55 protein-coding genes and 2 pseudogenes are annotated in these 57,671 nt (G+C 44.0%); 19 read left to right on the top strand and 38 right to left on the bottom strand.

Going from position 1 to position 57,671, the window contains the following annotated elements; all coding sequences use genetic code 11:
* Positions 1–197: 197 nt before the first annotated feature.
* From GVY04_10220 to GVY04_10265, 10 genes are all read right to left on the bottom strand, one after another.
* The gene (locus GVY04_10220) at positions 198–824 is read right to left on the bottom strand and encodes a Uma2 family endonuclease (protein ID NBD16488.1); all 627 of its coding nucleotides are present in this window, start codon (positions 822–824) and stop codon (positions 198–200) included.
* Between the two features lie 192 nt (positions 825–1,016).
* Positions 1,017–1,307, bottom strand: coding sequence for a type II toxin-antitoxin system RelE/ParE family toxin (locus GVY04_10225; protein NBD16489.1), 291 nt, complete (start codon positions 1,305–1,307; stop codon positions 1,017–1,019).
* Positions 1,304–1,534, bottom strand: coding sequence for an acyl-protein synthetase (locus GVY04_10230; GenBank protein NBD16490.1), 231 nt, complete (start codon positions 1,532–1,534; stop codon positions 1,304–1,306). The genes GVY04_10225 and GVY04_10230 overlap by 4 nt, the downstream gene beginning before the upstream one ends.
* 277 nt (positions 1,535–1,811) lie before the next feature.
* Positions 1,812–2,084 carry a hypothetical protein gene (locus tag GVY04_10235; protein ID NBD16491.1) on the bottom strand — a complete coding sequence of 91 codons (273 nt, stop codon included), beginning with the start codon at positions 2,082–2,084 and terminating at the stop codon, positions 1,812–1,814.
* On the bottom strand, positions 2,081–2,302 hold the full coding sequence (locus GVY04_10240) for a hypothetical protein (protein ID NBD16492.1): 222 nt from the start codon (positions 2,300–2,302) through the stop codon (positions 2,081–2,083). The genes GVY04_10235 and GVY04_10240 overlap by 4 nt, the downstream gene beginning before the upstream one ends.
* A gap of 111 nt (positions 2,303–2,413) precedes the next feature.
* A complete protein-coding gene (locus GVY04_10245; protein ID NBD16493.1) occupies positions 2,414–2,725 on the bottom strand; it encodes a hypothetical protein in 312 nt (103 codons plus the stop codon).
* A complete protein-coding gene (locus tag GVY04_10250) occupies positions 2,694–2,900 on the bottom strand; it encodes a hypothetical protein (protein ID NBD16494.1) in 207 nt (68 codons plus the stop codon). The genes GVY04_10245 and GVY04_10250 overlap by 32 nt, the downstream gene beginning before the upstream one ends.
* A gap of 4 nt (positions 2,901–2,904) precedes the next feature.
* Positions 2,905–3,282: a GIY-YIG nuclease family protein gene (locus GVY04_10255; GenBank protein NBD16495.1), complete on the bottom strand. Its 378-nt coding sequence runs from the start codon at positions 3,280–3,282 to the stop codon at positions 2,905–2,907.
* Positions 3,283–3,545: 263 nt separating this feature from the next.
* The gene (locus tag GVY04_10260; protein NBD16496.1) at positions 3,546–3,806 is read right to left on the bottom strand and encodes a type II toxin-antitoxin system RelE/ParE family toxin; all 261 of its coding nucleotides are present in this window, start codon (positions 3,804–3,806) and stop codon (positions 3,546–3,548) included.
* Positions 3,803–4,042 (bottom strand): hypothetical protein, encoded by a 240-nt coding sequence (locus tag GVY04_10265; protein NBD16497.1) that lies wholly within the window; start codon positions 4,040–4,042, stop codon positions 3,803–3,805. Before GVY04_10265 ends, GVY04_10260 begins: the two co-directional genes overlap by 4 nt.
* A 92-nt stretch (positions 4,043–4,134) precedes the next feature.
* On the opposite strand from GVY04_10265, the gene GVY04_10270 reads away from it, so the two are divergent.
* On the top strand, positions 4,135–4,314 hold the full coding sequence (locus GVY04_10270) for a hypothetical protein (protein NBD16498.1): 180 nt from the start codon (positions 4,135–4,137) through the stop codon (positions 4,312–4,314).
* 113 nt (positions 4,315–4,427) lie between these two features.
* On the opposite strand, the gene GVY04_10275 is transcribed toward GVY04_10270, so the two are convergent.
* The gene (locus GVY04_10275; GenBank protein ID NBD16499.1) at positions 4,428–4,565 is read right to left on the bottom strand and encodes a hypothetical protein; all 138 of its coding nucleotides are present in this window, start codon (positions 4,563–4,565) and stop codon (positions 4,428–4,430) included.
* Positions 4,566–4,834: 269 nt separating this feature from the next.
* On the opposite strand from GVY04_10275, the gene GVY04_10280 reads away from it, so the two are divergent.
* The 5 genes from GVY04_10280 (at position 4,835) to GVY04_10300 (ending at position 6,420) form a co-directional block, all read left to right on the top strand.
* Positions 4,835–5,056: a hypothetical protein gene (locus tag GVY04_10280; protein NBD16500.1), complete on the top strand. Its 222-nt coding sequence runs from the start codon at positions 4,835–4,837 to the stop codon at positions 5,054–5,056.
* Between the two features lie 168 nt (positions 5,057–5,224).
* Positions 5,225–5,500, top strand: a complete 276-nt coding sequence (locus GVY04_10285; GenBank protein ID NBD16501.1) for a hypothetical protein — start codon at positions 5,225–5,227, stop codon at positions 5,498–5,500.
* A gap of 78 nt (positions 5,501–5,578) precedes the next feature.
* On the top strand, positions 5,579–5,920 hold the full coding sequence (locus GVY04_10290) for a type II toxin-antitoxin system RelE/ParE family toxin (protein NBD16502.1): 342 nt from the start codon (positions 5,579–5,581) through the stop codon (positions 5,918–5,920).
* A gap of 4 nt (positions 5,921–5,924) precedes the next feature.
* Positions 5,925–6,242, top strand: a complete 318-nt coding sequence (locus tag GVY04_10295) for a transcriptional regulator (GenBank protein NBD16503.1) — start codon at positions 5,925–5,927, stop codon at positions 6,240–6,242.
* Positions 6,205–6,420 (top strand): hypothetical protein, encoded by a 216-nt coding sequence (locus GVY04_10300; GenBank protein NBD16504.1) that lies wholly within the window; start codon positions 6,205–6,207, stop codon positions 6,418–6,420. The genes GVY04_10295 and GVY04_10300 overlap by 38 nt, the downstream gene beginning before the upstream one ends.
* 23 nt (positions 6,421–6,443) lie before the next feature.
* Here the strand turns inward: GVY04_10300 and GVY04_10305 are convergent, their stop codons facing one another.
* From GVY04_10305 to GVY04_10320, 4 genes are all read right to left on the bottom strand, one after another.
* Positions 6,444–6,743 carry a hypothetical protein gene (locus tag GVY04_10305; GenBank protein NBD16505.1) on the bottom strand — a complete coding sequence of 100 codons (300 nt, stop codon included), beginning with the start codon at positions 6,741–6,743 and terminating at the stop codon, positions 6,444–6,446.
* A complete protein-coding gene (locus GVY04_10310) occupies positions 6,740–7,018 on the bottom strand; it encodes a toxin (GenBank protein ID NBD16506.1) in 279 nt (92 codons plus the stop codon). Before GVY04_10310 ends, GVY04_10305 begins: the two co-directional genes overlap by 4 nt.
* Before the next feature lie 69 nt (positions 7,019–7,087).
* Positions 7,088–7,387, bottom strand: a complete 300-nt coding sequence (locus GVY04_10315) for a hypothetical protein (protein ID NBD16507.1) — start codon at positions 7,385–7,387, stop codon at positions 7,088–7,090.
* 162 nt (positions 7,388–7,549) lie between these two features.
* The gene (locus tag GVY04_10320; protein ID NBD16508.1) at positions 7,550–8,596 is read right to left on the bottom strand and encodes a (p)ppGpp synthetase; all 1,047 of its coding nucleotides are present in this window, start codon (positions 8,594–8,596) and stop codon (positions 7,550–7,552) included.
* 241 nt (positions 8,597–8,837) lie between these two features.
* On the opposite strand from GVY04_10320, the gene smc reads away from it, so the two are divergent.
* The 5 genes from smc to GVY04_10345 all read left to right on the top strand — a co-directional run bounded on the left by smc (position 8,838) and on the right by GVY04_10345 (position 15,687).
* Complete coding sequence (gene smc / locus GVY04_10325; GenBank protein NBD16509.1) at positions 8,838–12,395, top strand: chromosome segregation protein SMC; 3,558 nt, start codon at positions 8,838–8,840, stop codon at positions 12,393–12,395.
* A gap of 132 nt (positions 12,396–12,527) precedes the next feature.
* Positions 12,528–13,544: a photosystem reaction center subunit H gene (locus GVY04_10330; GenBank protein ID NBD16510.1), complete on the top strand. Its 1,017-nt coding sequence runs from the start codon at positions 12,528–12,530 to the stop codon at positions 13,542–13,544.
* 157 nt (positions 13,545–13,701) lie between these two features.
* On the top strand, positions 13,702–14,271 hold the full coding sequence (locus GVY04_10335; GenBank protein ID NBD16511.1) for a hypothetical protein: 570 nt from the start codon (positions 13,702–13,704) through the stop codon (positions 14,269–14,271).
* A gap of 141 nt (positions 14,272–14,412) precedes the next feature.
* Complete coding sequence (locus GVY04_10340; GenBank protein NBD16512.1) at positions 14,413–14,988, top strand: chemical-damaging agent resistance protein C; 576 nt, start codon at positions 14,413–14,415, stop codon at positions 14,986–14,988.
* Between the two features lie 69 nt (positions 14,989–15,057).
* On the top strand, positions 15,058–15,687 hold the full coding sequence (locus tag GVY04_10345) for a hypothetical protein (GenBank protein NBD16513.1): 630 nt from the start codon (positions 15,058–15,060) through the stop codon (positions 15,685–15,687).
* 22 nt (positions 15,688–15,709) lie between these two features.
* Here the strand turns inward: GVY04_10345 and GVY04_10350 are convergent, their stop codons facing one another.
* Entirely contained in the window at positions 15,710–16,825 is a 1,116-nt protein-coding gene (locus tag GVY04_10350; protein ID NBD16514.1) for a solute-binding protein, read from the bottom strand.
* Positions 16,822–17,556, bottom strand: a complete 735-nt coding sequence (locus tag GVY04_10355) for a hypothetical protein (GenBank protein NBD16515.1) — start codon at positions 17,554–17,556, stop codon at positions 16,822–16,824. Before GVY04_10355 ends, GVY04_10350 begins: the two co-directional genes overlap by 4 nt.
* A gap of 460 nt (positions 17,557–18,016) precedes the next feature.
* Here GVY04_10355 and GVY04_10360 point away from each other — a divergent pair, with 460 nt between their 5' ends.
* Positions 18,017–18,541, top strand: coding sequence for a hypothetical protein (locus GVY04_10360; GenBank protein NBD16516.1), 525 nt, complete (start codon positions 18,017–18,019; stop codon positions 18,539–18,541).
* Positions 18,542–18,557: 16 nt separating this feature from the next.
* On the opposite strand, the gene GVY04_10365 is transcribed toward GVY04_10360, so the two are convergent.
* Both GVY04_10365 and GVY04_10370 read right to left on the bottom strand, forming a co-directional pair.
* Complete coding sequence (locus GVY04_10365) at positions 18,558–19,637, bottom strand: NAD(P)-binding protein (protein ID NBD16517.1); 1,080 nt, start codon at positions 19,635–19,637, stop codon at positions 18,558–18,560.
* A 50-nt stretch (positions 19,638–19,687) separates the two neighbouring features.
* Positions 19,688–21,361 carry an extracellular solute-binding protein gene (locus tag GVY04_10370; protein NBD16518.1) on the bottom strand — a complete coding sequence of 558 codons (1,674 nt, stop codon included), beginning with the start codon at positions 21,359–21,361 and terminating at the stop codon, positions 19,688–19,690.
* 202 nt (positions 21,362–21,563) lie between these two features.
* Between GVY04_10370 and GVY04_10375 the strand changes: the two genes are divergently transcribed.
* The 6 genes from GVY04_10375 to GVY04_10400 all read left to right on the top strand — a co-directional run bounded on the left by GVY04_10375 (position 21,564) and on the right by GVY04_10400 (position 27,589).
* Positions 21,564–22,181 (top strand): DUF3318 domain-containing protein, encoded by a 618-nt coding sequence (locus GVY04_10375; GenBank protein ID NBD16519.1) that lies wholly within the window; start codon positions 21,564–21,566, stop codon positions 22,179–22,181.
* A gap of 86 nt (positions 22,182–22,267) precedes the next feature.
* Complete coding sequence (cofH, locus tag GVY04_10380) at positions 22,268–23,419, top strand: 7,8-didemethyl-8-hydroxy-5-deazariboflavin synthase subunit CofH (GenBank protein ID NBD16520.1); 1,152 nt, start codon at positions 22,268–22,270, stop codon at positions 23,417–23,419.
* Between the two features lie 33 nt (positions 23,420–23,452).
* Complete coding sequence (locus GVY04_10385; GenBank protein NBD16521.1) at positions 23,453–23,773, top strand: hypothetical protein; 321 nt, start codon at positions 23,453–23,455, stop codon at positions 23,771–23,773.
* Between the two features lie 36 nt (positions 23,774–23,809).
* Positions 23,810–25,024 (top strand): tetratricopeptide repeat protein, encoded by a 1,215-nt coding sequence (locus GVY04_10390; GenBank protein NBD16522.1) that lies wholly within the window; start codon positions 23,810–23,812, stop codon positions 25,022–25,024.
* 59 nt (positions 25,025–25,083) lie between these two features.
* A complete protein-coding gene (locus GVY04_10395) occupies positions 25,084–26,688 on the top strand; it encodes a DUF4070 domain-containing protein (GenBank protein NBD16523.1) in 1,605 nt (534 codons plus the stop codon).
* Between the two features lie 154 nt (positions 26,689–26,842).
* Positions 26,843–27,589 (top strand): hypothetical protein, encoded by a 747-nt coding sequence (locus GVY04_10400; protein NBD16524.1) that lies wholly within the window; start codon positions 26,843–26,845, stop codon positions 27,587–27,589.
* A gap of 9 nt (positions 27,590–27,598) precedes the next feature.
* On the opposite strand, the gene GVY04_10405 is transcribed toward GVY04_10400, so the two are convergent.
* The 4 genes and pseudogenes from GVY04_10405 to GVY04_10420 all read right to left on the bottom strand — a co-directional run bounded on the left by GVY04_10405 (position 27,599) and on the right by GVY04_10420 (position 31,097).
* Entirely contained in the window at positions 27,599–27,787 is a 189-nt protein-coding gene (locus GVY04_10405; protein NBD16525.1) for a hypothetical protein, read from the bottom strand.
* Between the two features lie 66 nt (positions 27,788–27,853).
* Entirely contained in the window at positions 27,854–28,054 is a 201-nt protein-coding gene (locus GVY04_10410) for a hypothetical protein (GenBank protein NBD16526.1), read from the bottom strand.
* 969 nt (positions 28,055–29,023) lie between these two features.
* Positions 29,024–30,379, bottom strand: coding sequence for an 8-oxoguanine deaminase (locus GVY04_10415; protein NBD16527.1), 1,356 nt, complete (start codon positions 30,377–30,379; stop codon positions 29,024–29,026).
* Between the two features lie 4 nt (positions 30,380–30,383).
* Positions 30,384–31,097: pseudogene (locus GVY04_10420) on the bottom strand (NCS2 family permease).
* A 264-nt stretch (positions 31,098–31,361) separates the two neighbouring features.
* On the opposite strand from GVY04_10420, the pseudogene GVY04_10425 reads away from it, so the two are divergent.
* Positions 31,362–32,812: pseudogene (locus GVY04_10425) on the top strand (IS701 family transposase).
* A 284-nt stretch (positions 32,813–33,096) separates the two neighbouring features.
* On the opposite strand, the gene GVY04_10430 reads toward GVY04_10425, so the two are convergent.
* From GVY04_10430 to GVY04_10500, 15 genes are all read right to left on the bottom strand, one after another.
* Positions 33,097–35,310, bottom strand: coding sequence for a hypothetical protein (locus GVY04_10430; protein NBD16528.1), 2,214 nt, complete (start codon positions 35,308–35,310; stop codon positions 33,097–33,099).
* Between the two features lie 281 nt (positions 35,311–35,591).
* On the bottom strand, positions 35,592–38,849 hold the full coding sequence (locus GVY04_10435) for a hypothetical protein (protein NBD16529.1): 3,258 nt from the start codon (positions 38,847–38,849) through the stop codon (positions 35,592–35,594).
* Between the two features lie 416 nt (positions 38,850–39,265).
* The gene (locus tag GVY04_10440; GenBank protein ID NBD16530.1) at positions 39,266–40,846 is read right to left on the bottom strand and encodes a DHA2 family efflux MFS transporter permease subunit; all 1,581 of its coding nucleotides are present in this window, start codon (positions 40,844–40,846) and stop codon (positions 39,266–39,268) included.
* 168 nt (positions 40,847–41,014) lie between these two features.
* A complete protein-coding gene (locus GVY04_10445; protein ID NBD16531.1) occupies positions 41,015–43,303 on the bottom strand; it encodes a polysaccharide deacetylase family protein in 2,289 nt (762 codons plus the stop codon).
* A 55-nt stretch (positions 43,304–43,358) separates the two neighbouring features.
* A complete protein-coding gene (locus tag GVY04_10450; protein ID NBD16532.1) occupies positions 43,359–44,603 on the bottom strand; it encodes a hypothetical protein in 1,245 nt (414 codons plus the stop codon).
* 67 nt (positions 44,604–44,670) lie between these two features.
* Positions 44,671–45,732 (bottom strand): UDP-glucose 4-epimerase GalE, encoded by a 1,062-nt coding sequence (galE, locus tag GVY04_10455; protein ID NBD16533.1) that lies wholly within the window; start codon positions 45,730–45,732, stop codon positions 44,671–44,673.
* A complete protein-coding gene (locus GVY04_10460; protein NBD16534.1) occupies positions 45,719–47,059 on the bottom strand; it encodes a hypothetical protein in 1,341 nt (446 codons plus the stop codon). Before GVY04_10460 ends, galE begins: the two co-directional genes overlap by 14 nt.
* Positions 47,060–47,084: 25 nt before the next feature.
* A complete protein-coding gene (locus GVY04_10465) occupies positions 47,085–48,317 on the bottom strand; it encodes a glycosyltransferase (GenBank protein ID NBD16535.1) in 1,233 nt (410 codons plus the stop codon).
* Between the two features lie 4 nt (positions 48,318–48,321).
* Positions 48,322–49,185: an SDR family NAD(P)-dependent oxidoreductase gene (locus GVY04_10470; protein ID NBD16536.1), complete on the bottom strand. Its 864-nt coding sequence runs from the start codon at positions 49,183–49,185 to the stop codon at positions 48,322–48,324.
* Between the two features lie 31 nt (positions 49,186–49,216).
* Positions 49,217–51,073, bottom strand: coding sequence for a non-ribosomal peptide synthase (locus GVY04_10475; GenBank protein NBD16537.1), 1,857 nt, complete (start codon positions 51,071–51,073; stop codon positions 49,217–49,219).
* 10 nt (positions 51,074–51,083) lie between these two features.
* Positions 51,084–51,380: an acyl carrier protein gene (locus tag GVY04_10480; protein ID NBD16538.1), complete on the bottom strand. Its 297-nt coding sequence runs from the start codon at positions 51,378–51,380 to the stop codon at positions 51,084–51,086.
* A 19-nt stretch (positions 51,381–51,399) separates the two neighbouring features.
* Positions 51,400–53,859 (bottom strand): beta-ketoacyl synthase, encoded by a 2,460-nt coding sequence (locus GVY04_10485; GenBank protein ID NBD16539.1) that lies wholly within the window; start codon positions 53,857–53,859, stop codon positions 51,400–51,402.
* A 49-nt stretch (positions 53,860–53,908) separates the two neighbouring features.
* Entirely contained in the window at positions 53,909–55,324 is a 1,416-nt protein-coding gene (locus GVY04_10490) for a hypothetical protein (protein NBD16540.1), read from the bottom strand.
* 56 nt (positions 55,325–55,380) lie between these two features.
* A complete protein-coding gene (locus GVY04_10495) occupies positions 55,381–55,662 on the bottom strand; it encodes an acyl carrier protein (protein ID NBD16541.1) in 282 nt (93 codons plus the stop codon).
* A 51-nt stretch (positions 55,663–55,713) separates the two neighbouring features.
* Positions 55,714–57,564 (bottom strand): AMP-binding protein, encoded by a 1,851-nt coding sequence (locus tag GVY04_10500; GenBank protein ID NBD16542.1) that lies wholly within the window; start codon positions 57,562–57,564, stop codon positions 55,714–55,716.
* Between the last annotated feature and the right edge of the window lie 107 nt (positions 57,565–57,671).

The following is a 57,671-nucleotide window of genomic DNA, read 5'->3' on the forward strand; positions in this document are numbered from 1 at the left end:
TCATTCTCTGACTCAGTGATCTCAATTTTAAGTACTCCTGACATAACTTTTAGTTGTAAATAGACACCATCTTATTTGTAGCACATATTTGGCAAATTGGTATAACGTTCCCAATCAGCAGCAGTAGACAACTCTTGAATCAGCACCAGCAGCTTTCGCCCGTCCGCTGCGTTGGGGTTGTTATGCCGCATCGTTACCTATCTATTAGCCCTCAAAACTTGTTCAGCCGTTAGTCTCAACTCTAGGAAAGTTGGAGAGACGATAATTTCACAGCCTCGAAGCTGCTGAATTTCATACTCTTCATCCACTAGCGAACAGATGGAAAGGGTGGGCTGTTTGGGCTTCCCAATCTGTCGAGTCCCCCCCAATCCCGCGTAGTCAGCAATCCAATATTCTGGGATCCCTAAAGCTGCGTAGTCCTCGACCTTACGAGCATAATCATTTTGCCAGTTGCTACTCACAACTTCCGCCACAAATTTAATCGAACTGCCTAGAGTTAGAATTGACTGGTCAGACCAAAACGGTTCTTGAATCAATTCATCTTGATCGACAACGGCAACATCAGGTCGAAACGCTGTCATCGCAGCATTAGAAGGGCGCAATAATCCTCGCTGAAGCACCAACCAAGGTAAGCCTGTTCCCTCGACCTGGACACAGATTTTTGCGGTGATGAAAGCGGTAACTTCTTCATGCTGACCTGTTGGTTCCAAGTCGAACACCTCTCCATCAATCAGTTCATAGCGGTTATCCCCACCATACTGGACAAGGAACTCGTCAAAGCTGAGCGACTTTTGTGGGGTTAGCTGGTCGATCGCGAGAGCCATAGGTCAACTTAGCCTGATCAATACCTTCAGTCTACCAAATTGAATTTTTGCTAGATGTACGCTGCGTATTACATTAAAGCCCTGCTGCCTAACGGTGAAGTGGTGCGGCAGCAGATGACCTTGAATTCTCTCTCACCGGTAATCTCCGCTTCGTCTGCACCAACGCAGTGTTAGGCGGTTGGTAGTTTCGATCTACTGGCGGCTTTTCCAGTAACCAGGCTCACGACTGCAATGCATGACTGCCAAAATCAAAATGTAGTCTTGTTCAATTGTATAGAGAATACCATAAGGAAACCTACGTGCCATACACCGCCGAACGTCTTTATCAATGGCAGCATAGCGGGTTGGGGCTTCCCTGATCCGATAGACTGTATCCTCGATCGCGTTTATGAATGCTTGAGCAACCTCAACCCTCTGCTCTATGTAGTATTGAACTGCTTCAGCGTACTCACTCAGTGCTTCAGGATGAAAGACGTACCTCATGGCTCAATCAGTCGTCTGACCTGAGCTAGAGCGTCTTCACCAGGGATTGACTCAACAGAACCATCTCGCACCTCATCTCGTCGGCGCTTGGCTTCAGTTACCCAAACTGCCTGAATTGCTGAGTCGGTATCGAACTCTAAGCTTTCTACCAACTTATCTGCGAGAAGTGCTCTCGCTTCACTAGGCAGAGACAATAATTCCTCAGTCAGTTGCTCGATTGACCGCATATTCCCTCTTAAGACATTGAATAGCAATATTAATATTCTAATAGCTTTAGACGGGTTATTAGCTACAGGTATCTAGGTAATCATTAGCCACGAAAGTGATCAATATCGTTGAGCTAAGATGCTCAGTTCGAGGTATCAAGGTATCCTACCAGACTAAGCGATCGCGCCTTCCTCTCCTTCCCAAAAACAACGATCACGCTCTCTCTACTCTTCCTAAAACACTGATCACGCGCTCAGTTATTCCAAGGAAAATGATAGCTTTTAATCAAGCCTATCTTTATAAATTTTTCAGCAATTTATCATATTCACTATGTGAACCAATCCAAAACCAAATGATTTTATTTGATGTTTTCAGGATTCCTACAGCACGCCAACCAATTCCTACTCTGATCGAATACAAAGGTTCTTGAGTGTTGAGTTTTTTAAATTCTAAACTCGGATGTGTTGGATTTTCCTTCCAGAGTTTATAATTCTTCCGTGCCGTCTGTTTAACTCTCTCTGGTAATTGAGCAAAACGTTGGACGAAATCATTAGTTAGTTCAGAATTCATAGTTCATCAAAGCCCATCTCCTTGGTTTTCCCTTCGAGAGAATCATTTAAAGCTTGACGGGCTAATTGATCTAGGGAGGAACTTTGAGGTTGAGATAAAGTCTCCTGCCATTGAAGCTCACTTTCAATATCTTCAATCACTTGTTGAGCCAGTTCATCTTGAATATGTTCTGGCAAATTTTGGGCTTTATTGAAGGCTTCTGTTAATAAATTAGTCATTTTTTTCTTCAGCAATCAAAAATATTTCTTGCTTTCTCAAGCATATCGCGCTCTCTCTACTCTTCACAAATCACGATGGCTTCGCCGGTTCGCGTAGCGAACATCGCGCTATCAGTTATCCCAAGGAAAATTATAGGTTTCAATCAAGCCCATCCTGACTAGCAATTGACTAAATGAAGAGCAAAATGTTTTCCGACAGAATGTTTGTCTCCTGTGATCGCGCCTTCCTCTCCTTCCCCAAACCGCGATCGCGCTTTTCTCCCTTCCACACAAACAGTGATCGCGCTCCCCTCTCCTTCCTAAACACCGATCGCGCTTTCTCCTCCTTTCCAAAAACAACGATTGCGCTCTTTCTCCTTCCTCAAACAGCGATCGCGCTTCCCTTTCCTTTTTACTGTCCGCGCCCAGGCTTGCAATCTGCAAAGCCAATTGCTTCGCTATCGAGAAAACTAGCAATTGCCATTTCAACCACTGCCTCAATCGGATACTCTATTTCAGTGGCTCGATCAATCAGAGCCGTCCGAATTCGCTCAGGCAACCGTTCTAAAATGACTTCAGCATCAGCAGGGGAAAGTTGCTCTTGAAGTTTAGATTGCATAGCATCACCTTTGAGTAGGAATCTGGACATTGTAAGGGGGATCGGTTGCCCTTAGAATAATAGCTTCTAGTTCCGATAGTAACGCAGGGTTTCCAAAATAAGGAAGAACCTGTACTGCGATCCGCACTTCTTCATCGTTATATTTGTCAAGCCACGCCCACAAAAAAGCCTTATGCCCACCACTAAAACGACCTCGTAAACTCTTTGTCTTACCGATGTAGAGCAACCCATTGTTTTTGTGCCGAATTGCATAAATACCGGGACGCATAGGAAGAGTGTCAAATTCACGGCTTAATGGTTGACATTCTTCAAAAGGGGTAAAGGCAATTGCATCTAAAATACCTCGGGCTTCAGTTTGAAGATCAGAGTCATTCGTTGGCATGGGAACATCGAAGGTTAACCGCATTAAATTATATTCCCATAACGCTAAAAAATAGTTAGATTCTATAATCTTCCCACTGCGATCGCGCTCCCCTCTCCTTCATCAAACAGCGAGGCTCTACGGCTCAGTCTGGAGACCTACGCGCTTCCCTCTCCTTTCTCAAACAGCGATCGCGCCCGATTTTTCTGAAACATCTAAGTCCGCCGCTGACTTTGGTCGTTAGCCATTGACAATGATTAAATTCTATAATCGTACAACAACTGTCACTTTCTATAAACATCTTTTCGGTGTTTGCATTGCAAGAGGAGAATCAGGAACTCTTTATCGTCGATTTCGTAACGAACACGATAAGCACCAATACGAATACGGTACTCATTGTCAGAACCTTTCATCTTGATCACTCCAGCAGGACGTGGGTCTTCAGCGAGTTGCTGGATTTTACCAGCAATACGCTCGTAAACGTCATCAGGCAAAGCATCTAGCTGTTTTTGTACAACTTTGGGCGTAATGATGATGTAGGTCATGTTGACTGCTCTGTGCGTTGTACCCTGTATTCATCAAAGGTCATGTAATCGCCTGCGTTGTAATCTGCACGGGCAGCTTGAATCTCAGCAAGGTCTTCTGGAGAATCTTCATCATCTTGGAATAACTCAGCTTCCAGAAGTTCCCAAAGCTGATGCTTTTCAGCAATCCCTAAGGATGAGATAGCTATCTTAAGTGATTGAAATGAGATATTTACTTTCACAGTATTCTCAGCCATTAGAACTTACCTCCATTTCTGATTTCATCTGTATATTTTAATTACTCTTATGCCCATTCTCGCATTGACTCATCGAGGTCATTTGCACTGCCTTGTTAGCCATCGACAATCATCAAACTCTATCATCTGCTAACCATGTAGGTCGAAGTGGAGCCCGTAGGCTTCGCGCCTTTAAGTTGTGTGATCGCGCCCTCTCTCCTCTTTCCAAAAACAGCGATCGCGCTTCTCTCCCTTCCACACAAACAGTGATCGCGCTCCCCTCTCCTTCCTAAACACTGATCGCGCTTCCTTCCCTTTCCACAAACAACGATCGCGCTCTCTCTACTCTTCACAAACCGCGATGGCTTCGCCGATTCGCGTAGCGAACATCGCGCGCTCAGTTATCCTAAGGAGAATTAAATGTTTCTTCAGCAACTTTCGCAAGTTCCTTCTTTCGCTGTGGGGTTAAAACAGACTTAAACTCTCCTGCTTCAAAACCACGCAGAATCTCTTTTTCTTCCGCATCAAGTTTGATTTCCCTCATGAATTGTCTCCAAAGTATTGCTGAGTCCCTTTTCTACTGGGAATCACAGTTTTTAAGAATATTTAATCATCACTTTGCTGTTAAGATATTTGAGCTACATTATAGGAGAATCAAACACTTGCCAACAGTTGAACAAGCTCTACGCTGTTTTCAGCTTTGCCAAAACCTCACCGATATGTATCTTTCCGTAGATATGCTGCGTCTAGATCTGAGAACGGGATCTTGCATCATCATTGCAGGAAATGAAGTTTTAATTGAGGTTTACCCCAATGGGAATTGGAGATTTATCTATGAACTCTGAATTTCAAACGATGACGATCAAAGAACTTAAAAAATACGTCTTAGAGCACCGAAATGATCATGCTGCTTTTCAGGCTTTAATGGAGCGTGTCGATGAACAACCTGAGAGACAAGTTTATGGTGAAGTCAATTCTGAACAATTTTTTGAACTGCTACAAAAGTATCGTCGCTCTCAGTCAGATGATGAGTAAGTAGGTCGGCGCATTAAAACAGCACTAGATTACGTTTTGTAAATCAAGTCAAAAGCCCCTCAAGAGGGGGAATTGAATTAAGTTTACAATCTGTAAGGAACAAGGAAATTATAACGCCGACCTACTTAGTGGCTTTAGCGCGATTGCCTCTGGCACCAAATTGAAGATTTGATCGCGCTTCCCTCTCCTTCCAAAAACAGCGATCGCGCCTTCCTCTCCTTCCCCAAACAGCGATCGCGCTTTTCTCCCTTCCACACAAACAGTGATCGCGCTCCCCTCTCCTTCCTAAACACCGATCGCGCTTTCTCCTCCTTTCCAAAAACAACGATCGCGCTCTTTCTCCTTCCTCAAACAGCGATCGCGCCTTCTCCCCTTCCAAAAAACAGTGATCGCGCCTCCCTCCTCTTACACAAAAACCGATCGCGTTCTCCTCCCTTTTCCTAAAACGTAATGATAAACCATAAAGTATTTTAGAGCTAAGATAAGTAACTAACGAGTCTTCTGGATTGATTTAGTAAAATTTTGAATCAAGAGCGATTATGGGAAATTGAAAAGTATGTCACTCAAGAGGGGGTTTGTCTTTTTGATGAATGGTTTGAAACCTTAGACTCTCAATTTCAAGCTCGAGTTGATGTTCGTTTTGACCGCATCAGCTTGGGGAATTTTGGTGATACTAAAAACTTAGGTGGGGGAATCTATGAATTACGATTTTCTTTTGGTGCAGGATACCGAGTTTATTATGGAATTCGAGGGAGACGAGTAATCCTTTTACTGACAGGTGGCTCAAAAAAGAGTCAGAATAAAGATATTAGACTTGCGAAAGAGCTTTGGAATGCTTACAAAAAAGAAAACAGAGGAGAATAATCTAATGCCAGTTAAAAGTTACAGAAACGATTTGCTAGTGAGACTGACTAATGCCGAGTATTCATCACAATATCTGAAAGTGGCTTTTGAGGCAACTCTAGAAGATGGAAATATGGAGGCTTTTTTATTGGCTCTAAATAATGTGATTGAAGCCAGAGAAGGGACTTCAGAAGTGGCTAAAGAAGCGAATATTTCTAAGGAAGAATTAAAGCGTTTTCTCAAGGAAGAAGAAAGTCCTAATTTGATGACGCTTACTTCTATTCTCAAAGCAGTTGGGTTAACAATTGACTTTAAACCCTCAGCATCTGTTAATCAAGACTAAACGCGATCGCGCTTCCCTTCCTCCCCTTTCTCAAACAACGATCGCGCTTCCCTTCCTCCCCTTTCTCAAACAACGATCGCGCCTTCCTCTCCTTCCCCAAACAGCGATGTGGCGAAGCTACCGCTCTACGAGCATCGCGCTCCTTCCCTCTTCTACAAAATTTGGCACTTTTAACTAATCAGTTTTCTTTAGATTTTCCAGTTAATCTGGGTCAAGCGACTTGTTAGCTGTAGCATCATATAAACTACCAGATACGTACTTATGAAGGATGCTCGATACAAGTGTTTGATAGGGGATACCTTCCTCTAATGCACGCCTTTGTAGTGCTTCTAGATCACGTGAGGAGATGCGAATATTGATGCGTTTATCTTTTTTGAAGGTCTCTTCCGCAGCTTTCGCAAGTTCCTCTTTTCGCTGTGGCGTGACAACAGACTTAAACTCTCCTGCTTCAAAATCACGCAGAATCTCTTTTTCTTCCGCATTTAGTTTCATTTGACTCATGAATTGCCTCCAAGGTATTGTTTGGTTGCTTTTCTACTGGGAATCACCGTTTTTAAAAAGATTTCATCATCATTTTCTACGTATGGGACTAAATAGGCATATTCATCAACCTCTACAACAAATATCCGTTGACTTGGATCTTTAACTTGGTTGGGGTGTTCAATATCGTCCAGCAATCGTCCCTTTTGTATGTTAAACAAAATATCCTCAAAAGATATCTGACGGTCTTCTATAAGTTGCTGATTTTTTTTTGAGTTCCAGTTGAAAGGCTTCATGAGGTTGAGTTTAACAGATATGTGTGCTTATTGGCATCATTTCTAGTAGCCTTCTCCAACAAGACTTCACTAAAACACGCGATCGCGCTTCTCTCCCTTCCACATAAACAGTGATCGCGCGCCCCTCTCCTTCCTAAACACCGATCGCGCCTTCCCCTCCTTTCCAAAAACAACGATCGCGCCTTCTCTCCCCTTTCCAAAAACAACGATCGCGCTCCCCTCTCCTTCCTCAAACAGCGATCGCGCCTTCCTCTCCTTCCCCAAACAGCGATCACGCTTCTCTCCCTTCCACACAAACAGTGATCGCGCTCCCCTCTCCTTCCCAAACACTGATTGCGCCTCTATCCGCCGCACTGCCTTTTCAGCCATTATCACTTTACTATAATGATCGAGCTCTCTCTATTCTTCACAAACCACGATGGCTTCGCCGGTTCGCGTAGCGAACATTGCGCTATCAGTTATCCCAAGGAAAATTATAGGTTTTAATCCAGTCCATCCTTACTAGCAATTTTTGTTCTAAGCAGTGAAGTTTCAATTAGGCACTGAATTACTTGCTTCCATAACCTTTTCTATATATTTAGCAAAGTCGCTTGTATCTGCAAAATAATTTGGATATGCTTTTTTCAGTCCATGTACTGATGAGGCGGATACAAGGACAACATCTTTGTCAGTATTGTCCCTAAAGTCTTTTTCAAGGCTCGCGTATTGCTCTGTTGCTAATTTGAGTTGCTCTTTAGGAAATCGTTGTACGTTCATAATTGATTCCTTTATATCTAAAGTTAAAAGGAAATAATCACTCTTATTCTGAGTTTTTTGCCCTAAATGATGTGTAGAAACAGCAAAAGCTCGTAATCTTGGCAAAACTCCTAAATCTTCAATGGCTTGGATTAAAGCAACTCTATTTTCTGTATAAGCGTTATCAGATAGTTTATGTTCCTCAATTTCTTCAAAAGCGATGCTTGCAAGTTTAAAAAAATCCAACCAAGAATCAGACCCTTGGCTTGCTTTAAGTGCTTGCCCCGTAAATGTTCCAACTACTTCAACAGCTGTAGCCCAAGAATGTTGAATCTTGCTTCTAATTTGTAATTCAACGGAATGTCTGGAATACTGTTTTTTATCTCCATTATATTGATATACCAAATGCAGACCTCGATAACCCGAGTATTTAGGAGATCGGAGATAATCCCTTTCACGTCGAAGGATATTTCTTGTTCTGCCATTTACTATTTTATTTCTGACCGCATAGACTTTAGCTTGATTTGCTACAACAATTCTACACCCTGCAATGTCCTCCATGCGATCAAGTTTCATACCTCCTTCTCTTCTAAGTTTTGCAAGAATTGACGGTGTTCTTTTCAGTCGTTGTACAATAATTGATTTTTTGTCTACCTCAAAAGCTTTTTTTCGGAAGTATCCAAGCATGGATTGCATAGGGTATGCATGTGATGACCTCCAATTGGACAAAATGTCAAATGCTTCTAAATACTTATCTAAATCAAATTGGGATGATTTTTGACATAGATAATCACCTGCACGCCTTACAGCTTTTTTCGTATAAATTAGTTCAGTCCAAGTCAATTAAATATCACCCTTATCCTTGAAAATCATGAAACCTGTCAGAGTCACTCATGATTTTATTTGCCTAGAAAATAATATGACCATAATAACAAATTTATTATCTTTAAATCACAAATCTTAATTGATAAATTAATGAAGCTAATTCTCAGGTAATGAAAGAAACATCTCCATCCTTACTTTGCTAAACTATCAGCACTATTACGGTGGACTAATCTGCCCTTAGTGCCGCTAAAATAACGTCATGGTTCATGTCAAGCGTTTAGAATTGTCGCGGTTTAAGTCGTTTGGTCAGACGACACAAATTCCGCTGCTAACGGGTTTTACTGTTGTTTCAGGTCCCAATGGGTCAGGGAAATCGAACATTCTCGATGCGCTATTGTTTGCGTTGGGCTTAGCTAGTTCCCGAGGAATGCGGGCTGAACGATTGCCCGATCTTGTCAATCATAATCAGAGTAATGGTAAAGGACGAGCCGAGACAACAGTTAAAGTGACCTTTGAACTGGATGATGAGACGGAATGGTCGGTGGCGCGTCGGCTACGGGTGACGAAAGAGGGAAGTTATGCTTCTACGTTCTATATTAATGATGAAACTTGTACGCAAAGTCAACTCCATGAACAACTGCGGGCGTTAAGAATTTATCCCGAAGGCTATAACGTCGTTTTACAGGGGGATGTCACCCGCATTATTAGTATGAACGGGCGGGAACGGCGGGAGATTATTGATGAGTTGGCGGGGGTGGCAGAGTTTGACCGCAAAATTGCCAAGGCGAAGGAAACGCTGGAGACGGTAAAGGAAAAAGAAGAACGGTGTGAGATTCTCCAACAAGAATTAATTAAAACGCGCGATCGCGCGGCCAGTGAACGCAATAAAGCGGAGAAATACCGTCAACTGAAGGCGGAAATTCAAGAGAAACAGCAATGGGAAGCCGTTTTGGAGTGGAAAGCCCTAAAACAGCAAATTGATACCTTACAGGGCGAAATTACGGGGAATGAGCAAACCTTAACTCAACTGCAGCAGACGATTCAAACTACAGAAAGTCAAATCCAAGAAGCCAGTCAAACTCTAGATGACTTGAACGCCCAAGTGAAAGCCTTGGGAGAAGATGAACAGTTAGAAGCAACCTCCAAGTTGGCAACGCAAAAAGCCCAACAAGAACAACTCCAACAACGAGAAGCAGAACTGAATCAAATTCTCCAAGATACAGCCACTGCACAGGAACAAACCCAACAGCAACGGCAAGAACAGCAGTCTCGCTTACAAACCCTGCAACAGGAACTAGAAAACCTCACTCAGACGAAAATCCAAGAATTACAGCAGGCAACTGAAGCAGCGCAAGCCAAACTGGCAGACAGTCGCGAACAAGCCAACGCCATTGCCTCAGCTTCCGAAGAATGGATTCAACAACAAACCCAACTCAGTCAACAAATTAATCAACTTCAAAATAGCCTTAACCCGCAGCGCACCGAACAAGCCCAACTGCAAGAACGAGAAACCCAACTGCAGCAAAAAATCGCAGAACAACAAACTACCCTTGCTTCTCTAAACCCTGAACTGGAAACCAAACAGCAAACCATCCAAGAATTAGAACAAGCCGTTAATCAACTGCAAGAACAAGTTCAAACTCTCGCACAACAACTGAGTCACGCCGAAGAAGAGAAGAAACTGCAACAGTCGACCCAAACCCGTCTTTTACAAGAACAACGGGATAAACAACGCAAGTTAGATAAACTGGAAGCCACTCAACAAGCCCAACAAGAAGCGCAAGGAACCTATGCCACCCAAATTATTCTACAGGCTAATCTCCCTGGCGTTTGTGGTTTAGTTGCCCAACTCGGACAAGTGGAACCGCGCTATCAACTCGCTTTGGAAACGGCAGCCGGGGGAAGACTAGCAAACATCGTGGTGGAAGATGACCAAGTGGGGGCAAAAGCGATTCAACTCCTGAAAGAAAAGCGCGGCGGACGCGCAACCTTTCTCCCCCTCAATAAAATTCAAGCCCCGCGTCAAAATATGACCGCTGCCTTGCGGTATGCCAATGGCTTTGTGGATTATGCTGCCAACTTAATTGATTGTGAACCCCGCTATCAGGTGATTTTCGCTTATGTGTTTGGTAATACCGCGGTGTTTACAACCTTAGAAAATGCCCGTCCGCATCTCGGGAAAACCCGTATCGTCACCTTAGAGGGAGAAATTTTAGAAAGCAGTGGCGCGATGAGTGGGGGAAGTCGTAGCACGCGCTCTAGCCTTCATTTTGGCACAGCTACCGAAACGGAATCCGATGAAATTCAACAGTTAAAAGCCCGTTTAGCAGAAATTGATGAAATTTTAGCGGTTTGTGAACCCAAAATTGAACAAGCGACTGCTGAAAGTCAACGTCTAACCGAAAAACTCAATGAAACCCGCCAACAGCATCAGGAACAACAATGGCAGTATAAGCAAACTCAGCAGGAAATTGAACGTCTCAGCCAACAGCAACAGCAAGTGAGTCAACAATTAAGTCAAAACGAAACTGAACTCGTGCAACTGCAAGGGCGTTTAGAACTCTTAGCCAACAGCATCCCGCAGCAAGAAACGGAGTTAGTGCAACTGCAAGCCGAACTCGCGGATCTCGAAGCCAGCCATAGCAACACCCAATGGCAGGAGATTCAACAAGTGATTAAACAACAGGAAGCAGAGTTAAAGCAAGCGGAAACGGCATTGAATGAAGCGAAACAGCAACAACAGCAGCTGGAAACTGAACAACTCCGCTTACAGGAAAAAATTTCCACGTCAGAACAACGGTTAACCGAGTATGAACAGCGCGTGTTAGAGACAAACCAACAAAAAGCGAGTGTGGAAACCCAACAACAAGAAATTGCTGAAAAAATTGCCGAAACCGATACTATTATTGCCCAATTACAAGAGAAACTCGGTAAACTCAAAGAAGAGCGCGATCGCGCTGACCAAACCCTTCGTTCCCATCAACGTCAACAAGATAAGCAAACTTGGAAGCAGCAAAAGCTGCAAGAAACCCTCAGCGAACAGCAAGACCAACTCGCCACTCTCCAAAGCCAGTATAAAGAAAAGGGAAATGCTCTTCCAGAACCACTTCCCGAAATTCCTGAATTAGTGCAAGAAACGCCCAGCGAAACCATTACCTTTGCTAACTACAGCGAACAACTAACCCACCTGCAAGAAGAACTGCGCCAGATGCAAAAACGCTTGCAAGACATGGAACCGGTCAATATGCTGGCGTTAGAAGAATACGAGAAAACCCAAGCCCGTTTGGATGACCTCACCGAAAAACTAACCACTCTCCAAGCGGAACGGAACGAACTTCTCCTGCGCATCGAAACCTTTACCACCCGTCGCCTTGAAGCGTTCAACGAAGCTTTTAACGCTGTTAACGAAAACTTCCAAACCATCTTTGCCACCCTCTCCGAGGGCGATGGCTACTTACAATTGGATAAACCAGACGACCTTAGTAACGCCAACCTCAATCTGATCGCCCATCCCAAAGGAAAACCGGTTCAACGCTTACACTCGATGTCTGGCGGAGAAAAATCATTAACCGCTCTTAGTTTTATTTTCGCCCTCCAACGCTATCGTCCTTCGCCATTCTATGCCTTTGACGAAGTGGATATGTTTTTGGATGGAGCAAATGTTCAACGATTAGCTACAATGATCAAACAGCAAGCCGAGCAAGCCCAATTTATTGTCGTTAGTTTACGGCGACCGATGATCGAAGCATCTATGCGAACCATAGGCGTCACCCAAGCCAGAGGCGCGTACACCCAAGTTTTAGGTATTAAACTCTAAAGTCTTTACATTGGATACGATAAGATTAGTAGGCAAGACGCGGTTAACCCGCTCCGACCACAAAAGTATAGATTAACCAACTCCTAATTTACTGATACAAGCTGCGAGATCAAGGACTAGCAGAACAAAACAATGACAACTGAATTCAATCGTTTACGCTCTGAAGTTATCAATACCCAAGTCATCACCCGTAACAGCGGAAAGCGGTTAGGCGTAGTCAAAGAAATGCTCGTTGATATAGATCGGCGAGAAGTGGTGGCATTGGGGTTAAGAGACAACTTGATCTCCGTTGCAGGGATGCCACGCTATATGTATCTAGAAGACATTACTCAAAGTGGGGATGTCATTCTAGTTGAAGATGAAGAAGTGATCGAAGATGTTGACATCGAAGCACTGAGTGCATTAATCAACTGTGAAGTCATCACGGAAGACGGAGAAATGCTGGGGCGGGTCCGTGACTTTCAATTCAATATGGAGGATGGCAAAGTCTCGTCTTTGATCATTGCGTCTTGGGGATATCCGCAAATTCCGGATCAAATTCTCAGTACCTACGAACTCCCCATTGAAGAAATTGTTAGCAGCGGTCCCAACCGGATTATTGTCTTTGAAGGCGCAGAAGAACGTCTCACGCAGTTAACTGTTGGTCTCTTAGAAAGACTAGGAATTGGTAAAGCGCCTTGGGAAAAAGACGACGACGATCTTTACTATACTCCGCCGACCGCTCGTCCAGAAAATCAGTTAGGAACTGGCTTACCGGAACGTCCTCCGATTCGCCAAGAACCGGTTGAACGTCGAGAACCGATTCGGGAACCCGTTTATGAAGAAGAACCGGTTTACGAAGAAGCCTGGACAGAAGAAGAATGGCAAGAACCAGAAACCCCTCCTCGTCAAGAAGAGTCGATTCGCTATCAAGAAGCAGTTTTAGAAGAAGACAACTGGGGAGATGCTGATGCACCTTATGATGAACCAGAGTATGAACCGGAACCGCTCAATGGTTTAGAGGATGAAGAAATTGAAGAAGATGTTTGGCGAGATGAGGATGAAACCTATGTCCCGCCAAAAGTTGATCTTCCTGAAAAACCAAAAGCGAAGGACAAAACGAAGGAAAAAGAGAAAGAACCTGAGTACGAAGAAGAAACTAATTATTAGGGAGAGTTGTTCAGGATGGCTTGTTGCTTGCTGAAAATTCCATGATTTTCTTGCTCGCTAATTTTTTAAGATGATGCATGATCGCCAACCCGAAAAATCGAATCTTGATGAACAGATCAATCAATTGAAATCGGCACATCAAAACAAGTCATCCCCCATGTCTCAAGAAAACTCAAACACTGATCCCACTGATGAATTGTTAGAAGCAGTAAAGTCTCAGTTTCAGCAACAATCTGATTCCACTGAAGATAATGACTTGGTGGATGAAGTGAAGTCTCAATTTCGACAAAACTCTCAGGACAATGCTGCTGAATCATCTCTCAGTGAACTCAAATCTCAGTTTCAAAATGCGTCTCCTCCTTCTCAAGAGAGTGAAGAAGACTCATTAGCCGAGATCAAATCTCGTTATCAACAGCAGAAACAAGGTGCTTCTGCGCAAAAGCGTGATTCTCGCACCGATGAGTTACTGGAATCTTTGAAAACCCAACATCACAGGCAAAAAAAAGAGCACACCGAAGAGGACTACAAACGTCATCGCGAGGAAATCATCAAAGCTGAACAACAAAAACAGAAAAAACGCAAGTATTTAACCCAGAAAGCCCAAACCTGGTTAGAAAACCTCGATCCCTATTCTGATGAAGGATTTTGGTTTGAGGAGTTTGCAGAAAGTTATTCGTCTCGGTTGGAGGCGGCTGTCGATTATCTTGCTGTTTTCGAGGAAAATTAACCCTGCTCAAGAAAACGGTAGCATGAGACAATTCTGTTTAGAGGTAGGGAATGCTGGTTTGTCGCGCAAGCATTATTCTCGTTTTTGTTAGACTAAACTTGTGATCCCAACAGAATTGATTCAGTCAAAAAGAGGTGAAATATGGGAATTTCTTTGCAGAAAGGACAACGGGTTTCGCTCGAAAAAGTATCTCCCGGTTTAGAAGCAGTATTTGTCGGTTTAGGTTGGGATGTGAATCAAACGGATAGCGGAAGCGATTTTGATTTAGACACTTCTGTTTTTCTTTTAGGTAGTGATGAAAAGCTGATTTCTGATAATCATTTAGTTTTTTATAACAATTTAAAGAGTCCTGATCCTGACAATTCTGTGGAACATATGGGCGATAACCTTACCGGTGCAGGAGAAGGGGATGACGAAGTCGTCATTATTAACTTGAAGAAAGTTCCAGAAGATGTGCAAAAGATAACCTTTGTCGTCACAATTTATGATGGTGAAAAACGGGGACAAAACTTTGGACAAGTGAGTAATGCCTTTGTCCGTTTAGTTGATGTTAAAACCAAAGAAGAAGTACTTCGCTACGATTTAACCGAAGAGTATTCCATCGAAACGGCCATGATTATGGGAGAACTGTATCGAAAAGATGGAGAATGGCGCATGAGTGCAGTGGGTCAAGGCTATGAAGGCGGATTACAGGCAATTCTCAATCGTTATAGTTAAATAATTGATCCCCCTTGTCTCGGGAGAAATTAAGATATCCGACAACACTTGTTTGGGTCGGGGAACGTCATGAAAAAGTTAACGTCAAAGCCCAATGATTTAAGAAATTTTCTTGAGAAACTTTTACTGATTGCAGTGATTGCAGGAACGACGGTTGCAATTCAGACACAGCAAATTGCTTGGGGGTTCATTCCAATCGCGATCGCGCTGATTATCAACAATCTGAATCGAAAAAAAGAGCAGCGATCGCAGCAACATCGCTCTCATCATCTAGAAACTTTACTGCAAAGTAGTGAAACCGAACAAGAAAATCAGCAAATTAACTTCTTAGACTTACAAAAGCAAATTCAAGACGTTCAACAGGCATTGACTGAGTGGAAAGAAACCCACACTCAAAACTTAGAAGACATTCAAGGAACAGTTTCTGACTATCGGCAATTCAAAACGACTCAAGACAATCAATTAAAAACGCTGCAAACCCAACTCTCAGAAATTCAAGACCAATTCCATCAGTTGCAGACACTAGCAGCAAAGGAGTCTTCCCATCAAGAACAAATTAAAAACTTAAATGAGTGTTTACAACAACTCACGGAACTTTTAGATGCAATCGCGCAACGCCAAACGGAGGAAAGTCAACTCTTAAAAACTAAATTAAGCGAGCTTCAGTTAAAATTCAATCAATCTCAAGAAATTGACTAATTCCTTTACTTCGGGTGGGTGATTATTGCACCCTTTGCCATAAACGTTGAATCTCAGCTAATTCTTGCGCCTTAGGAGTCGATAAGGCTTGGTTGGCAGGATTGACCGCTGCACCGGGAATATTTTGTCCCCAAGGACTATTGGCAACTGTACTGAGATCGATTTCAGAAATGGCAGGACGAAAACCATATTGAACAAATACCGCTTGTTGTTCGGGTTGGCGCAGAAAATTAATAAATGTTTTCCCTGCTTCGGCTGTTCCCCGATCTATATTGCGACGGACAATCCCCGCAGTGGAAACCGTTTCAATCGTGGGATCAAGATAATAAATTTGGTAACTTTGGTTGCGGGTTTGTTGCGCTTGTTCCCAACGATGTAAGGCAATACTTTCGTAAACGGTCGCGACATCAGCATCATTGGGACCTCTAGTGATAAATTCTTGCAGGAGAATATCCGTCGAACGTGGGGGTAAATAAACTGAACGCTTGACTAAAGCAAATAGAGATTCTGTCTCCGCTTGTCGCAGCGCTTGTGATAAAGGGTCTCCAGTTTTGGATTGCGCCCACAAGCTGAGGGTCAACTGACCACTGTTAGAACGGGTGGGATTGGTGGTGATGAAATCAAAACTTCCCCAATCGGCAGATCCCCCAATCCGACCCCAATTTCCCTGCTGCATGGCATTTTCTAAACGTCGCCAGTCAAAGCGCCCGGAAGGAAATAAAATCTTTCCTCTCTCTTCCCAGGCAATCCCGACTAACATCGTCTTCGCGATCGCGCTGGGTTGTTCATAAAAGGCTTCTCCCTCCTGCCAACGTTCGGCTAACTGTTCTAAAATCTGGCCATTGGCAGGAATTAAAACCGTTGGGTTAAAGTCATTGCGCTGGTTAATATAGTTATTCACCAAATCTTGCGACCCCTGAAACTTCAATTCGAGATCAATTTGGGGATGGGCTTGTTCAAAGGTCGTTTCCAGCGTTTCTAACGGTTCTTTTAATTCTGTCCCACTAACCACAACCACCGTTTTATTCAAACCCGGTAAGGGGACGTAACTCGCCCCAAGGGAAGCGACAATAATCGCGATCGAAATCCAAGTGTTCTTTTTTTGTTGCTTTTGTTGCGTCTCACGAGTGCTAGTCATGGTGCTTTACTAGTTAAGATATCCACGTTTTCTTGCAAACTATTGAGTTCTGCACTCAAATTTTGGAGTTCCGTCACTTCATTCACATCCGCCAAATCGGCACTGCGTAACTTATTCTGTAGCTGTTGTAAAACCCCGGCTAAGTTTTGGATCGCGGTATTGAGGGCAATCACTTGTGCTTGTCGGGCGTCTTCTCCTTGCTGGGCTAAACGAATATTGCGCTGAACACTGTTTTGGAGGCCTTCTAACTGCTGACGAGAGGCACCAGAAGCTTTAGGCAATTTTGTTTGAATATCGGCGAGTTGGTGTTCTAACTCAGAGACCGAAAGTAAAGAATCCGACCCTTGGAACTTACGAGACAGGGTTTCAATTTGGGTGGGTAATTCCTGAGCGCGATCGCAGGCATATTGCACTTGGGTGAGGAGATCTAATGATAAAGAGGTATCGGACAAAGCGCGATCGGCTTCTTCTCGCAGCATTTCTGCTTTTTCTGCAACCGCTGTTGCCGTATGGCTTACTGCGGCTAAATCTTTTGCTAAGGCGGGGTTATCAATCAGCAGGGGGGCGGGGGCTCGTGATTTTTGAAAAGACGCACCGGCCGTCGCGATCGCGCCGGAGACAGGAAGAATCATATAGCTGGGTAACCCCACTAACCGCACACCGAGCACTAAAACCAGACCACCAATTAACACCGCGATCGGGTAATGGAGCGGATTAGCAAACCATTTCATCAACAACCTCCTATTCAAGTCCTCAACAGCTAGATCCAGCTGAGGTTTTGCTAACAATTTTACTGTAATCTGAAAACTTACTGTAGAAAAGATTTTGTCTGTGTCGCTTCGAGACTGAGCTAAAAGGATTACCTTTTCCTTCGTTTCATACTTGATCACTAACATTACTAATTGTGATGTTTTTAGATCGAAAGAAAAAAACCATAGTTATACTTGGTAAAGAGGCATCAAGTGTGATTTTTAATTGATTTTACTATTCTAGAGAAATGTAATTTTATGTGACAAAAATCAATATAATTAAATTAATATTAGAAAAGTAATCACTCAAAAAATATGTTTAAAAAAATATTAAATTTATATAAGTTTTCTCAATCTATGTTGCAAATATCAGCTTTTCCTGAAAAAGTAGCAGCGGATACTATTTAGAATTAAAGTAACGATAATATACATTATTTAAGCCATGGATACTTCTCTGATTTCGGCACAAGAAATACCAATTTTAATTATCGGTTATGGCAGTATCGAACAAGGAGATGCTTACGCTGGCTCGATGGTCGCAAAAGTGATCCAAGATTTAAAGCTGGAAAAAGTGAAAGCGCTCAGCGTTGATATGCTAACCCCAGCTTTAGCACCACTGATCTTAAAAGCAAAAACAGTTATTTTTGTTGGTTCTTATTATGTTTATGAACATATGAATCCAGAAATAATAATTAAGCATTTTTTACCACGAAACCTTACTGCTGACTTTGATACGGGTTATGATTGCTCTCCGCAAAATTTATTGGCTTTTGTAGAATCAGTGTATCATAAACTGCCTGAAGCTTATTGGATCTTGATTCCAGCCACTACTTATCGATTTCAAAATCATTTTTCTGCAACCACCAAAGCAGCAATGGAAGAGACTTTGAGATACTTTAGCCTTGAAGCTAATTTAGATCGATTTTTAGCTCAATCATCCTCGAATGAGTATGCTGTTTCCACCTAAGAAGACTTGAATTTAGTTAAGAATGATCATCGAAACGGTTGCCTGCGCGGCAAATTGATTGAGCAACTTCTAAACCGGACAGAAAAGCACTTTCAGCACTGGAGGCTAACTCATATTTTGAAGCAAATGCATCTCCTGCCAAATAGAGAGAAGGAAGCGAAGCTTGGATGAATTCCGGTGGTGAAAGAAAGGGGGCATCGAACTGAGCCAGGGGAGTGCTGTATCGCCAAAAATGCACTTGATCATCGAGAATATGGGCTTTGCCTAAATGTTCTCGCGCTGCAGCGATGAGTTCTTGAGCGCCTAAATGCCGACGTTCATTATCTTGATACTCCTGACTAAACTCAGCCGTGCCTTGTAAAGTGACAGTATAGTATTGAGAAGCAAGAGTTTTTTGAGAGTTACAAATCATCGAGTCTAGTTTTTCTCCTTGAATATGATAATAACTCCCTTGCTCAAAAGGAAGGGGGGCAGAAACAAGCAGTAATACCACTAAACACATTCGATAAGAAATCTGATTCAATCTTCTCAAGGAAGTGTCGAGTTGAGGCAAATGAGAGCGTTGTAAAAGCTGTAGGCTTTGAGGTAAGGGTGCAGTGAGGATTAGCAGCTCGCTGTCATACGTGCTGCCATCCTCTGCCGTCACTGTCCAACCCGCAGCATCACCATTCAAATTCACCACTTTGGTGCTGGTCTGAACATCAAGATTGGAAGCCAGATATTTGGCAATCTTCCGGATACCGTTAACCCCCCAATATTGTTTAACGTCAGTGGCACCGGACCGGAGTTCAATGAGTTCTAACTTCCGCCATTGGTCAAGCCAGGACTGAAATTCTGGGCTTTTTGCGCTCAGAAATTGTACCCCATAGTCACAGATTAAGCTTTCTGAGAAAGGATCTTGCTCTGAAATTTGATCAGATTTCCCTTTTGCCAACGAGGGAGGATTCATCCGACGGGTTGCCAAACGTCCGCCAATGCCTCTCCCTTTATCCAACACTTTGACCGTAAACCCCTGTGATTGCAGGTGAGTTGCTGCCACTAAACCCGTCAATCCCCCTCCAATGACCAAACAGTCCTTTCTCAAGTTGTTCTGCATGACACTCTTCTTCTCCGTGACGGATTAAGTAAGCCCAGTTCCTAATCTCCCTAAAACTCTAATTGTAAATCAGACATCAGTTGAGCAATGGTTTGTGGATTACCCTTGCGATAATAGCCCCCGTTCAGTTCTGCCATTTGTTGAAGCACATTGGGATTAAATTCCCCTTCCTTGCCATAACCCACAGTAAAGAAGGCAATCCGACGATCCGAGGAGAAATTATTTTGTTCTAATTGTTGAGTAAGGTTTTGGAGAGAAACTTGTGAGTTGGAATCTTCACCATCAGTCAAAATTAAGACAGCATTAATAGCCTCTTCCCGATAGTTTGTCTCTAACCAATTGCGAGCTTGTAACGCCGCATCGTACAATCGTGTTCCGCCATCGGCACGCAGGTTAGCAATAAACTGCATTCCCCGTTGTCGTCCTTCAGCCGTTCCATCTACTAGCACCGGTTCCTGAATTCTAAAGTCAAAATCGATTAAAGTAATTTTTTCTTTGGGACCTAGGTTTTCGATATAGGTGCGTAACGTGCTTTGTACCGCCGGTAATTTTGACCCAGCCATTGACCCGGAAGAATCAACGACGACCACCACTTGCGACGGCTTTTTCGCGTAGTTTTGCCACGAAGTCAGCATCGCCTCGACCACTTCTGGAGAAGGCGGGCGTAAAGAATTGTAGGTGGCATTAGGATCAACGCCGTATTCCTGAGAAAATTTATTTCCTAACGCGACTCCCGGTACCCCTGGACGTAATCCAAGATCAGTCGCGATCACCTGAATCTCCTCAGAACGGAGAAACTCAATCACTTGCTCAGCGGCTGCTTGTTCTTGCTCATTGACCCAGGGCGCTTGCGGTAGAATGGCGCGTAAGTTGGAGGTAAACGTCGCTTTTGGATATACCGCTTCATAGCGGGTGGTATTGTTCGGGTTACTATTGGCTGCAATGACCAGAGATTCATAAACCGAAGCAATAGAGGCCCAAAACACACCATTGGCAACCATATCTTCCGCTAAACTGGCGGTGGAGGCGCCATAACGGGTGATTTTGCTTTCAATTTCTCGCACTTGATCTTGATAAGTTTGGACATCAGCAACGGTCATTTGTTCCGGGGCTTTCCCGGAAACGCTGGCAAATTCGGCAACCAGAGTTTGTAAACCGGAATTAGAACGAGTCGGGGCAGTATGAACAAAGTTAATGGGTAAAGAGGGGCTATTTGACCCCAGTTGCTGATGATTATCGAATTTGACAAGGGTTTGGAATAAGTCTTCTTGTTGGCGTAAGTCGGGGGCTAACTCCGCTGTTGTCATAAAAACCATCGGGCTATTGGCAAGCAACGGTGCATCTGGAATATTTGGAATATAGTTTTGTCCGGGAAAAATTTGTTCAACCCGATATCGTAACTGAGCATGATAGATTTCTCCATCAACGGAAATTAAGGTGGGAAACTGAGGATCCGATGCGGAGAGACTCCCTGCATTGAGTTGTTGAGTAAGCGTCACAACTTCAGAAACAACATCACCGCTACCTTTAGTGTCACAAGTCAAATAAAAGCGTTCACCGGTTTCGAGTTTGGGGTTTTGTTGATTCAACCGTTCTGCTGCGCGATCGCAGAACATTTTTAAATCACTGCCCGCAAGAAATTTCACTTCAACCCCTTGCTGATTACCATTAGTGCTCGGCGCATTATTCAGCTGACAGCCGGTGAAGAGAAAGGGACTCCCCATTGTTATTAACACAGTAAAATTTCGGATAAGATCACTCATGATTTCAAACTTGTTCCGAGAAGATTGAGCCATTTCAATCATACTGCCATTCATTTTGGGTGGGAAGGATGAGTTAGGTCATTAAGGAATCCAACAGCCTTGAAGCGGTTGGCGTGTCAATATGATATAAATGATACAAATCGCTTTTAGCGCCATCTGAGCCATGTACCCAGATCAAGATGAAGTTCGTCGCTTAATCGACTTAATGCCAGCTTCGGGACGGATGTACACCAAAATTATTCCCAAGCCCCAGCAATCGCGCCTCATTGAAGCGCCTTTCCCTTTTCCTTGGCAGCAAGGCGCGCGACCCATTTACATTAATTTTGACCTGTGGACGGATCTCTTGCGAGGAGAACGAGATCTGGCATTACTACGTGCTGTTTGTTGGCTAACCGGAATTAAATGGTTTAAACCGGATTTGTACCAAGGGGTGGTTGTTGCGGGATTGATCGGTGCTGGCGTAGAAGCCGGGCAAGGGGATGCGATTGGTCTGTTGGTCAGTGGCGGTTTAGCGGTCTTAGCAGGAAGCCAGATTTGGCGCAAAACGCGCAGTGTGCAAACGGAATTAGATGCTGATGAAGCAGCCATCCGAGTGGCGCAACGGCGAGGCTATGATGCAGAGGAAGCGGCCCAAGCCTTGTTAAGCAGTATCGAAAAAATTGCCGAAATTGAAGCGAGAAGTAGTCTTAGTTTTTCTGAGTTGGTGCGAATGCAAAATCTACGCAAATTAGCGGGTCGTTCTGCAGTGGGTGTGCCAGAAGGTGTCAAAAAAGAATTCTAATCGCTAGAATCGGAACCAATGATCTGTAATGGCAAAGTGTTTCTCGAAACAGTTTGACGCGACTCAACAAACAACCAAAACTTAGTGTGATTTCTACAGAACTGGACTCCCTTCTGAAGCAAGCGCAGGAGCAAAAACAACTGTCTCCTGAAGCGGGTAAATTATTACTGACTCAGACCGATCTTGCTGCCCGACAAACCATTCAAGAAACAGCAGACTGGCTTCGTCAACAACAAGTTGGAGAAACTGTTACCTATGTTGTGAATCGCAATATTAATTTTACGAATATTTGCGAGCAACATTGTAGTTTTTGTGCCTTCCGGCGCGATGAAGGTACAGACGGTGCCTATTGGCTCAACTTTGAGGAAATTTTGGGCAAGTGTGCCAATGCGGTAGAACGAGGCGCAACGGAAATTTGTATGCAAGGGGGATTAAACCTGAGTGCTCAGATTAACGGTTCAGCTTTAGCTTATTATGAGGAGCTCGTGAAAACCATGAAAAGTGAGTTTCCGGATCTCCACATTCATGCGTTTTCTCCCCAAGAGGTGCAATTTATCGCCCGACAAGATGGCATCAGTTATGAAACCGTCATCGGGGAATTAAAAGCGGCCGGTGTGGGTTCAATGCCGGGAACAGCAGCGGAAATTCTTGACGATCGCGCTCGCAAGATCATTTGCCCAGAAAAAATTAACACTCAAACGTGGTTAGAGATTGTCAGCACAGCCCACCGCATGGGAATGCCAACCACTAGCACGATGTTATCGGGACATATTGAAACGCCACAACAACAAATTCACCATTTAGAACAGCTGCGATCGCTGCAAAAAATCGCGATCACGAACAACTATCCCGCTCGCATTACTGAGTTTATTCTCCTGCCCTTTGTCGGACAAGACGCTCCGAAACCGCTGCGGCAAAGAGTCGGACGAGATCAACCCATTTTAGAAGATGCCTTATTACTGACAGCAGTGGCGAGAATTTACCTCGGACAATGGATTCCCAATCATCAACCGAGTTGGGTGAAACTCGGGCTGGCGGGAGCAACCCAAGCCCTCAATTGCGGTTGTAACGATCTCGGCGGGACGTTAATGGAAGAACATATTACCACCATGGCAGGGGCGCAGGGCGGAACTTGCTTAGAAGTGGCCGACTTACAAGGCGCGATCGCTGCGGTTAATCGTCCCTACCAAGAACGAAACACACTGTATCAACCCCTTCCACAGCCGGTTACATCTTAAACCCTATCCTCATTGCTACTTAATCTTTAAACCATGTATAACAATAACAATCACGACAACTCCCGCTATAGCCATAATGGTTCGCGCCCGTCCATGCAATCGCCATTTAGTGAAGATAATGATCACGGCTTTCCCTCTCCGTTATCTGAAGACAATTTAGACCAGCATTCCGATCAAAATTCACAACCTTTAAGTCCACAGGGCAAGGAAAACTTACGGTTATTACAGCGGTTTTACATTACACTCATCGTGACTGGGGTTGTCATTGGCGGGATTTTAACCTTGGGAATCGCAAGCTTGATGCATCAATGGGATATGATTGATCCGCCGACCGAACAACAATTCAAGAATTAGTGATTCGTTACGGCTCAATCTGGGGAGAAAAAAAGAATGATCAAAAAAGTCTTATTTTTCCGGGGACTGATCACAAGCTTCGGTGTCAGTCTATCTTTGATAGCCCTCACTCCCAGTTGGGCACAACCCCCTTTCCAAAACCCCTTACAAGTCGAGACATTTGCTGATCCTCTCCTGCCGGAAATCCCCGTTATTCGTCCTTTAAGCCCTTTAGAACAATTTCGCTTAAAAGAACCCGTTGAGCAGCTCAATCAGCAAGCACAACAAGTGTATCAAGAAGGAAAGGTAGAAGAAGCGTTTCAAGTTTGGTATCGAGAACTCCGGTTGCGCCAGAAACTCGATCGCATCGAGGAAGTGGAAGCCTTGGGGCGAGTAGGGGAGGTCGCTTGGCAAGAAAATCGTTCCTCAGACTTTCGCAATATTGAGGAACGCTTAAGAGTGATTGAAAAAACGGCGCGAGCAGAGAATAACCGCGATTTGCTAGCAGCCCTTGCCGAAAATTATGAACAGATGCGAGAACTCGATGGCGCGATCGCGCTGTATGAAATTTTGGCAGAAGACCGAGAAAATCCCACTCCCTTACTGGAAAAAATTGCCCAACTGCACGCCGATCAATTTCATTACCAAGACGCTGCTCGTACCTATGAACAACTTTTAGCCGAAGCCGAAGCCCAAGGCAATACGCAAACGGTCATTAATTACTTAAAGCAACTCAAAAATTGGTACGAACAAGCGGACAATCCAGAAGCCGGAATTGAAACCAAGCAGCGTTTGATCGAAATTTACCAAGAGCAAAAAAATCTAGACGCCTTACCGACTTTAATGGTTGCCTTAGCCGACGATTATCAAACACTGGAACAGTTTGCTCAAGCGAGTCGAACCTATCAAGAGGCCTTTAAGCTGGCGCGTTCCCAACAAAAATACGCGATCGCGGCAATTGCCTTAGAAAACTTAGCTGAACTTTATCGCAATGATAGTTCTCTAGACACCACCCTCGATATTTACCAGCAACTAATCGTGATCCAAGAACAGTCCTATGATTACTATGGCTTAATGGTTACCTACGACAAAATCGGTGAAATTTATCAGCAGCAAAATCATCAAAAGCAAGCCCGGATTGCCTATGAAAAAGCCCTAGAGTTTGCCCAATCTCTAAGCTATCAAGAAGACTACTTTCGCAATAAGATTCAGAATCTACAATCTTCAAAAAACAGGTCAATTATTGATAATTGCAAAAAAAACTTGGCTTGACCTTGAATTTTATGTTATTTAGGGAGGAATCCTGAATCTAAATAACCAATACCTCCTTCATGCGTGTCTTACTCGTTTATCCCCGTTTTCCCAAGAGTTTCTGGTCTTTTGAAGAGGCTTTAGCCCTGGTTAATCGTAAAACCTTCTTACCGCCTTTAGGTCTGATTACCGTTGCTGCTATTCTCCCTCAAAAATGGGATTTTTACCTGGTCGATTGCAATTTGCGAGAGGTCACTGCTGCAGAATGGGAATGGGCAGATTTAGTCATTGTTTCGGCGATGATCGTGCAAAAAGAAGACTTTAATGCCCAAATTCAGACCGCTAAACGATATGGCAAGCCCGTTGCCGTAGGAGGTCCTTATCCGACGGCGCTACCGGCAGAAGCAGAAGCCACAGGCGCTGACTATTTGGTTCTCGACGAAGGAGAAATTACGCTCCCCATGTTTGTGGAAGCCCTAGAACGCGGAGAAAGCAGTGGTAAATTTAGAGCCGACGAGAAGCCCGATGTCACCGAAACGCCAATTCCTCGCTACGATTTATTAGATCTCCAAGCTTATGACAATATGTCGGTACAGTTCTCACGGGGCTGTCCCTTTCAGTGTGAATTTTGCGACATTATTGTTCTTTACGGACGCAAACCGCGCACTAAAACCCCAACCCAACTCATTGCTGAATTGGAACGACTCTATGAACTCGGTTGGCAACGGAGTATTTTTGTGGTTGATGACAATTTTATTGGTAATAAACGCAATGTGAAACTGCTGTTACAGGAACTCAAAATCTGGATGGCAGAACACAACTATCCCTTCACTTTAAATACAGAAGCCTCCGTTGATTTAGCCCAAGATCCCGAATTAATGGATTTAATGGTAGAAGCCAACTTTAACTCTGTCTTTTTAGGTATTGAAACCCCAGACGAAGAGAGTTTAGTTCTAACCAAGAAACATCAAAATACCCGCGACCCCTTATCAGAAGCCGTCAAAACGATCATGCGCCATGGTTTGCGAGTCACTGCCGGCTTTATTATTGGCTTTGATGGGGAAAAACCCCAAGCAGGAGAACGCATTATTAATTTTGTCGAAAATACACCGATTACACTGGCATTGTTTAGTATGCTACAAGCCCTTCCGGATACAGCACTTTGGCATCGTCTGAATAAAGAAGGACGTTTATTAGAGCAAGGGGCCGATATTAATCAAACCACCCTCATGAACTTTACCCCGACTCGTCCCATTGAAGATATTGCCAAGGAGTATATTCACGCTTTTTGGGAATTGTACGATCCCCAGAATTATCTTGATCGCGCTTACAAACAATATCTCACCATTGGGGAACCTAAACATAACCGTTCCTCGCGGAAAGTTGATTTCACCACGTTACGCGCCATGCTACTGATTTTCTGGCGACAGGGAATTATGCGTAAAACTCGCTGGACTTTCTGGAAATATCTCTTCCATATTTATCGCGCGAAACCTAAACTATTCGCCAGTTATCTTTCTGTTTGTGCTTTGGGGGAACATTTCCTTGCTTATCGGGAACTGGTACGCAATAAAATTGAAGCGCAATTGCAAGAGTACTTGAAGGTAAAAGCGACGCAAGATGCGCAAGCAGAATCGTCTCAACAGTCGCCAGTTGCAACTTCGATTTCTTCAGATGCTGCGTGATTGATTATTAATTGATTGGGTTGGAGTCAACTGACTGGGCTCTAACCCAAATTTTTCTACCTTCGTCAAAAATATCCTGATTAGAATCAACAGCAATGTTTTTTTACTGAGTGTCAAGATTATGATTTAAGAAGAAAGACAATTTTGACTTCCCATGACTCAGACCATATCGCTTCACCAATTATGGGAAACGATCCCTCCCTCCCAACAAACCTTTCAATCTGAAAATTATGCTGTTTTGCCAGCAGTCGCACAACGCTATCTCCAACATTCAATCGCACCGGAAACTCCCTTTGCCTCTGCTATCCACTTAAAAATGCACGGGGAAATTAAACTCAAAGGCTGGTCTTCCTTCACTGCTGAACAAGTTATTGCTTTCCCAGTGGGTTTCATCTGGCAGGCAACCCTTCGCATGGGAGTGCTTCCGATTCGCGGTTTTGACCAACTGGTGCAGGGTGAGGGCAAAATGCAGTGGAAACTGTTAGGACTCCTGCCGGTTATGCAAGCTTCAGGAGAGGACATTACGCGATCGGCGATTGGTCGGATGGTAGGAGAAGGGATGTGGCTACCTTCTGTTTTCTGTGGTTCTAATGTGAGTTGGGAAAGCCCTAATTCCTCACAAGCGATTGCGCACCTGACATTTCAAAAAGAAAGGATTCCCTTAACTCTCACGGTTAATCTAGCTGGAAAACTCGAAACCATCCAGTTTCCGCGCTGGGGAAACCCCGATGAACAAGGACATCGCTATCTTTCGTTTGGCGGCATCATCGAAGCCGAACAAACCTTTGGCGGCTATACCATTCCCAGTCGGGTTCGTGGCGGTTGGTTCTTTGATGGGGAAGACTTTCAGCAGGATGGTGAATTTTTCCGCGCTACTATTGATGAAGCTATTTTTCGCTAATTACCAGCATTAATATTCTTCTTGATCCTGAATCGGTTGTTCCCATAGAAATTCTTGGTTCAGAAGAGCCAATGTTGCTTTCTTCTCGTGTCGCTTTCGTTCATAAGCGAGCAGTGCTGAGTTTAATGGCGCGATCGCGCTTTGCTCGTTGCCAGAGCACGATCGCGCGATGCCCGAAGGGCGCTCGCTTCGCGACATCGCGCCTTTGTCCTATCATCCCAATTCAGCAACCCCAAATTGCTCAATTCAGCCATTTTTCGCTAATTACCATCGTAGACGCCGCGCCAATTGTGACAATAATCCGAATCCAATGGCGCTGAGAAATAAAAGATAAATAATCCCACCGGGAATAAAGGTTAAAATCCCTACTCCGCGCAAAATATAAACAAGAATTGTGAGAAGAATTAAACCAATCGTTAACCGTGAAAAAAGTTTGGCATAGGAGGTCATTGCCTTCTGACTCATTTTTTCCAATTCCTTTGTTTCCTTAAACCCTCATTATATGAATGTAGTAGAAGTTACGCATTGACAATTTAAGCCAATTATGCGAAAGTAACTTCCGATTGACGAAGATTCCGAAAAATATACTACACCAATATACTTAAGTATAAAAGTCCAATTTATAGCAATTTTTGAACTCATGAAGTACACCGTTTAAGCTGCAGGGCGTCTTTGTTCCTTTTCTTCTCTACTGCACTTGAATGGGAGCTGCTATATTTTCTTTCACTAAAAATTATTTTAATATAAATTGATTGATCCTAATTGCCTTTATTTGTTGTATTTTTTTTTGAGTTTATTGCGTAAAATCACATTAATTATCTAATGATTGTATCAAAAGTAAGCAGTTTGTAATGTTTGCGCGATCGCGCCCCAAACCCAAAAATTAGCTTATTTTATATAGGCATTAGATCATAAGTTTTCCTTTTGTGACCTGGAAGATTAGCTTACCAATCTCGTGACTATATTGCAGTGTGGTTAACACAATATAAGGTTCTAGGACTTACGCTGATAGTAGTGAAGGTCAGTAATGCTTAATTGAATTAAGTTGTCTCTCAGTTTTTTCTAGGCTGACTTTACATCCTGAAACAAGTTTGGTTACAGAATCAACTTGATTGTTATACCGAAATGTTATGGCAAATTAGTATTGGGACTTTGGAAAAATTCTCTTCTGTAATAGCCTACAACCTAATCAATTTAAGAATTTAACTTAAAGTAAAAGCCCCTATTGAATTGGTGCTGAACGCGATCGCGCTTTGCCAGAGGCAATCCTGCTAATGGTTGTCTTGATATTTTTCCCTTACCGTTTTCACGCATAGATCCAGCTACATCAGAAAACTTAACTTCCCAAAAATCTGCTTCTGGATCAAACCAAACGGTTATGGGTTATACCATAGTTCTACTCTTTTTTTTACTCTGTTAGTCAGATCAGCCATTTTAGACCAACTGACTCGCAATTTGATTCGTTTTTTCAACCAATAAATTAAGATCAAGCGTTATCAACTGACCTTGATCAATCACTTTTTTCCCATTAATAAAGCTATAATCCACTGTTGCTGAATGGCAGAAAATGAGGGCAGCAACGGGGTCATGATGAGAACCAACAAAATGAGGACGATCCAGATTAAAGGCAATAAAATCAGCGGACATTCCGGGGGCAAGGGCACCAATATCATCTCGTCCGAGAACTTTTGCCCCACCAATGGTTGCCACTGCTAAAGCTTCTCGCGCTGTAAGCGTTCCTGCATTTTCTGTTCCCACTCGCGCCAGTAACATCGCGGTTCGGGCTTCATTGAGAAGATTGCCACTGTCATTGGATGCCGAACCATCCACCCCTAACCCCACAGCAACGCCTTGATCCAGCATTTCCCGAATGGGGGCAATGCCACTGCCGAGACGCATATTACTACAAGGACAGTGTGCTACACCCGTTCCGGTATGACTGAATTTTTGGATCGATCCCGAAGTCAGTTGAACGCAATGGGCGTGCCAAACATCCTCTCCTAACCAGCCGAGGGCTTCGGCATAATCGCCGGGGATTTTACCGTAATGAGAGAGACTATAGTCCACATCCGATTTATTTTCAGCAAGATGGGTATGTAAGCGAACACCGGGATACGATCGCGCTAAAGCTGCCGATTCTCGCATTAAGTCTTCTGTCACAGAAAACGGAGAACAGGGAGCAATTGTAATCCGTAACATGGCATGGCGAGTATTGTCATGATAGGTTTCAATGACCCGACGGGAGTCGCGGAGAATGTCGGCTTCTTTTTCCACGACATTATCCGGCGGTAAGCCTCCCTGACTTTCCCCCACACTCATACTGCCGCGACTGGCATGAAAGCGGAGTCCAATTTCCTGAACCCCTTGAATCTGGTCATCGAGGGTGCAGTCGTTGGGGTAAATATAAAGATGGTCACTGGCGGTGGTACAACCAAACAGCATTAACTCGGCAGCCGCCATTTGGGAACTGTAGTAAACCGCTTCTGCAGTTAAGTTTGCCCAGATGGGATAGAGGGTTTGTAGCCAGCCGAAGAGCGTACTATTCTGCGCCCCCGGAACCGCCCGGGTAAGGGTTTGGACAAAATGATGATGGGTATTCACCAGTCCGGGTAAAACCACATAGCGCCCTTTTAAATCTAAAATTTCGTCAGCGGTAGCTGGCAGATCAGCCGTTGTTCCCACTTGCCAAATCACATTATCTTCCACCAAAATCGCACCATTACGAATTTCTTGGCGATTTTCGTTCATGGTGACAAGCGTGTGGATATTTTTAACGAGGAGAGTTGACATAGAATTAAATGCTTTCTAGAACAAACTTTACTAGAAAAGCTACTGCAATAAGCCAAATCGCAAGAGGAATTTCTTTTATTTTTCCTTGAAACAGTTTAATCAGAGGATAGGAAATTAAACCGGCAGCTAACCCATCAGCAATGGAATAAGTTAAAGGCATCATAATAATGGTTAAAAAAACAGGAATCGCTTCTGCCGGATCATCCCATTCAATTTGACGCACGGTTCCTACCATCAATACCCCGACAATAATTAGGGCTGGGGCGGTAGCAACTGCTGGGATACCGGAGAGGAGAGGAATAAAAAAGATTGAGAGTAAAAATAACGTGCCTGTGACAACGGCAGTAAAGCCACTACGCCCCCCTTGTGCGACACCAGAAGCAGATTCAATATAACTGGTGACTGTGGAAGTGCCAAAAAGTGCGCCAGCGACTGTACCCACTGTATCTCCCATTAAAGCGCGATTGACACCGAGGAATTCCCCATTTTCTTGAATATAGCCAGTCCGCACGCCTAAACCGGTAACAGTGCCTACGGTGTCAAAGAAATCTACAAATAAAAAGACGAATAGAACTGTGAGCAATTCACCAATGGCAGCGGGCGAAATTTGGGTTAAGCCCACCCAGGCTTGTCCCAAAAGATGAGAGGGAATCCCGGGAAAACCAATCCAAGCCTCGGGCCAAGGGGCAATTCCAGCAATCCAGGCGAGGAGGGCGGTTTTGAGAGGAGAATCAGGGTGAATGGCTGTTAATTTTCATTAAACAAGAGTAATTGAAAAACGACAAGCCCGAGGTTGCAGTAACTCTCAACAGGCTTCATCTTTCATTTAATCCCCTTACCTAGGTAGGCACTATTGCACAGATTGGAAGACTTGTAAACAAATCTCTATTAAATAAAATTAATATTGGGACTTAAACGATAAAACACAATCAAGCATGGTAAAATGCTTACAGTTCAATCACTTTACGTTGTCAGCTAACTCATGAAAGAAACTACCCCTTCTGCGATGCCTGCTTGCTTTGAAAAATGGTGTCGTCGTTTCGACGATGTCTTCAAGACTAAAGCGGAAAAACAGGGATTTCGACAATATTTAGGGGGATTATTGGGAGAAAGTAGGCGAAAAAACCTCTCAGAGATGGCAAAAAACGCGATCGGAGTGGTTTACCACCGTTTACACCATGTCTTGAGTGCATCTTGCATTCTGGGGAAACCCCAGAATTATGCACTCGCTTTTTAACCGATGCTCGGTGGTCAGCTCAGGAGGTAAACGAACGTCGCTTGCAAGTGATGAACCAGTGTCGTCAAACGAAAATCCCCAAGGGGTTTAGCTGAATTATTGACGACTCAGGGCATCGAAAAAGTGGTAACTTCACCGCAGGAGTGGGAAGACAATATATCGGAGAAATTGGAAAAACCGATAACGGAATTGTTACAGTAACCACTCATCTTTATGATGGCAAAAAGAGCTTACCCCTGGATCTTGAACTATACCAGCATAGTAGTTCTTTACCAGAAGGGAAAAAAGACTGCCGACCCAGCCGGAATTGAATTCCGGCTGGAAAGCGGCAGTGCCTTCCGCACCCTGAGTTTAAGAAGAAGCCAGAATTTGCCATTGATTTAATCGACCGAAGTTTAGCCAGAGGAGATAAACCAGGAATTGTTTTAGTTGATTCTGGGTATGGGAATAACACAAATTTTCTCTCCCAATTAGAAACCAGAAACCTGAAATACTTAGGAGGAATTGCTAAGAATCGGAAGATAAAACTTGAGAGAAATGGAAACTCTCAACAGAGCATTCGGGTGGATGAGCTAGCTGCATCGCTCTCGATAGAGGAGTTGACAGAAGTTCAATTACTAATAGAAGAACCAAAGACTCTATGGGCAGCCATAGTAGAAGTGCGGAATGCACTTCGCCGCAAGCACCTGAATCCAATTCAGGTGAACGGCGAAGGAGAAATTTCACGCTTAGAAGGAAAGAGAAGAATTGCGTAGGTCACCAGACCGAGCGCGAAGCGCATCGTCATGAATGCTTGCTCTTTTTCTGAAGCGACTGAAATTGACTATTTTGTGACTAATGTTAACCCGAAAATCGTGACCCCCGATTGGGTAATTAAAACTGATTCTCAAAGAAATTGGGTGGAAGTTTTCTACCGAGAAGCCAAGGGAAATTTAGGACTGAAGGAATATCAGGTCAGAGACAAACGAAGTTTTTTCAGACATTTCATTTTAGTTTTTTGTGCCTATACATTTATCATTTGGCATCAACTAACAGGAGGATTTAGACGCATCTGGTCAAACCGACCTTTGAATACATTTAGTGAAGCCTTAGAAGCGTTTAGAACCGCTATTACTTATCGTTTTCTGAAGTGGATTCAAGAAAATTGGGACGTATTTGTTGCTTATAAAGCGAGTTTTGGCTACATTCTAGCTTAAACTTCGTTTAAGTCCCGATAGGAGAAGGCGGGTAAGCCAGGACAGCAGGAACCGTTCTGGTCAACAAAGAAGTTAGCATTGCTAGCAAAAATAGGAAAATAGCAGAACGTGGGCTAAGGATTCTGTTGATCCGAAATCTTAGTCGCATGACTTTTTCCTATAAGGTACTGTGCAGATGACTCTCGTTTTTGACATGCTTGCCACCGTGAAGGCCCCAATCGAAATCAAACAATCACTGGATATCGGTTTGAGGCTATTTTTGCCTCACAATTGTTTAAGTCCTGTTAGATAAAGGGTTCTACCTCAAGGGTATCAACTACAGCTGAGGTAACTGAATCAGGATTATTCGGATCAAATATTTCAGCTAGGCTGCCAGTAATCTCTCCATAATTTACTGTAGTTATCGGGAGATCAACTCCGGCAGTTGGGTTAATGCGATTATCACCTTCTGGTAAATTTTCATCTGTAACTAACTCATCAGTTACATCTTCCACCACAAATAAATTGGTACTGCTGGTGACAGCAAAACCACTAGAATCGCCAATGAATTTTTCTAGTTTTCCTTTGTTGTTAATATTTAGACGAGCAACCCAACTATCTACCGCTGCGCCATTAGCACCCGTGCCGTTACCATCACCGAGGAATCCTTCAGTAATACCAGTAACATAAAGTTGACCGTTACCATTACTACTCAGTGCCGTACCGTAGTCCAGTTTGTCTTTGCTGCCTAACTCTTGAACCCATCCGATATTTCCGTCAGGATCAAATTTTGCGACCCAAGCGTCATAGTCTTCTGTTTTGTTATTACCTTTGCCATTATTTTTAGCAAGCTTACCGCTTTTACCCTTAGTTAATCTACCATTTGTGTATCCGGTTAAGAAAATATTATTTTGATCGTCGATTTCAAGATCAGATAAGAAAGTACCATCATCATTGGGCGTACCAAACTGTTTAGTCCACTCTAGAGTGCTATCAGGGCTAAATTTAGCTAGCCAGAGATCGTAGGAATCATTGGTCAGTTCAAAATCAGCGCCTAAACTACCAGTCGTCCAGCCTGTGGCGTAAACATTCCCCTGAGTGTCTGTGTCCACACCCCAAGCAAATTCTAGTCCTTGATCTACACTTCCTAACTGTTGAATCCATTCCACCTCGCCTTTGGGGTTAAGTTTAGTAATCCAAGCATCATACTTTAAGAGATCACGGGAGGGGTCAGATTCTTGCGTTAAACCTTGCGTCCAGCCAACTGCGTAGGCATTGCCCTGGGCATCTACAGCGAGGTCGTAATTTTCATTGAAAAAGAAGGTATCTAGTTCGGTAAACCATTGCCGATTGCCATCGTTATCAAACTTAGCAATCCAGGCATCATCTTCTACGTTGAAATCAAATATATCTCGGTTTTGATTGTCTTTGATCCCCAATCCTGATACATAAACATCACCTGAATCGCTGACGTCAACTCCAAACGCTGTACTCGAAAAAGCCCCATTGAGATTTTCGCCAAACTGCTCTCCCCAGACCAAGTTGCCGTTAGAATTAAATTTAGCTACCCAGGCATCTTGGGCAGATGACTTTTTACCAGAAAATAAATTGCTGCCGGTGACTCCTGCTAGATATACGTTGCCTTGATCATCTGTGGCAATCGCATTTGACTCTTCACTTGAAGAAGTACCAAATTGCTTTAAAAATATTTGATTACCACTATTGCCATATTTAGCGAGCCAGAAGTCAGACAATCCTTGACTATCTCCTGCTAAGGGACCACTGGTACTTCCTGTTAGGAAAAGATTGCCTGATGAATCTGTGGCTGCCCCTAGGCTGAAGTCTATGCCAGTAGTTCCTAACTGCCCAATTTTTTTCTCATCGATTTTTTTTTCAGGTTTATCACCCACAAATTCAAAATATTTGTCCTTTAAGTCTAAATCGACTTCAGGGGTTGTAATTACATAGGCAACTAAATCAGGTACACCCTGCTGCAAAGACAAAATAGCTTCACCAAAAAAAGGCTGAGCGAGTGCTTCAACCTGTAAATTGTTTAATTCAATTAATAAATAATCATCTTTTTTGCCGTTTAGCTGTATTTTATCTTGACTGGGATCAAAATCATAAATTACAGCAAATTCATTAACTCCAAACTGATTAGTAGTCAGTAAACTGGAAGGATCAAAAGTGGTGTAGTAGGGGCGGAATTCCTCTCCCAAAACAAATTTGTCTGCCCCTACTGAAGGTATATCTCTTTCTAAAATCAGTAGTGGATTACCGCCTTGGTTAGCAGCTTGAATGTTCAGTATAATTTCAAACTCTTCAGCCGAATTATCAAATATGTCCCCAAATAAAAAATCAATATTTTGCTCTAGTGTATCACTATCTCCAGGGTCATAGCCATAGATAGTGTCATTACCTGCACGAGCAAATATAGCTTCAAATTTAGCACTTGAAGAACCTGTAACTAGATCGCTGGCTGGGGTTAATAATGAGGCAATAATATTGGATTCGTCCATTTTTAGAAGCTCTCTGGATTAATTAGTCAGGAACAGCCGGCTAGCTGAAAATTAGTGGTCAAGAATTGAGTGCAAATTCTGGATTCCCACAAAATTTAAGTGAAATAACTTACATTAACCTAGCTCTTGGAACATTAGTTCAGTTATTTTACTAAGTATTATTGCACAAAATTCACGGAGTGTAAAGTTATACTTGCTAGCAATTAGGCAGTCATAACGAGGATAAGCTTGCAAGTAATGCCTCCGTGCGCTAGTTATTCTGGCTATTCTAGTTTCTGCTCCTAAGCAAAGTTAAAAATGCTCGTATCAGTAAGCATGATGTCCTTAACATCTTTGACAATACCAATTAAGTCGTTTTGGTTGCTGCCAAGGAAAATCGCGGTTCCTTTTTCTAAATCAGGTAGGTCAATGCCAAGACTGTAATCATCAGGATTGCCATGAAGCTGTATTTTATCCGATTCGTCTAGTTCAAAGTCATCGACTAGGGCGTAATCACTGATTCCATTACCAACATAGTAGGCTTGGCTAGAATCTCCCAGAACAAAGGTATCGGATTGGTCACCCCCTTTTAATTTATCAAACTCACCAGCTCCAGGATCATTTGCCTCCGGCTTGACACCAATGAGAACATCGTCACCTTTATTGCCATCTAGTTCGTCATTGCCAGCACCACCGGTCAGGGTGTCATTCCCTTCCTCACCATTGAGTTTGTCGTTACCGGCTCCTCCATCCAGGGTATCGTTGCCTTTACCTCCTTTAATGTCATCGGGACCAGCATCGCCAAAGAGACTATCATTGCCCTCTTTGCCCTCAAGCTTGTCTTTGTCGGCTCCCCCTCGAAAGGTTTCATTGCCAATTCCGCCTTTGATTTCGTCTTCCCCTGCTCCCCCATCAACATAGGACACATTGACTAGGGTTATGTCCTTAAAGTCAAAGCTATTTTTGTCCGCATTACCCAGAATAGCGTGACCACTCCCATCAAAGGTTTCAATATCATCAAACTCTTTAAAGGTCACGTCACCGCCACTAGCGTTGACAATGGTATCGCCTTGAGGATCGCGCTCCAGTTCTTCACCCTCACCATCAAAGACATCAAACTCGGCTTCAGTAGCTGTTTCAATGATGAAGCGGTCATTTCCGTTTCCACCTTTGAGTTCATCGGCACCGCCTCCCCCGTAGAGGGTATCATCTCCATCTTCGCCCTCAAGCTTGTCATCGCCAGCCCGACCATAGAGAGTGTCATTCCCCTTCTTGCCCTTGATTTCGTCATCACCCACGAGACCCATCAGGATGTCATCCACATCATCAGAGCCTTCCAGTTTCAGACCTGGAATATCACTACCGAAAACGCTTGGGTCATTCAAGGCTTCAAGCAAGGCTGTTTGGACAGAGTTATCAGCCGAGGGGTCAAAGGCCCCGCCTAGACCCAAACCGATTTCTCCATAATCTACTACGTTCAAGCCTGTAGAGCTGCCCTCGGTGGTTTGAATAAGACCATCCCCAACAGGCAGGGCTTCATTTGTTACTAAGTTAAGATTTTCGATGGGAAGCGTTATATCAGACTCAACAACTACACTCTCTGCATCATTACCAACAAATTCTGTAAGCTTTCCATCCTTAGCTTTCAGTTGAGCAATCCAGGCATCTCCAGCTCCGCCGGATGCTTCTGCACCATTTAGTCCCAAATAGCCTTCAGAATAGCCTGTGACAAAAACTTTATCGCCAGAGACATCAATACCGGTAGCGTAGTCATATTTGTCATCTACTCCAAATTGCCGCAGCCACTCATTATTACCTAAAGTATCAAATTTGCCGACCAAGGCATTAAAAGCTTCATCGGAACTACCATCGCCTAACTCATCGTTGGTGTAAGCAGTCAGATAAATTTTATTTTGATCATCAATGACCAGGTCAGACAGAAAGGCACCATCATCCCCTTCAGAACCAATCTGTTTAGACCAGACCAAATCTCCAGCGTCCTGATCAAATTTGGCAAGAAAGAGATCACGTTTCTCAGCTTTTTCAAACTCTTTGTCCAGAGTTCCTAAGGCTCCGGTCGTCCAGCCTGAAACATAGATATCGCCCTGGCTATCGGTATCAACTGACCAGGCGAACTCTAAGCCCTCATCTGGACTGCCAAATTGTTGAATCCAGGCAATGCTGCCATCAGGATTAACTTTTGTCAGCCAGGCATCATACTTTAATAAACTTCGAGAGGGATCCGCTTCTTGCTGAGGAAAAGCAGGATTGCCAGTTCCACCAAAAGCCCCAAAATCGATCAACCCTTGCGTCCAGCCGACAAAGTAGCTGTTCCCTTCATCATCAACAGCTAAATCATAGTTTTCGTTGAAGAAGAGAGTATCTAGTACCGTCGTCCATTGCTGATTCCCTTGGCTGTCAAACTTCGTCAGCCAAGCGTCATCTTCAACAGTAAAGTCAAAAATTTCAGTATTTTGATTTTCCTTGATCCCCAACCCAGATAGATAAACATTTCCGTCATTATCAACTTGCAGACCAAACCCACTGGTGGAGAAAGCGCCATCTAAAGAAAACTGTTTTCCCCAAATTTGATTGCCATTTTGGTTATACTTGGCAACCCAAGCCTCTGAGGAGGCATTCGGATCATCTTTGCCAACTAAGTTCGCCCCGGTGCTGCCAGCTAAGTAAAAATGTCCCGAAGCATCGGTAACCACTCTGTAGGCAACATCACTCGTGGCAGTCCCAATTTGTTGACCCCAGACCTGATTAGCATTGATGTCATATTTAGTAACCCAGGCATCGCCAAATCCTTGATTGGTTCCAAAAAGTGAACCACTGGTGCTACCTGTTATATAGATATTGCCATTCGCATCTACAGCAATGCCATTGCCGTTATCAATACCGGTTGTACTCAGCTGACCAATTTTCTTCTCTTCTGGTTTATCTTCTGGTTTATTGCCAACAAACTGGAAATAGTCTTTATCGAGGGCTAAGTCAACTTCCGGCTTGGAAACAACTAAGCCCACTAAATCGGGAATACCTTGCTGCAAAGAAAAAATCAGCTCTCCTGAGAAGGTTCCAATATCTGGAATTGCTAAGTTGTTCACCTCTAGCAGCAGGTAGTCATCCTTTTTGCCATTGAGCTGAATTGTATCTTGCTCTGGAGCAAAGTCGTAGATGACGGCAAATTGGTTAAATCCAAAAAAGTCATCTGTGATTAAAGAAAGTGGGTCAAAATTACTGTAGTAGGGCTGAAATACCTCTCCTAATACATATCGATCCGCTCCAACTGAGGGAATGTCAGCGTCGAGAATGGCGAAGGTATTTCCTGAAGCAATGGTAAGAATCAGTTCAAACTCTTCAGGTGTGTTGTCAAACAAATCCCCAATCAGGAAGTCAATATCGACTCTTGTTCCGTCGTTACTGCCAGGATCATAGCCATTAATCGCGTCACTGCCAGCGCGAGCAAAAATGAGATCAATAATAGCATTCGGATCTCCAAACACGGGATCAGAAGCAGGGGTTAATAAAGCAACGGATAGTAAATTAGGCTCAACCATTTTGTCTTATATTTTTGATAGTTTTTTTGGACAACTGAAAACTAAAAAATAGAATAAATTTCAATGTGATTTAAAGTAGTTTTTCTTCTGACTCTCTCGTGCTCGTTGGCTAACTTTTTGTCTAGATACATGTAAACCAGTTCAGAAATATGTGGCTCACACTCAGCTTTTTGCTAATCTATCGTTTAATTTCTCCGTATCATCACATAAGTAATTTTACTTGTCAAGCAGTTCATACTACAAATCTTCTCTTTATTGTGATCAAGAGGTTATTTTTCATAGAATAAGGAAACTTATTTTTATGGGAGAAATTGACAGTTTGCTAGATCCGCATGATTGTTATTAAAAAAGTCTGGGAACAGGTTGAATTAATGTTTACTCTTTTTTTTAAAAGCGACTCAGGAGTTGATTATTTGCTATTCCTTAGCGCGATCGCGCATTCCTTTAACGGATGACGGAACAAATGCCAAAATTAATAACACGCCAATAACAAGAGCCATACTTGCGATTAAAATGGCAGTGTGTAACCCCGAGACAAACGCCTGACTAAACAACTGATGCCAAAGAGAAGGAGAGATCCGTTCCGGGAGATCACTGGGAATTTGGGTTCCGTTATGCAAGGCATCAGCAATAATTTGATTTTGGAGATTTGAGGGCAAATTCCAATCAGAAAGGGAGCGCTGGAGATTAGCAGTTAACCCTTGGCTGAGAATCGTACCCTGCAGGGCAATTCCCAGAATCCAACCCATGCGGTTAAAGGTGCCGTGTATCGCTGAAGCAATACCCACTTGTGTGAAAGGGATAGCACTCATCGCCAAAGAGGATAGTGGACTGAGGGTTAAACCAGCCCCAAAGCCATAAACAACACAACTGAGCCAGATATCTTGGTATTCTGTGTTCGCACTCGTGCTCAAAAAGGAAAAAGTGGCTATGCTCATCAAAATGAGACCATTACTAATTGCAAAACGCCACCCCAGCCGAGCAACCAACCATCCCGAGACAAAAGAGGCAACAATGAAAGCACCATTGAGTGGCAGAAAACGGACACCCGCTCCTAGGGCTGAGTAACCTTTTATTTGCTGTAAAAATAAATTGAACAGGAATAGCAAACTGACTAGGGTCAAGAATACCAATACTGAAACGATATTCGCGATCGTAAAATTTGAATGACGAAATAAATTTAAGGGCAACATCGGTGAGCGACGATGGGACTCGATCACCAAAAAGGCAAGTAAGCTCAGTGTTGCCATAGCAAACAACCCAATAATTAAGGGAGATTGCCACCCAGCACTATAGCCTTCGGTGATGGCATAGACAAAAGAACCCAGGAAAATAATGCTCAGCAACAAACCTGGCAGATCAATAGATTGCTGATTCGGATTTCTCACCTCCTTCACTACCCAAGAAGTCACCCCAAAAGTGAGTATCGCCAGTGGTAAATTGATAAAAAACACGCTTTGCCACCCGAATTGATCGACCAGTAACCCACCCAGCACTGGACCTGTAATTAAGGCAAGTCCCGCTACAGCAGTCCACATTCCAATCGCTTTCGCTTTTTGCTTTTCTTCTGGAAAGGTATCGGTAAGGATAGACAAAGAAGCTTGTACTAAGGCAGCATCACCAAGACCCTGCAACACTCTGCCCCCAACTAACACCCCCAACCCAGGAGCAAAACCACAAACGAGAGAACCCAAAGCATACGCAAATAATCCCCCAAGAAAAATGCGTTTGTGCCCATAAATATCGCCCAGTCTCCCGGCAGAAAGGACGAAACTAGTAGAAGGAAGAGCATTGGCAGTGAGAATCCACTGTAATCTTGACAAATTGATGTTTAAACCCGATTGAATTTGAGGGAGTGCGACATTCAAGAGCGTATCGTCGATATTAATCATCAATAACGCCAAACACATTGCCATCAAAGTGGCAGCTTTAGCCCGAGTCCAATATCTAACTTCTGTTCTAGCGGTTGCAGTCCTAACAAAATTGGGTAGTTCCATGATGACGCAGAATGACAAAAAATTGATTGGAGCACTTTCAAGAGGTAAATCTTGATCGATATCAGAACGAGACAAAACACGATTGTGATCTGACTACGACACAGATTGACCTACTCTAGTTTTTTATAATTTGGGGAATGTTGTCTCCACAGTTCTGGTGATTCTCTTTCAAGAGATTGCAGAATTAAGTGCTACGACTGAGTGAGCAGGAAATACTTTATTTTCAAACTCCTGTAAGGGATCAGTGCCCTCAATTTCAATCCGCGAGAGTTGCAATAACCGGTCTTGATCACTACTGAAGCCTTGCTGACAAGATACAGCAATGTTGTAGCCGCATCTTCCAATGAGACGTTGCACCACTGAATCTAAATCACCATAGGGATAGGCAAAACTTGTGATGGGAACGCCCAGTTCACGCTCAATTATTTCTCGCGATTGAGACCCTTCCCGTAGGACTTCTGCTGGAGAAAGAGAAGTCAGGGGGCGGTGAGTGAGGGTATGAGAACCAAACTCAACCCCTTCGTCATGCAGTTCCTTAATTTGTCGCCAATTGAGCAGAGGTAACGCTTCTCCATACTCAAAACAACTATCCCAGCGATTGGTTTGACCGACAAAGTCAGCAACGATAAAGACTGTTGCAGAAAAACCGTAGCGCTTGAGCAAGGGCCAAGCATAGGTGGCAAAATCGAGGTAGCCATCATCAAATGTAATCAGTACTGGCTTACCCGGAAGGGGTTCTTTTGTTACTAGAGCTTTCCGCCACTGTTCCAATGTAATGCTGTATGCTCCTGCTTCTCGTAGGTAACGTAACTGCTGTTCAAACGCTTCTGGTGTGACTCGCCAGCGCGTAAATTTTGAGGAACCAGTGGGGGCAATGTGATGGTACATTAAAATCGGCAGTTGGCAGGTCTCTATCGTTGCTGGATCAGAGGAGGTAGAACACTTTTCTATTGGCTTTGCTAATTTGAAAGACCGGGACAACGCCTGCCACTGAGCTTCAGAAGCCTGCCTGAAAATGATGTCAGCAAATTCATCCGCGATCGCGTCGGCTAGAACTTGACTCGTCACCTTCCCTTTCAGAATCGGCAGTTCTAGAAAACCCAGTGGTTTGCCTGCTAATTGCACGGTGCAGTGTAGGCGTTCGGTTGATGAGGGGGGAAAAATATCGGGAATGGGTTGCGTCACTTCGATTGCCGTAGCATAAATCACACCTAGGGCCACGGGTCGGGATCCCACAGCCTGTTCTAAAATCCCTCGTTCCATATTGAGGCGCGCCCGAGGAGCAAAGGCAGGAATTTTGAGACGCTGTTCCAAGGTAATTGCCAAGTCATTAATGGGTTGTTCCAGGCTTTCCCATAAATAATGATATTCGCTCAAAGGATGACAGGTCGGTATTGGCAACGCATACAAAAAAGGTTCCAGTAAATCCATGGATATGGCATCTAGACCATACTCCCCAGGAAGCTCGGCGAAAATCGGATGAAAATCCTCACCGGCACCAATGGCTAACCCAGCATAGGTACACGCCAATCCTAATTCCAAAGCAGGGAGACGTTCAGCGGATTTCCCTTCTGCGTGCTTGGCATAAGGCATTAAGGCTCGGGGATAAGAAGTATGACCTTGAGTTAGGACTTGCATTGCCTCTTTAAACATACTCAAGATTGTTAAGTGGTGGTTTCCCTGGCGGGAATGAATCACTTGCACCGCCTGAAAGGCTAAGGTGATTGCCCTTTTATGGAGAAATCGTCGTAAACTGAAACCGAAAGGTATCTCATCGATTGTTTTCATGAGACGGAACCATCGTTGAGTGATCTCCAGTGCTCGTTTTGAACGAAACCCGATCCGATCGAGCGCTAATACCTCATCAGTTCCGCCAAAATAAGCCCCTGTCCGGGCAATTCTCTGCCATAAATCCCAATCTTCGTGAGTGTGTAAGCTGGGATCAAATTGACCCACTGCTTCTACTAAAGACCGCTTGACAACACAGCTATGAATGGCAAACGGATTCCCTTGGGCTAATTGATCGAATAAATCTCCTGAAACAGTCAAGGATTGCGGTGGACCGTAAGGTTTTTGATCAGAAGTCACTCGTGCCCAACCACAGTAGGCAACATCGAGTTGAGGTGTTTCCGTTGCTATGGCTGTTAATCGTTCCAGATGAGAAGGAAGAATCCAATCGTCTGCATCAAGAAACAGCAACCAATCAAATTTAGCATGGGTAATACCGACATTGCGCGCCGCACTTTTCCCTTGGTCTGGTTGTTCCAGCACCCGAATGCGAGCATCTTGGTCTACAAACTGGGCAACAATGGCGTTGGTTTTCTGGTCGGCAGGGTCATGAATAATAATCGCTTCCCAACCAAAAAAGGTTTGAGAAATAATTGATTCGAGGGTCTCAGCAAGGGTTGGGGCTGCACCAGCAGCAGGAATAATGATGGATATATTCAAATTTTTCATGATTGAATTTTGTAAAAGACACAATCGTTTTGGCTCATCTTTTTAAGTAAATTGGCTATAACTGGCTTATCTTGGCTTGCACAGAGGGTCGTGGTGTTGTTGCCTCATCACCAGTCGCAAGAATTTGCTGCAATATTTCGGGAACTTCAAAAACAGCGCGGTTATTGATGGCAGAAACGCGATCGCGATAACGGGCAAAGGTTTCGGGGACTAAAAACGACTCAACAGCTTTGTGAATCTGCTGAAAGCTGGGAATAACCATACCAACCTGTTTTTCTTTAACCCAAGTCGCGTTGTATTGTTCTTGGGGAAGAGTGCCAAAATTGTGTTCTACGATGACCGGTAGATTCATCGCGATCGCTTCGCTGAGGCTGCCGGGTCCTGGTTTGCCGATAAAAAAGTCAGCCAGATGCATATAGTAAGGAATCTCTGGGGTAAACGTCGTGATCAATCGCTTTTGTTGACCTTGGCTTTCCCGGAGTGCTGAAGCAACTGCCTCATTCCGTCCACACAGAAAAATCAGTTGCAATTTGTCACCGAAATACGCTAAACGTTGAGCAATTTCTAGCATCTGATTGGAACCGCATCCGCCAAACAACACCAAGCCTGTCAGGCAGTCTGGATCTAACCCTAAACGTTGTCTTTCCGCAGCGCGATCGCGAGTTATGGGTTCATAAAAACGGGGATGAATCACCATCCCGGACGTTTTAATAATTCGTTTTTCCTCCAATCCTAAATCACGGGCTTGCTGTTCTGCTCGTTCGGTTCCACACAGCACATACATTCCCGTTTTGGGTTCGATCCAAAAAGCAGGGGGAGAATCGGCAAAATCAGTGAGAAGGGTTGCCACTGGAGTCCCTGGCTTCTCCTGCTGCAAGCTGTCCCAAATTACTTTGTTATACAGAGGTAATACGGAAACCACCAGATCGGGTTGTTGATTCCGCCATAACTCACTCGTTATCCTTATAGCAGCATGATAATTGAGCTTAACCAGTAATTTAATCAGCGGATTGGTTAGTTTTTGAAGCAGTTTCCAGTTTTTCTGCTGGGCTTGACTAACAAACTCTCCCGCTGAGGTGCCTAGTAAGCTAAAGATATCTAATATCTTTTTTTGTTCGGTTAAACCTTGGGTCAAAGATGCAACATCAACAACAGTCAGTTCCCAAGGCAACTGCTTTTGTTCAATAACTGACTGTAAAGCCTCAAAGGCAGCATAATGTCCGCCACTCCCGCTACAAGTGGTAACCACACTGACTCGAAATTTCTGATGGGAAGATAAAAATGATTGCGTCCCTTCCATACCTCTAAAACCCTTCTCTAGTAATGAATGACAAAATCACTTGGTTAGATCTGTGATTAAGCAAAGCTCATGCGATCGCGCTTTTGAAATTGCGGTTTGATTGCAACTGATATACTGGAAAATGCTCTGGCTTGCCAGATTTCGAGAGCTTCTTCTGCCAAGCTAGGCTGGTTTGTATAATTACGTCTAAATCAGCATACGCTGGGTTCCAATCCAATATCTTTCCGATTTGATCTACAGAAGCAATGACGGAGGCAGGATCACCCGGACGCGGATCAGTTTCAACAACTGGAAAATCCACATTTGCAATCGCCTTCACTCGCTCGATTACTTGCCGCACACTGTACCCTTGCCCATAACCACAATTCAGGATTTGACTTTCACCGCCCTGTTCGAGATAACGCAAAGCAGCAACATGAGCGGATGCTAAATCTTCCACATGGATATAGTCCCGATTGGCTGTCCCATCGGGGGTCGGAAAATTAGTCCCAAACATTGACAAACTGGGTCGCTTGCCAAGGGCAGCAGCACAAGCAACTTGAATTAATTGCGTTGCCTCTGTATTGTTGCAACCTAAATTCCCTCGCGGATCCGCCCCAGCAACATTAAAGTAACGTAGAATCACATAACGCAAAGCAGAAACAGCACCGTAATCGCGAATCAACCATTCACTCATCAGCTTGGAACGTCCATAAGGATTAATGGGCTGTGTCGGTGCGAATTCAGACACGGGATTTTCTTGAGGTTCACCGTACACCGCAGCGGTACTGGAAAAAACCACTTGATTTACGCCCATTGCACTACAGCACCGGAGTAAATTGAGGGTGTTACGAGTATTATTTGCGTAATAATCCAGGGGATGAGCCACCGATTCCGGAACGACCAAGCTAGCAGCAAAATGGAGCACCGCATCAAATTTATATTTTGAAAAAACTTGATAGAGTCGGTCGATATCCCCTAAATCACCAATGATTAATTCACCGTACAAAACAGCATCTGGCAAGCCTGTAGAACAATTATCATAAATAACGAGATCGTAACCCGCTTCACCCAATTGTTGGACGATATGGGAACCGATGTAGCCTGCTCCGCCAGTCACTAAAATTGTGGGTGGTTTAACCTGAGACATGATTGCTTCCTCCTTGTTCAGTTGGGGTTGCACAAACGGTTTGCGAATCAAAACTGTCATTGGCTGCACTATTTCCATTGCAGTTAAGGGGTTCTACCGTCGTTGACGGGTAGTGAGTAGCAAGAATACGCTGCAAAATACCAGGAATTTCAAATACGGCTTGGTTATTGATCGCTGAAACCCTCGCCCGATAAAAATTAAAGATTTCGGGTTCTAGAAATTGCTCAACAGCGTTTTGAATGTCGCGATAACTCGGGATTACTACCCCTAATTCCTTTTGTTCAATCCAATGAGTGTTGTATCGTTCTTGGGGAAGTGTGGCAAAACTACGCTCTACAATCACGGGTAGGTTCATCGCCAATGCTTCACTAATGCAACCAGGACCTGGTTTACCAATAAAGAAATCCGCAATACTCATGTAATAAGGAATTTCTTCAGTAAAGGTAGTAATAAATCGTTTTTGCAAACCTTGGCTCTCTCGGAGAGTGGAGGCTAATTTTTCATTATGTCCACAAATCAAGATCAGTTGCAGTTTATCCTGGAAAAATGCCAGTCGTTGTGCAATTTCCGGCATCACTTTAGACCCATTTGCCCCAAACATGACCAGTCCAGTTAAACAGTTGGGATCTAGCCCTAAGCGTTGTCTTTCGCGTACTTTAATGTTGTTAGACGTTGCCTGCTCTAATAAACTAGATTCATAAAAGCGAGGGTGAATGACCATTCCTGAGGTTTTAATAATTAGATTCTCTCTGACTCCCAGCGAACGAGCTTGTTCAACCGCTTTTTCTGTCCCGCAGACCAAATAACTTTCTGTTTTAGGTTCAATCCAAAACGCTGGCGGAGAATCGGCAAAATCAATAAACACAGTGACCATAGGAGTCCCTGGCTTTACACTTTCTAAACTTTCCCAAAGCATCTGATTAAAGAGAGGAATCAAAGACACCACTAAATCAGGCTGTTTTTCGCGCCAATGTTCTTCTAAGAATTTCTTCCCAATCTTGTAATTGAGTTTGATCAGTACCTTGTATAGAGGTATTAACAACCATTGCAACCATACCCAGCGTTTTTGTTGCACTTGGGTATAGCTTTCAGAAGCAGAGGTTCCGAAAAGACTAAAAATATCGAAAATTCTGTGTTTTTTTGCTAATTGCTTGGTTAACTCTCCGGTATCTGTTGCACTAATTTCCCAAGGCAGGTTCTTCTGTTTTAATACATTAGATAGAGCATTATAAGTAGCATAATGTCCACCGCCACCACCCATGACGATAAATTTAATCCGCAATGGTTTTTGCCTTTCTGTATCTCGATTAAATTCTAATAGTTCCATAATCTTAAAACTTACTTTTAATAATTTAGAGGGGGACTAATTTTTGTAAATTTACTGAATTTAAGATTGTTTGATAGTGATTATTGATGTTGCGACAACCTTGTTCACTAGACATTTGATTCGCATCTTTTAGAGCATTTTCAATAATTTTCTGATTATCATTTTGCAATGCTTTTTCAATCGCATTCCTTAACGCTTCAACATGATTGGGTTGAACTAAATAACCATTAACTCCGTTTTTCATGTACTCAGAAACTGCCCCACTATTAACGGCAACAACTGGAAGACCTGATGCCATAGCTTCGACAACGGTTCGCCCAAATGTTTCATAAGGGGAAGGATTGCAAAATAAATCACACGAAGCTAATAAAGCTGCCTTAGCTTCTCCATGAATAAATCCTGTAAAGTGAAGATTACGAATCGGTTGAGCCAGGCTTTTCAATTGATTCAATGTTGTCATTGGACCATCACCTGCAATAATTAGTGAGTAATGATCTTGTCTGAGCTTGGCAAATGCTTTAATGAGCAAATCCACTCGTTTTTCTGAACTGAGACGACCCAGAAAGAGCAAAACTTTATTATCTTTTTCTTCAGGACTCAACCACTGATTTAAAAAGTCGCGATCGCGATGATTTGGACTATATAAAGAAAGGTCAATTCCAAAAAAAGGAATATATTGAGTATTGTTAATTCCCATTTGCCGCAGATTATTATTAACCAGTTGACTGGGAACGAGTGTGGTATCAAATTGACGATATAAATAATTTGTTAGGGGACGAATGAAGATATCTCGTAATAATTTCCAAGTGGAGTAACTCCCTGCAAAATTGTAGTAATCAGTCTGGTATTCGGCAAGATAGGGAACTTGATTTTTTTTGGCATATCCTTTTCCTGGAAATTGCCAAGAGCCAAATAAGAAAGCCCGCTCGACATCGACTAAAGTAATGAGATGGGGTTGGTAATGGATTAACCTTTGATGGATTTGTTGTGTTGCTGCTACGGTCGGAACATAGTGTAAATTATAAGGAATCCAGGGTTTAGAGGGATACGTTTCAATAATTAAGCGTTCCCTTAAATGGGAGGGCACTGACGGTAAAGATAATGGATTTTGACAATCAGGGGCTAAAACAACCACTCGGTACAGTCCTTGCTCAGCTAACCATTGAACTCGCTCCCAGTTGTACTGGGCTGAACCGCTTACTTCTGGCGGAAAAGTGGTAAAAATATACGCCAGAGTATGAATTTTGGGAGAACTCATGACATCAACCTCCGTAAATTTTTATCGTGTTTTTGTGATCGATTTGCTCTGGTTTAATCCGCATTTGATTGCGTTTTGTAACGCCCAGCCACTGATTCACTGAATCTCCAACTTTTGGGAAAAATTGTTCAATAGCTAATAGCAGTTTTGTCAGATTTGTTGTTAAAAAATTGCCATTAATGATGACTTCTGCTTGGTTGTGCGCGATCGCGCTGACCACTGCTTGAACAACATCTTTTGCTTGCGAGATCCCTGCTAAAGGAGGGGCAGGAATACCGGTATTGGCAAGCAATCCGCAGTCGGCAATATATCCCGGACAAATCGACGTCATCTCCACCCCCGTACCCGCCAATTCTTGTCTGAGGGCATCCGCCCACATGATTAAACCGGCTTTACTGGCAGAGTAGGCACTGTCGTAAGGGTGTCCCTTTTTCCCGGCAAGAGAGGCAATATTGACAATATGACCGCTACCCTGACGTAGCATCTGAGGTAAAACCAAACGGGTTAACGCCATCGCAGCGAGTAAGTTAACGGATAGCACCGACTGCAAGTCATCAAGAGAATAGTCAGGGAAGGCTTGATAACGTTCTATGCCCGCGTTATTCACTAAAATGTCAACGGCACCCAGTCGGTTTTCGATTTGTTCGACAAGGGTTGGCAACTGTTCCACCTGGCTGAGATTAAAAGGGATGCCGATTGCGGTTCCGCCACTGGATTCAATTTCGCCACAAACGCGATCGAGTCCGGCTTGGGAACGGGCAACAGCAACAACTGTTGCTTGGTTTTTCGCCAGTTCGTGAGCGATTAGTGCCCCAATACCGCGAGAAGCACCGGTGAGAAGGATCGTTTTACCAGTTAGGGTGGTCACGTCATTAGTCTCCGAATAATGTGCGCTTGTTTTAGGGCTTGGCAACGGCTAATGGTCTTTCACTCAGCGAAGCAAAATGTTTCCCGCCGAGTTCGATTTGTCCGTTTTCGATGCCCGTGTTTAATCTGGCAAGGAGATACTCCGGATCGCTGGTGATCATATTGGCGCCGTGATCCGGTTCAATTAAGCTGGCAAGGGCAATCGGGGGATAATTTCGGTTCGCCAGCTGGTAAACACTCAGAAAATTAAATACCCCTGATTCGTAGGTGCCACAGGGAACAGACGGATGTTCGACCCCTGCCCAATCTTCGTTTTCAGCAAACCAGTCTTTAGCGGGATAGCCGTGAAAATGAATCATTGGCGCTCCCTGTTCAATCAGGTGGGGTGCGTATAACGCTGCTGACAGCGCGATCGCGACCATGACATAGGTGTCGTAAGAGGGTTTGATATCCACTTGATTAAGATCAATTCCTTCTGGAATTTGCAGGCATAAGCTGTTTTTCAGACCAATCCGGATAATATCTCGCTCTAGGCTCAAATTCGTTTTATCCGCACCGGATCGCGAACAAAGCAACCAAATATCGGGGATTTGTTTGTAGGCGTATTCCCCTTTGATCTGGGTTTTTAAGTAGCGTCTGCCCGCCTCATTTTGACGGACTTCATCGGTACTGAATCCCTCTACCGGCAAGAGACTTTCCCAGACACTGGCTGGTATTTCGCGATCGCCGATGTATTGGGGAGGTTCGGCATAAGCAACAAAACCGTAGGAAACCCCCGTTCTGCCATTGACAATGACATCAACAATATCGCGATGGGATTGCCGTTTCACGACTTCACCGAGTTGAAAGCCGGAGGGAAATAAGCCAGTGCTTGCCAAGTTTTGGCTTAACTGTTGTAATTGGATGGCGTAAGTCGAGTCTTGGGGATGATAGTCGCTAATTTGAAACCGACTCAGGGGGAGGGGCGCGATCGGGACGTAAATTTTGGGAATCAGGGATTTTAGAATAAAATGATCGAATTGCTCTCTGGGAAAAAGGGAATCCGAAAGATTCATATTTAAAATTGAAATCTCTTGCTCGGAAATCCCAATGGCAATTTCGGAAAAGTTTTTGACTAAGGTATTGACCCCAAGGGCAATCTTCTTTGGGTAGGGCAGTTTTGAACTTACAAACTCGCGGTCTAATTCGCTCAACAAAATGACTTGGGTGGCTGTGGGATCTTCAAGGCGTTGAATGGTATGGTCTTCTGCCCAAGCAGTTAACTGAGTAATTGTTGCAATTGACTTGTTTGGCAGAAAGAACTGAGCATAAATTTGATAGAATTTCTCGGCAAGAAAACTTTTGATGGGATGAGTGGGTCGCTCAACATCAATCACTGCACTAATCTCCGGTTTAACAACCCTTGTCTTCACCGTCTTTTTCCATGGCGTTAGCGGTATTGATAGGTCATAAGCAAAGTCTCGGGTCGCTTCTTCCCAAGGGATAATTTGTACGCCGTAGTCTTGTAACTTTAGTTTTAGCTCTTCTCGAAACTGCCCAACGACTTCATTTTCAAATCCTTTTGGCAACGGTCTCAACGTGACTTTCAGTTGTTTCGCCATCACCATGGGATCGATAATGGGGGATTGAAATGGGATCGAGGAACTGGTGTTAAACCCTCCCAGTAAACGACCAATGGTTTGTAAGCTCAGTCCAGTCGCGGTTTGGCAACTGGAATCCTTACTTTCATCCAGAAAAGCAAGAATTTCCGTTTTATGAGCAGCCAGTTCTGCCCGAAGCTGTGGGGTTAACGTTCCTTTGGGGGCATTAATTTTGAGTTGCTCGCCATTGCGCCACAACTGAATGCCTTGTTGATTAAGGTGGTTTAAAAGTGCTGATAGATCAGACATGGCTTGACTCTTAAAGTTCTAGGATTTCTCGGTCTGAAGTTTGTAAAGCGTCCGCTAAGTATTGCGATAAGGACTCGATATTCGGGTAATTCCAAATCACAAGCGGGGAGAGTTCCAAGCCGAAATGCTGTTTCCCGAGATTGGCAATACTCATGGTTTGTACCGAGTCTAAGCCGTAACTCTCAAACGGGAGGCGAATATCAATTTCATCGGGATCGATCCCAAGCTGTTGGGCAATTTGAGAAGCCAACCAGTCTTGAATCTCTTCTGCATCCAACGTTGAGAATTCAATCATCTTTTCTTGCATGGGCTTTGACCTCTTGCTATCAATTTCTTTTTGCTAACACTGCTAGGAGTTCTGGCAGCAGTTCGAGATGCGCTTCTGAAACCTTGCCTGTCTCTTTCAACAAATGCCTGATTTGTTGGATGTCAGTTGGTTGGAGATTAGAACCTAAGGGGGTTTGATGCTCAGAGTCAGTTTGTTCAAACCAGTAGCGCTGTCGCTGAAACGGATAGGTTGGCAATTGCAAACGATGACGGGAATAATCTTGATCAAAACCCGACCAGTTTATAGCAAAGCCACGGATATATAATTCTCCTAAACTAGAAAGGAGCCCTTGCCAACTGCCTTGTTCGGGATGGAAGCTACCGAGGGCAAGTTGCCCTTCTGCGATAGTAGTTGGGGGTGACCCCATTGCCAACACCACTTGCTCGTTAGCGAAAGCACCAAAAGACGAGGGTTCCGAGGAGTGGAGATGACGACACCAATACTTGGGAGTAGCGATTGCTGCTGTAATCGGTTCTCCGGTAGCTGGGGAAATGAATGGGATCTGAGGTTGGGTGTAGGTGACGGTTTCTGCTACGTTGTCTCGCGATCGCGCAGACGAATGCGAATCAAGGCTTGCCATCACCAATTTCAGGGCTGCTTCCAGAGTGAACACCCCCGCGACGGTTGCTGCAACATATTCTCCAACGCCACCCCCCATAACGGCTTTGGGCTTAATCCCCCAGGAAGCCCATAATTGCGCTAAGCCATACTCAATGGCAAATTGGGTGAGTGGTCGATGTTCAGCATCAACCGATAAAGGGTTTGCTTGGAGAAGGTCGCCACACTGCGCGATCGCGCTGCGAAAAGTGGGCTGCGTTTGATAGAGTTCCTCTCCGAGAGGCAAAAATTCTGACGGTTCGTCATGGGGGAAAAAGAAGATCAGTTGGGGACGCTTTCTCCCCTTAACCTTGCCTTTCCCAACGCCAGCACTGTCTTTTAACCGTTGGTATAATTCCGGGCTAGATTCAGCAACAACACAAAGCCGATCGTCAAAATGAGTCCGTTTGGTATTCGCGGTAAAGCAAATATCAGCCAAGGAGGCTTCTGGATGAGCGACTAAGAAATCAGCATACTGTTGTACCATCTCCTGTAACGCCGCATCGCTTTTTGCTGACAGGGTGAGTATCTGTAGCGGACGGTCTTTCGTTGCTGTTTTGCGAAAGGTCTGTGTTAAAGGGGCTTCTTCTAAAATAAGATGGGCATTTGTCCCGCCAAACCCAAAGGCACTCACCCCAGCCAAACGAGGCTTTTCTCCCCGACACCAAGGCTGGAGTGCTGTAGGAATGGCAAACGGTGTGTTTTCTAGAGAAATGTAAGGATTGAGCGTTTCCAGATGGAGGTGAGGGGGAATGGCTTCGTTTTGTAAGGAGAGAACAACTTTCATCAAAGCCGAAATTCCAGCCGCTGCTTCTAAATGACCGATATTCGTTTTCACTGAACCGATGTAACAAGGTTGATCGGGTTCGCGACCGTCTTTCAAAACAGTTTGTAAGGCTTTCCACTCAATCGCGTCTCCAACTGCTGTTCCCACGGCATGGGCATCAACATAGCTAATTGCTGACGATTCAACATTCGCATTAACTAACGCTTGTCCCATGGTTGTTTGTTGTGCCAGCCCTTTTGGGGCACTCAAACTATTACTCAATCCGTTGTGGCTAACCGCTGACCCTCTAATTAGCGCGAAAATTTGATCCTGGTCTTTGACTGCATCGGAGAGACGCTTGAGGATAACCACGCCACATCCTTCTCCTCTGATATACCCATCAGCACTGGCATCAAAGGTTTTACAGCGACCGTTATTCGCAGATAACATCCCCGTTTGGGAAGAAGAAATCGTCGAATCCGGTGAAAGAATTAAGTTAACGCCTCCTGCTAAGCAGAGATTCGATTCCCCACTACGCAGACTCTGACAGGCTAAATGGACGGTCACTAACGACGAAGAACAAGCCGTATCCACTGCCATACTCGGACCCCGCAAATCCAGCATATAGGATAAGCGGTTAGCCGTGACACAAGGCGTTGTTCCTGTCCCACTATAAGGACCAATGCAGTCAAAATTCTTGTACAGCAGGCGATGATAATCGATAGTACATAGACCAATAAATACGCCGGTTGAACTACCTGCTAACTCAGTGGGGACAATCCCAGCGTTTTCCAAGGCTTCCCAAGCCACTTCTAAAAAGAGTCGCTGTTGAGGATCACAATGTTTAACCTCTTCAGTGGACATCCCAAAAAAATCGGCATCAAAACCATCAACATTTTCGAGAAAACCGCCCCAACAGGCATTCATTTTACCTGGGGTCTCGGGATCCCGATCATAGAAGTGATCAATATTCCATCTTTCTTGAGGGATGGGCGCGATCGCGTCAACCCCATTTTTTAACAGTTGCCAAAAGGCTTCGGGATTTTTCGCTTGGGGAAAACGGCAACCTATGCCTACAATTGCAATCGGTTCCATAGAATTAAAGATAAATTAATAACAACAGTAACGGGATGGATAGATTGGGTTAACCTTCGTGTGCGAGAACCAATTGAGCGAATTGCTTGAAGGTTTGAGTATTGTTTTGGACAGCTTTCTCAATCGAGCCACCCGCAGCCATAATGCCCATTTCGCGATTCACTGACCATTGGTAATCTAAGCGAGTGAACAATCTTCGCATTAATTCGAGAAGACTTTGCTGATATTTCAGTCCCACTTGATAGCCTTCGTGGTCTTGACAGACACATTTTTCCAGCCAATGGAGCGCGTCTTGAGTATCCATAGCAAACAGCGGTGATTTCAACAGCTTGTAATAAAAGGTCATCAACATCGGGTCGTCATAAACACAGCGACCGGGCAAAATCCCGGATAAACCGCTCAATAGGCTACATTGCATCTTGTAAACGATCAGACCGGAGATCCATTTCTCGTAAGCCGTGGGCTTGGGAAAATCTTTATACATATCTCTGGCAAGGGTTTGAGAAATGGTGGTATGGAAGGCTTCGTCTAAGAGATGGTAGTAAGAGACCGCTGTGGGAGTGGGAATCGGCTGTCCTTTTTGCGCTAAGTCCCGATAGTATCGAATATAGGGATATTCTTGATTTTTGAGAATGGCATTAGCTGTATAGCGCAAGGAATAATACTGACACGCCATAAACGGCGACAGTCCCCAATGCACCGTAAAAAATTTCAACCAGTAACGCGGGGCAATTCTTCCCCCTAATCCATCGGAAGGCGCTGGAATTTCCTTACCCTCTTCTTCTAAATTTTTTAAATACTGAGAGTAATATTGTTTTTTCCCACCCAGCATTGTTTTCGCGATCGCGCTCAAAAATTTGTCTCGATGTAGCGAGAAGGGGGAACTGCCTCGATTTGCTATAAAATAATCCTGCAAAGGCTGAGGCAATAGGCGTTTCAACCAAACTTCATTCCCAGGAAGCGTTTTCTCATAAAGGGAATTGCCTAAAATCGTTTTGCCGACAAGCGCCATCTTGGTTTTATAGCCAATTCTTTGAAAGGTGCGGATGTGATAGCTTTCTTGTTCGGTTTCAAAATCGAGTTCATCACAAAGGGTTTCATATCCACCAACTGCTCGAAAGACCCCATTAGTCACCTGATTATAAACACTGGTTGTGGCTTCGCTAACCGCCGTATGATTATAATTACCCACCCAATACAGATGATTAAGGGCTCGTTTCTGGGTTTCAGAAGCAGCTTCATAGAGAGGCGTACCATACAGTAAAGAAAGTTCGCGATCGCCCCAGTAATAATCACGATTACTGGCGTAGTCAAATTCCTTTCCGAGGTCGCTAATTTTCTCTGTGTAGTCTGAGTCAGTGTTGTTATGGAAGGTTTTTGCAATCACCTTTAAATGCTTTGACTGAGAGATCTCTGGTAGTTGAGATGATTGTTTTTTGGCAGCGATTCTATTTAGAGTTACCATAATTGTTTCTGGCTCAGTTTCATTGTCACTTCAGTTTCAGTTACCCTGACTAATGCTTAGGAATTTGGCTCACTTAAATGTTGAACCAACGCCTCAACCGTGGGATAGTCATAGAGCAAAGTGGGATCGAGCTCTATTGATAGCCACTCTTCCAAATCACCGGTCAAGCCCACGGCAACGGAAGAATCTAAACCATAGCGATCAAAAGGAATAGTAATATCCACTTCTTCCGGTTCTACTTCCAATAAGTCTGCTAAATAAGCAACAATCCAATCTTGAATTTCTACCGGCGTGGGGAAGTTTTTTGGCTCTGTTTTATTAACTACGAGATGATTCATGGTTTTTATTTAAGTCATAAAAGGGTTTTAATTTAAGTTCCTTGCGTCTCCTTAAAAGTTGGCTTTTGACGCCGATTTAACAGTTTGCAGTTGCGTAAAAACGGATTCTACATCGGTTTGAAGCTGCATAAATTTCGCTTTATTGCGGGGATTTTCGCTCCAGTCGTCAATCACATTGAGACTGCCCTTGAGAAAATGGTCGCGACAAGCCGAACGCTGAATTTTTCCACTAGAGGTGGTGGGAATACTATAGGGTTTGACCAAAACGATCGCGTAAAAGGGAAGATTGTATTCTGCACTCACCACTTGGCGAATATTACCGATGACCTCTGCCACATCCAGCTGGCGTAAATAACTCCGTTGCACTTCCTGAACCACCACCAGTCGTTCTGAGTTTCTGACTTCGATGGAAAAGGCAGCGCTCGCATTAGGGCGTAAAGCGGGGTGGCTCGTTTGAACCGTAAACTCGATGTCTTGAGGGTAATAATTTTGTCCGCCAATGATAATCACATCTTTTAGTCTGCCGGTGATAAATAATTCCCCACTTTGTAAAAAGCCTAAATCTCCGGTCCGTAAGAAGGGACCTTCCCCTGACTCTGAAAGATAAGCCTGGAAAGTTTTCTGGGTTTGTTCGGGTTGATTCCAGTAACCTTGAGCAACGCTCGCTCCTTTGATCCAGATTTCTCCCACTTGGTTGTCACTCAAAGGATTGAGGGTCTGAGGATCAACAATTTTAACTTGCTGATCTCCTAAACTTTGACCACAACTCACCAGTTGATAGCTATCTTGATCATCTTTTCCCATCACGACTTGGTGATTTTGCAGAGAGGAGGCTTTTACGCTTTGCACCACAGGAGTACTAGTAACAGCCCCTCCTGAAACCATAAGCGTTGTTTCTGCCATGCCGTAGCAGGGGTAAAATGCTTCTGGTCGCAAACCGCAGCTAGCGAAGGTCGCTGCCATTTTTTCGAGAGTCGCAGCTCGCACCGGTTCTGCCCCGGTAAAGGCGACTTGCCAACAACTTAAATCCAGGTTAGCTAGTTTTTCTGGGGTGGCTTTGCGACAGAGGAGATCATAGGCAAAGTTCGGTGCGCCACTGGTGGTTCCCCGATAGTGCGAAATCGCTTGTAACCAACGCCAAGGCTGCTGCAAAAAGTCCATGGGAGACATGAGAAAAACCGGAAAACCGCCATATAAAGGCTGTAAAATGCCACCGATTAAGCCCATGTCATGGTAAGGGGGTAGCCAAATCACGCCCCGACTTTCCGGGGTATGCCCAAAGCCTTGATAAATCAGCTCCAAATTATGCAGCAAATTACCATGACTGACCATGACCCCCTTTGGCGTTCCCGTAGAACCCGAAGTATATTGCAGAAAGGCTAAATCATCAGGTGTTAAAGGACGTGGTTGGTATTCACTCGCCAAAGCACTATCCATCTGATCAGTGACCAACCAGTGCATCTTGGCTAAATCGGGGGCCTGAGCAATTTGATGCGCCATGCTGTCTTGCAAAGTTTTTGTGGTCAAGGCAACAGTGGCTTGGCAATCTTTGACAATAGCTTGTAACCTTGTCGATTTTTGATTTCGACGCAGAGGATAAGCGGGAACAGCAATCACAGAGGCATACAAGCAACCAAAGAAACCGGCAATAAAGTCGAGTCCGGGTGGATAGACGAGTAAGGCGGTCTGACCCGCTACACCCAAGGCTTGCAAGTTTGCCGCGATCGCGCGGGCTTGTCGATCTAATTGTTGATAAGTGAGCTGGGCAAGTTCTGTATTGCCACGGGCAATAAATGTATAATTTTTCTGCGAAGGCTGATTGCGCGATCGCGCTAATAAAAGATCGACTAAAGAAGCCCACTTTTCTGTCACATCACAAGAGACATGAGAATAATTAAGCATAGCGTTACTAAAATTGTTTCTGTACAACAGCCCCAGTTCTACTGAACTGCCAATACATAGCACTCACTAGGGGAAGTCGAGATGGAAACTGTTGTCGCTTTCTAGGC

The organism is Cyanobacteria bacterium GSL.Bin1, assembly GCA_009909085.1.
GTDB lineage: Bacteria > Cyanobacteriota > Cyanobacteriia > Cyanobacteriales > Rubidibacteraceae > Halothece.

Bases quoted from the DNA above. Each gene is read 5' to 3' on its own strand.
- GVY04_10400 (NBD16524.1), top strand. From the start codon at position 26,843: ATGACTCAGACCATATCGCTTCACCAATTATGGGAAACGATCCCTCCC.
- GVY04_10450 (NBD16532.1), bottom strand. From the start codon at position 44,603: ATGGAAGGGACGCAATCATTTTTATCTTCCCATCAGAAATTTCGAGTC.
- GVY04_10230 (NBD16490.1), bottom strand. From the start codon at position 1,534: ATGCGGTCAATCGAGCAACTGACTGAGGAATTATTGTCTCTGCCTAGT.
- GVY04_10360 (NBD16516.1), top strand. From the start codon at position 18,017: ATGGATACTTCTCTGATTTCGGCACAAGAAATACCAATTTTAATTATC.
- GVY04_10255 (NBD16495.1), bottom strand. From the start codon at position 3,282: ATGCCAACGAATGACTCTGATCTTCAAACTGAAGCCCGAGGTATTTTA.
- GVY04_10445 (NBD16531.1), bottom strand. From the start codon at position 43,303: ATGAAAAATTTGAATATATCCATCATTATTCCTGCTGCTGGTGCAGCC.
- GVY04_10250 (NBD16494.1), bottom strand. From the start codon at position 2,900: ATGCAATCTAAACTTCAAGAGCAACTTTCCCCTGCTGATGCTGAAGTC.
- GVY04_10220 (NBD16488.1), bottom strand. From the start codon at position 824: ATGGCTCTCGCGATCGACCAGCTAACCCCACAAAAGTCGCTCAGCTTT.
- GVY04_10500 (NBD16542.1), bottom strand. From the start codon at position 57,564: ATGCTTAATTATTCTCATGTCTCTTGTGATGTGACAGAAAAGTGGGCT.
- GVY04_10235 (NBD16491.1), bottom strand. From the start codon at position 2,084: ATGAATTCTGAACTAACTAATGATTTCGTCCAACGTTTTGCTCAATTA.
- GVY04_10225 (NBD16489.1), bottom strand. From the start codon at position 1,307: ATGAGGTACGTCTTTCATCCTGAAGCACTGAGTGAGTACGCTGAAGCA.
- GVY04_10485 (NBD16539.1), bottom strand. From the start codon at position 53,859: ATGGAACCGATTGCAATTGTAGGCATAGGTTGCCGTTTTCCCCAAGCG.
- smc (NBD16509.1), top strand. From the start codon at position 8,838: ATGGTTCATGTCAAGCGTTTAGAATTGTCGCGGTTTAAGTCGTTTGGT.
- GVY04_10405 (NBD16525.1), bottom strand. From the start codon at position 27,787: ATGTCGCGAAGCGAGCGCCCTTCGGGCATCGCGCGATCGTGCTCTGGC.
- GVY04_10410 (NBD16526.1), bottom strand. From the start codon at position 28,054: ATGAGTCAGAAGGCAATGACCTCCTATGCCAAACTTTTTTCACGGTTA.
- GVY04_10395 (NBD16523.1), top strand. From the start codon at position 25,084: ATGCGTGTCTTACTCGTTTATCCCCGTTTTCCCAAGAGTTTCTGGTCT.
- GVY04_10430 (NBD16528.1), bottom strand. From the start codon at position 35,310: ATGGACGAATCCAATATTATTGCCTCATTATTAACCCCAGCCAGCGAT.
- GVY04_10465 (NBD16535.1), bottom strand. From the start codon at position 48,317: ATGAGTTCTCCCAAAATTCATACTCTGGCGTATATTTTTACCACTTTT.
- GVY04_10490 (NBD16540.1), bottom strand. From the start codon at position 55,324: ATGGTAACTCTAAATAGAATCGCTGCCAAAAAACAATCATCTCAACTA.
- GVY04_10330 (NBD16510.1), top strand. From the start codon at position 12,528: ATGACAACTGAATTCAATCGTTTACGCTCTGAAGTTATCAATACCCAA.
- GVY04_10295 (NBD16503.1), top strand. From the start codon at position 5,925: ATGCCAGTTAAAAGTTACAGAAACGATTTGCTAGTGAGACTGACTAAT.
- GVY04_10345 (NBD16513.1), top strand. From the start codon at position 15,058: ATGAAAAAGTTAACGTCAAAGCCCAATGATTTAAGAAATTTTCTTGAG.
- galE (NBD16533.1), bottom strand. From the start codon at position 45,732: ATGTCTCAGGTTAAACCACCCACAATTTTAGTGACTGGCGGAGCAGGC.
- GVY04_10265 (NBD16497.1), bottom strand. From the start codon at position 4,042: ATGGCTGAGAATACTGTGAAAGTAAATATCTCATTTCAATCACTTAAG.
- GVY04_10310 (NBD16506.1), bottom strand. From the start codon at position 7,018: ATGAAGCCTTTCAACTGGAACTCAAAAAAAAATCAGCAACTTATAGAA.
- GVY04_10260 (NBD16496.1), bottom strand. From the start codon at position 3,806: ATGACCTACATCATCATTACGCCCAAAGTTGTACAAAAACAGCTAGAT.
- GVY04_10435 (NBD16529.1), bottom strand. From the start codon at position 38,849: ATGGTTGAGCCTAATTTACTATCCGTTGCTTTATTAACCCCTGCTTCT.
- GVY04_10440 (NBD16530.1), bottom strand. From the start codon at position 40,846: ATGGAACTACCCAATTTTGTTAGGACTGCAACCGCTAGAACAGAAGTT.
- GVY04_10280 (NBD16500.1), top strand. From the start codon at position 4,835: ATGGGAATTGGAGATTTATCTATGAACTCTGAATTTCAAACGATGACG.
- GVY04_10275 (NBD16499.1), bottom strand. From the start codon at position 4,565: ATGAGGGAAATCAAACTTGATGCGGAAGAAAAAGAGATTCTGCGTGGT.
- GVY04_10335 (NBD16511.1), top strand. From the start codon at position 13,702: ATGTCTCAAGAAAACTCAAACACTGATCCCACTGATGAATTGTTAGAA.
- GVY04_10495 (NBD16541.1), bottom strand. From the start codon at position 55,662: ATGAATCATCTCGTAGTTAATAAAACAGAGCCAAAAAACTTCCCCACG.
- GVY04_10315 (NBD16507.1), bottom strand. From the start codon at position 7,387: ATGGCTGAAAAGGCAGTGCGGCGGATAGAGGCGCAATCAGTGTTTGGG.
- GVY04_10390 (NBD16522.1), top strand. From the start codon at position 23,810: ATGATCAAAAAAGTCTTATTTTTCCGGGGACTGATCACAAGCTTCGGT.
- GVY04_10350 (NBD16514.1), bottom strand. From the start codon at position 16,825: ATGACTAGCACTCGTGAGACGCAACAAAAGCAACAAAAAAAGAACACT.
- GVY04_10365 (NBD16517.1), bottom strand. From the start codon at position 19,637: ATGCAGAACAACTTGAGAAAGGACTGTTTGGTCATTGGAGGGGGATTG.
- GVY04_10355 (NBD16515.1), bottom strand. From the start codon at position 17,556: ATGAAATGGTTTGCTAATCCGCTCCATTACCCGATCGCGGTGTTAATT.
- GVY04_10385 (NBD16521.1), top strand. From the start codon at position 23,453: ATGTATAACAATAACAATCACGACAACTCCCGCTATAGCCATAATGGT.
- GVY04_10375 (NBD16519.1), top strand. From the start codon at position 21,564: ATGTACCCAGATCAAGATGAAGTTCGTCGCTTAATCGACTTAATGCCA.
- GVY04_10240 (NBD16492.1), bottom strand. From the start codon at position 2,302: ATGACTAATTTATTAACAGAAGCCTTCAATAAAGCCCAAAATTTGCCA.
- GVY04_10370 (NBD16518.1), bottom strand. From the start codon at position 21,361: ATGGGGAGTCCCTTTCTCTTCACCGGCTGTCAGCTGAATAATGCGCCG.
- GVY04_10415 (NBD16527.1), bottom strand. From the start codon at position 30,379: ATGTCAACTCTCCTCGTTAAAAATATCCACACGCTTGTCACCATGAAC.
- GVY04_10480 (NBD16538.1), bottom strand. From the start codon at position 51,380: ATGCAAGAAAAGATGATTGAATTCTCAACGTTGGATGCAGAAGAGATT.
- GVY04_10305 (NBD16505.1), bottom strand. From the start codon at position 6,743: ATGAGTCAAATGAAACTAAATGCGGAAGAAAAAGAGATTCTGCGTGAT.
- GVY04_10475 (NBD16537.1), bottom strand. From the start codon at position 51,073: ATGTCTGATCTATCAGCACTTTTAAACCACCTTAATCAACAAGGCATT.
- GVY04_10340 (NBD16512.1), top strand. From the start codon at position 14,413: ATGGGAATTTCTTTGCAGAAAGGACAACGGGTTTCGCTCGAAAAAGTA.
- GVY04_10460 (NBD16534.1), bottom strand. From the start codon at position 47,059: ATGGAACTATTAGAATTTAATCGAGATACAGAAAGGCAAAAACCATTG.